Here is a 55,102-nt window from a genome sequence, read left to right as displayed (position 1 = left end):
CACCGCATGGCCCGACGGGTGATCGGGGAAGACCGTGAAGGCATAGCTGCCTCGATCGATCCCCGGCGTTCCGTCGGCGTCATGCGTGTATCTTGCGCGCAAGGCGTCGATGTTTTCGCAGACCGCGGCGGCGATGTCGTGGCCGCGCAGGGTGGCGATCCAGTGTTCGGCGGTGTCGTTGGCGAAGATCTCGGACAGGAAGGCCTCGCGCTCTTCCAGCGGCACCGCGCCGAAGCCGTCGAGTTCGGGAATGCCGGACAGGGTGACCACGTCGGCCTCGTAGGCCGAAAGCAGCAGCCATTCACCCGAGGCGGTGTAGTAGAACCTGGTCAGCGCGTCGTAGCCGTTGACATAGCGGCCCGAAGGCTCATCGAAGAGGCCGCGGCCGGTGTAATCGTAACAGAACGGCACCTGCAGCAGGCCCGAATTGGCCGACAGCGAGGTTCGGGGCCGGCCGGTCACGCCGATCTTCAGCTGCTGGTAGAGTGCTGCGCCGATGGCGATGGTGCCGGCAAAGCCGCACATCACGTCGATGGTGCCGACATGGGCATGTTCCTCGGGCTCGCTCATCGCGCCTCCAAAGCGCAGCATGATGCCGGTGGTGGCCTGCACCAGATCGTCATAGCCGACGTAATCGGTGCGCGGGCCGCGGCGCACGCCGGAAAAGCAGTCAAGCTTGCAAAAGATCGCCTCGGGGTTGATCCGGCCCAGGCTTTCGGCGTCCAGCCCCATGCGGCGGATCTGGTTGTCGGGCGCGTTCCAGACGATCACGTCGACCGAACGCACCAGATCGTCGAAGGCCTCGCGGCCCTCGGGGGTGGTCAATTCGATCAGGGCGGACCGCTTGCCGCGCATATGCGACATACCGAAGATCACCGTGTTCCAAGCGTCGTATTTCGGCGTCGCGGGGTCAAGCTTGATCACCTCGGCGCCGAAACGGGTCAGGAAGCTGACCGAGTGCGGCCCCGCGATCACGTTGCACAGATCGAGGATCCGCACCCCTTCCAACCAGCCCGACCGATCGCCCGGATCGGTGACGCGCGGCAGTTTCGTCCGGATGCGCTTGAAGACCCGCAGCGCGGTCGAGAAATCCACCCAGCGGCGCGGCGCGGGGTTCAGCGCGGCTTCGCCGCTTTCTTCCAGCCAGGCGACCGGGCCGGGCTGGATCATGGTGCCGAATTCGGGATCCTCGACGTCGATCATCAGTCCCGTGGTCTCGGCATGGTCGTCGTTGATCCATTCCTGCAGCCAGCGCTGCGGCGCGCCGGGGAACTTGTTGCGACCGAAGATGCGCTCCCATTCCTTCGCGGTGCGGGTCAGGAACACCTCCTTCATCCGCGCGGCGATCTTGTCGGCCCAGACCTTCGGCAGCGGATAGACCCCCAGCGACACGTCCGAGGACCATTCCGCGCTGGGCTTGTAGGTGTCTTCCTCCTCGCTCAGCCCCTCGGCGACCAGTTCGTCGTAGATGCCCAGCGTCTGCAGGCAGCGTCTGGCGTGGTTCTTGTGGCTGGGGCAGACGACGTAGAACATGCGCCCATCCTTGCACAGATAGCTGCGGTAGAACGGGTCCAGAAGCTCTTGCAATTCCTCATAGCTGAGGTTCATCGGCAGGCCCTCGGTGCGCCGCCGGGTGATCTCGCGCTCGCGCTGGGTTATGTAGCGGTCCGGCAGGGCCTCGATGCGGATCGAGTTGTAGCAAAGCCCCTCCATCACCGCCGAGGCCAGCGGCACCTCGATCTGGTCGCCCAGCCCGTTGCGTTCACGCGCCTGCAGCGCCAGCACGGCGGCCGAGGCCGCGATGGTCGCCCCGTAAGCCGAGGCCAGCGGCAGCGGCGAGAACGACGGGTTCACCCCCATCAGCACCCGGTTCAGCCCCATGTCGGTGAAGACACCGGAACTTGCGGAAATGATGCTTTCATAGGCGCGCAACTCCCGCCGTTCCTCATCCGCCGACGCGAAGCCGGGGATCGAGACGGTGATCAGTTCGGGGAATTGCTTACGCAGTTCGGCCGGGTCGAGGCCCAGCTTGGCCATCTTGCCGGGGCGAAAATTCTCGATCACGATGTCGGCTTCGGCGATCAGCTCCTTCGCGCGTTCCAGCCCTTCGGCGGATTTCAGATCCAGCGAGAGGATCAGCTTGTTGCGGTTCAGCGTGGCATTGGCGGGACTTTTCCACATCGGCCCGCCGGGCGGATCGACATGCACCACGGTCGCGCCCAGATCGCCCAGCATCATCGCCGCGGCGGGGCCTGCGATATATTGCCCGAAATCGAGCACCTTCACGTTGTGCAGCGGCAGCTTGTCACGCGTTGGACTGGACATGGGCGTCTCCCGGCTGGCGCTTGCACTGTCTGGAATGGCTGCGGCGGCCCGGCGCGACGGCGCGCAACGCAGGGACGGGACGCGAAGGAGGGACGGGACGCGAGAGACAGACGGCGCGCGAGATTGGGGCGGCGCGCGAAATTGGGGCGGGGCGCGAGATTGGGGCGGGGCGCGAGATGGGAACGGCGCGCGACGGGCCGCGCGCGCCGAAACGGCTTGTCGGTTGCTGCATTCCGCGCCTCCCTTTGCCTCTTGCCGCACGGGCCTTTCGCTTCGCAATAGCCGAGGTCGGGGCCTTGTGCCCAATAAAACCGGCGCGTCGCATTATTATTCCTGTTCATGATGCGCGGTGCGGGGCTGTCCGTCCACGGCCCGCCCCTCGCGCCCCTTGCCCCCGGTCGGCCGCGCAAGCAAAGTGCGGGCGCGAAGGAGGATCTCATGAACCACGACGATTTGCGCGACTGGTCCAAGCGGGCCGCCGATTGGGCCCATGCCTACCACGCCGGCCTGCGCGACCGGCCGGTCCGCGCCGCCTCCGCCCCCGGCGATATCGCGGCGCAGCTTCCCGCCGCCGCCCCGGAAACGCCCGAGCCGATGGAAACGATCTTCGCCGATTTCGAACGCATTGTGCCGCCGGGGCTGACCCATTGGCAGCATCCGCGCTTCTTCGCCTACTTCCCGGCCAATGCCGCGCCCGCATCGATGCTGGCCGAACAGTTGACCAACGCGATCGCCGCGCAGGGAATGCTGTGGCAGACCTCTCCCGCCGCGACCGAGATCGAGCAGGTGATGATGGTCTGGCTGCGCGGCGCCCTGGGCCTGGGCGATCATTTCACCGGCACGATCCACGACAGCGCCACCACCGCGACGCTGTCGGCGGTGCTGACGATGCGCGAGCGCGCGCTGGGCTGGGAGGGGCTGCAAAAGGGCCTGTCGGGCGGGCCGCGGCTGCGGATCTATGCCGGGACCGAGGCGCATTCCTCGGTCGACAAGGCGGTGCGGGTCGCCGGGATCGGCCAGGACAACCTGGTGCGCGTGGCCACCGACGGGCGCGGCGCGATGAAACCCGGCGCGCTGGCCGGGGCGATCGCCGCCGACCGCGCCGCGGGACACCTGCCCGCGGGCGTCGTTCTGGTGGCGGGGGGCACCTCGGTCGGCGCCTTCGACCGGATCGGCGATTGCCTGCAGGTCGCCCGCGCCGAGGGGCTGTATAGCCATGTCGATGCCGCCTGGGCCGGTTCGGCAATGATCTGCCCCGAATTCCGCCCGCTCTGGGACGGGATCGACGGCGCCGACAGTCTGGTCTTTAACCCGCACAAATGGCTGGGCGCGCAATTCGACTGCGCGGTGCAATTCCTGGCGGACCCGGCGCCGCAGGTGCGCAGCCTCAGCCTGCGTCCCGAATACCTGCAGACCCTCGAACATGACGAGGTGGTGAATTTCAACGAATGGACGGTGCCGCTGGGCCGACGCTTCCGGGCGCTGAAACTGTGGTTCCTGCTACGCGCCTACGGGCTGGAAGGCTTGCGCGCCCGGATCCGCAACCATGTCGCCTGGGCGCGCGAATTGTGCGAGGAGATCCGCCCCATGGCGGGGGTCGAGATTGTCACCGAACCCTCTCTGTCGCTGTTCAGCTTCGCCCTGCGCGCGGGTGACACGGCGACCGAGGCGCTTCTGACCCGCATCAACGCCGATGGTCGCATCTATCTGACCCAGACCAGCCATCGGGGGCGCTTCGTGATCCGCGTGCAGGTGGGCCAGTTCGATTGCACCCGCGAGGACGTGTTCTGCGTGGCCCGGGTGCTGCGCGAGATGCTTGGCTGACCCGCCGGTCAGGCAGGGGCCGCGTCGGGAAAGAAGCCCTCGGGGCTGCGCATCGCGGGCAAGGCGCGCATCCGCGCCTGCCAGGCGGCCATCGCCGGGCTTGGCGCGACACCGGCCCTGTCGGTCCACTGGGCATAGCCCCAGATCGCGCAATCGCCGATCCCGGGCGCGTCGCCATGAAAGAACGGCCCGTCCCCCAGCAACAGATCGAACCGCGTGCGATCCGCCGCATAGCGGCCCACGAGCCAGGCGACCACCTCGGGCGCGAAGGCCCGCCGCCCGGGACCGCGCGCCGCGACCAGCTGCGGCAGGCACATGCCGATCCGGTTCGCCTCCCACAGCAGCAGCTCGCGGCCGCGCCGCAGGCCCGCGGTGCTCTCACCACCCAGGCAATGCCAGCGCGTGGCGATCTCCAGCAAGATCGCGCCGGATTGCACATGCGACTGTCCGTCGATCATCAGGACCGGAACCTCGACCGCCGGGTTGGCCGCCAGGAAATCGGCGGGCCGGGTCTGGGGCGCGGCCCAGATATCGACCCGTTCGACGCGGTGCGCCAACCCCGCAAGCGCCAGCGTCGCGGCCACTTTGCACGCGTGGCCCGAGTCGGGATGTCCGTAAAGAAGAAGCTCTACCATCCTGCCCCCGCCCCCATGGCCTGCTGCCAGGTTCGACGCTTTGCGCAGGCGCAGCAAGCCACCATCGCCACTGCACGCAACGAAAAAGGCGGGCCCCCGCGGGACCCGCCTTCCTGGTTGCGCGCGGACGCGATCAGAAGTGGTAGGACACGTTGATCGTCGCGGTGGTCGGCTTCAGATCCGTACCGGTGCCGCCCACGTTGTTGAAGCGGTAGGACAGCACCTGGCCGCCGACGCTCCAGCTGTGGTCGATCTTGTAATCCATGCCGATGCCGCCGAAATAGCCGCTCTTGGTATAGGAATTGCCGCCGATGTTGGCCTTGGTCTGGCCGGCGCCGAGGGCGAGATAGGTGAAGGCGCGACCGAACTTCGGACCGGCCTTCAGCTCAAGCCGGGCCAGGTGGTTCACCTTGCCGCCGCCCGACAGCTTCATGTTGGTGCCGTCATAGCCCAGCTCGCCGCCGGCGACCCAGTTCCCGAAATCCTGAAGATAGCCGACCTGGGCGCCATAGAGCGCGCCGCTATGGCCGCTGACACCGCCGCCCGAAGCCGTGGTATGGCCGTAACCGAGGTTCACGCCGCCATAGAAGCCGGTCCAGTCCGGCATCGCCGGGGCGGGGGGCGTCACGACGACGGGGGCCGGTTGCTGGACCGGTTCGGCCATTCCGCCGGCAAAAGCGGGGGCGGCTGCAAGAAGGCTGACGGCGCTGAGTGCCACGAACTTTTTCATCTCTGTCTCCATACACTTTTTTCCGACCGCCACTGCCCGGACGGCTCGGGGCGCTGCAGATGTCTGCAACGTTGTCCGGAAACGTGGGTTGAACTGGTCCGGTTCCAAGGGGGGTATCACCACTGAGTGAAATTTCGCGCATTTCCGGTGATCAAAGCAGGCGGAAAATTGCCGATTTTCCAGAACCTTGTTGGTATTCCGCCGAGCGGGGCCGCGCCGGCCCCCTTGCCGATCCGCCTCGGGCACCGCCGATCCTCGCCGGGATAGCTCTCTTGCCGCCGCACCGCGCCATTCAGGACCGTCGCCGCACCTTGGAAAGCCGCCCGGCACGCAGGGCCAAGGGGCAGATCTTCGCCCTGACGCCCGCGGTTTTCGGGCTTGAAGCCCCCTTGCCCCTCGGTCACAGAGAAACAGAGGAAGGAGACCGCGATGCGTACAGATTTCGCCGCCACCCGCGCCATGTTCCATCTGCCCGAGGGGGTGATCTACCTTGACGGCAATTCGCTGGGTCCGCTGCCCAAGGCGGCGGCCGCCCGGCTGGCCCGCACGGTGACCGAGGAATGGGGCGAGATGCTGATCACCGGCTGGAACCGCGCCGGCTGGATGGCGCTGCCCTCGCGCGTGGGCGACCGCATCGCACGGCTGATCGGCGCGCCGCCGGGCAGCGTGGTGATGGGCGACACGCTGTCGATCAAGGTCCATCAGGCGCTGGCCTCGGCGCTGGCGCTGCGGCCCGACCGCCGGGTGATCCTGTCGGACACCGGCAACTTCCCCTCCGACCTCTACATCGCCGAGGGTCTGGCGCGGATGCTGGGTGGGGCTTACGAATTGCGCACCGTCCCCCCCGAGAAGGTCGCGGACGCGATCACCGAAGAGATCGCCGTCACCCTGCTGACCGAGGTCGACTACCGCACCGGGCGGCGCCATGACATGCCCGCCCTGACCCGCCGCGCGCATCAGGCAGGCGCGCTGGCGATCTGGGACCTGGCCCATTCCGCCGGCGCGCTGCCGGTGGACGTGACGAAGGGCGGCGCCGATTTCGCGGTGGGCTGCACCTACAAATACCTCAATTCCGGCCCCGGCGGCCCGGCCTTCATCTATGTCGCCCCTGCCCTGGCCGACACCGCGCGCCCCGCGCTCTCGGGCTGGCTCGGGCACGAGGCCCCCTTCGCCTTCGACCTCGACTACCGCCCCGCGCCAGGGGTCGAGCGGATGCGCGTCGGCACGCCGCCGATCCTGCAACTCGCCGCGCTCGAGGCCGCGCTCGACGTCTGGGACATGGCCGACATCGCCGATGTCCGCGCCCGCGCGATCGAACTGTCCGAAGCCTTCATCGCCGGGGTCGAGGCCCGCTGCCCCACCCTCGCCCTCGCCTCGCCGCGCGACCCGGAACGGCGCGGCAGCCAGGTCAGCTTCCGCCACCCGGAAGGCTACGCGATCATGCAGGCGCTGATCGCCCGCGGCGTGATCGGCGATTTCCGCGCCCCCGACATCCTGCGCTTCGGCTTCACCCCGCTCTATATAGGCCTCGCAGAGGTCGAGGGCGCGGTGAAGATCCTCGGCGATGTCATGGACGGCACTCTCTGGGACCGACCGGAATACAAGACCCGCGCCCGCGTGACCTGAGGAGGACCCGGAATGGAATTCCGCCGCTTTCGCGAAACCGACGCGCCCGCCTGCGGCGCGCTCTTCTTTCGCGCGGTGCACGAGGGCGCGGCCAGCCGCTACACCGAGGAACAGCGCGCCGCCTGGGCGCCGTGGCGGGTGCCCCCGCCCGAGGTCCTGCCCCGCCTCGCCGCGAAGCTGGCCGAGGAAATCACCTGGCTGGCCGAGGAGGACGGCGCGCTCCAAGGCTTCATGTCGCTGCGCAAAGACGGCTATCTCGACATGGCCTTCGTCGCCCCCGAGCGCATGGGCACAGGCCTTGCCGGGCAACTCTACGACAGGATCGAGGCCGCCGCCCGCGCCCTCGGCCTCGCGCACCTGACCAGCGAGGCCAGCCATTTCTCGCGCGCCTTCTTCGCGCGGCGCGGCTGGCAGGTCGACGCCCCGCAGCAGATCGAGCGCCGCGGCGTGCGGATCGAGAATTTCCGCATGAGCAAGACCCTCTAGGCCCTTCATCTTGGCAAAAATACTCTCGGGGGGCGCAGGGGGGCAGACAGCCCCCCGCCGCCGGCCTCTCAGCCCAGCCAGCGCTCGTAATCGCTGACCAGCAGATGCACCGGCGCCACGTCCTCCTCGACCTCCGAGAACCGTCCGATCGGATCGCGGAAGACGTTGTCGGTGCGATCGTCGTTGACCGTCGAGACCTCGCCGATCAGCACGTCGCCGCCCTCGCCCCAAAACGCGTGCCAGTCGCCCGGCATCAGCGTCACGCTCTCGCCCGGTGCCAGCATCAGCACCTCGCCCGGGGCGAAATCGCGCCAGATCCCGTCGCAGCGCACCCGGCCGCCGGCCCCGGCGTCGAACCCGCCCCCGGCGTCCGAGCCGTAAAGCTCCACCGCCAGCGTCGCGCCGCCGCGGTTGATGATGTCCTCGGCCTTCACGACGTGGCGGTGCATGGGCGAGATCTGGTCGCGGCGCGAGATCAGCAGCTTCTCGGCATAGCACATGCCCTGCCCCGCGCGCAGATCGTCCAGTTCGCCGTTGCGCAGGGTAAAAAGAAACAGCCCCAGCGCGTCGAACCTGCCCTGACCGTAATCGGTGATGTCCCAGCCCAGACCCGCGCGGATGATCCCCGCGGCGGCGGTGCTTCGGGCGCGAAATTCGTCGGGGGTCCACCAGGCGAAGGGCGGCAGCACGAAACCGAAGCGACGGATCATTTCCGCCGCCTCCGCCATGATCCCGTTGATCTGACTGCGTTTCATCCTTGGGTCATCCTCAGGCCAGTCGCCGCACGGCCGAACTGTCGGCTGCATGCCGCCCGGCGGCAAAGGCGCGCACCGCATCACCGAAGGCGGTGAACAGCTTGCGCGACACCGGGTCGTTCGCGGCATTGTATTCCGGGTGCCATTGCACGGCGAGCGAAAAGCCCGGCGCGCCCTCGATATAGGTCGCCTCGGGCGTGCCGTCGGGGGCGATGCCGTCGATGACCACCCGCGGGCCCGGCTTCTTTATTCCCTGGCCGTGCAGCGTGTTGGTCATCACCGCCTCGGCCCCCATCAGCCGCGCGAAGGGTCCGCCGGGGGTGAAACGCACCTCATGGCGCAGGGCGAATTTCTCCTCGATCGTGCCGTCGGGCGGCATGCGGTGGTTCATCCGCCCGGGCAGATCGCGGATCTCGGGGTAAAGCGATCCGCCCATCGCCACGTTCACCTCCTGAAAGCCGCGGCAGACGCCAAAAACCGGCTGGCCATGGCTGATGCAGGCGCGCACCAGCGGCAGGGTCACCCCGTCGCGGCCACGGTCGAAGGTACCATGGGCCGGGGTCTCTTCCTCGCCATATTCGGACGGGTGAACATTCGCGCGCCCACCGGTCAGCAAGAAGCCGTCGCAGGCCTCCATCAGTTCCTCGGTGGACATAAAGGCGGGATCGGCGGGCACCACCAGCGGCACGCAATCGGCCACATGGGCGATGGCCTCGATGTTCATCGTGCCGGCTGCGTGGACGTGATAGTTTTCGCGAACCACACTGGCGTTGCCGATGATCCCGACCACCGGACGTGTCATGCGATGCCCTCTTGTCTTATTGTATCGGCGCCGAATGTAGGCCGCGCGGCCCGGGGCGTCGAGTGCTCAGATGCACAAGCCGCGTGCGCACCCGCCGTTGCCCGCAAATTGGGCGACGGGCGCGACGATCCGTCGCCGCCCGCGCCCCACGCAACCCGCGCGTCCATCGTGCTCCCTCCGTCGCGCGGCATGGACAATTCCCGCGCCCGGCCCCAGTCTGCGGTCATGAAATCGCGCAGCCCCCGCATCGCCGTCCGCGCGCTACTGCATGACGCGCGGGACCGGCTCTTGATCGTGAACGCCTATCCCGGCGCCCGGCTGGACCTGTGGTGCGCCCCCGGCGGCGGGGTCGAGCCCGGCACCTCGCTGCCCGACAACCTGATCCGCGAGATGCAGGAGGAAACCGGCCTGACCGTGACCGTCGGCGCCCCGGCGCTGGTCAACGAATTCCACGACCCCGACACCGGCTTTCACCAGGTCGACATCTATTTCCGCTGCACCGCCCGGGGCCCGATGCCCGAGACGTGGCGCGACCCCGAGGGCGTGGTCAGCCACCGCCGCTTCGTCACCCGCGAGGAACTGGCCCGCCTGCGCCACAAACCCGACAGCCTGGGTCCGGCCGCCTGGGGCGAGGGGCTGCTTTACGACCCGCTGGAGGTGATCCTGAAATGAGCCGCGCCTTCGTCAAGGAGGACGGGCCCGACAACGCCCCCCTGCCCGACCTGCCGATCAGCCCGCATCCGAATTTCGTCACACCCTCGGGGCTGGCGGCGCTGCGCGCCCGGCTGGCCGAGGCGCAGGCGCGGCTGATGGCGCTGCGGGGCCGGCAGGAGCGGCTCGACAAGCTGCCCGAGGCCGCGGCCGAGCGCGACATCCGTTATCTTGAGGCCCGGTTGAAAAGCGCGATCCTGGTCGATCCCGCCGCCCAGCCGCGCAACGAGGTCGCCTTCGGCGCCACCGTCACCCTGGCCGAATCCGACGGCAGCGAACGGCATTTTCGCATCGTCGGCGAGGACGAGGCCGACGGCGCACGCGGCTGGATCACCCCGCAGGCCCCGCTGGCACGCACCCTGATCGGTGCGGGTGTGGGCGATGTGATCGCCTGGAAACGCCCCGGCGGCGTGACCGAGCTGGAAATCCTGGCGATCGCCTATGGGCCCGGACCGGAGGTCGCCTAGAACCGGCGCCGTGCGCGTCAGGCGGCGTCGTGGCGCAGGATCGCGGCCTCGGGCGCGGACAGCTCGCGCCGCGCGAAATCGCCATAGGCCTGCGGGGTCCACGCCAGATCGGGCCAGGCAGCGAACAGCGCGGCGCGGTCTTCGGCGCCAAGCGTCTCCAGCGCGCCGCCAGAAGGATGGAAGCTTTCGGTCTCCAGCCCGTTGGCCCAGATGATCTGGTGCCGCTCCAGCAGGATATGGACATAGGTGACCTCGGCCAGCCGTCCATCGACGCTGATCGCGCCGCCATCCACCAGATCCTGCGCCGCGACCAGAACTTCGGGCGCGTTGAACAGCGCCCCTGCCGCCGGGCCGCGCACCAGCATCCGGTGGCGCGGTGAAACCAGCAGGTCGGGATCGGGACGGCCGATACCGAAGGCGCCGGCACGAAACCGGATCGGACGCAACTCGGGCTGGGCATAGAGGCGCGCGCCCGACAACCGCCGCCGCCCGGTCCAGACCACGGGCTGCGGGCCGTTGTCCTTGGTCAGGATCCGGTCGCCCGGCATCAGCGCCTCGATCCGCCGGGGCCCGCGCGGGGTGGCGATCTCGGTGCCCGGGGTGAAGCAGATCAGCGCCGCAAGCCCCGCCCGCCCGGCCACCCGGGGGCGCATCGGCGGTCGGGCGCCGCGCACCACCCAAAGCTCTGCTCCGGCGGGGGGCAACGCCCCGTCGAAAGCCAGAAGATCGCCGCACGGCGTGTCAGTGTACGCTCCTTCCCACGCGGCGTCCGGCGCCGCATCCGTCGCCGGGATCAGCAGCGCCTCATAGCTGTGCCGCCCGTCGGTCAGCACGATGGCCCGATCCGAGGGCGGCAGATCTTCCGGCGCGAGACGCGGGGCGGGGCCGGCCAGATCCGTGCGGCGGTCCGCCGCCGGCGCCCGACCCAGCCGCGATGCCGAGCGCATCGCGCGGCGGCGAAGCGCGTCCCCGGCGGGATCCCCCTGCAGCACCAGAAGCGATTGCGGCCCGTCCACGCGCAGCGCGGAACCATGCCAGCGCCAGGTGGCGCCCGTCGTCAAAAGCCCGCGCGGCGCGCCCTGCACACCGTCCACTTCGGTCTGCGCCCATGAAATGACGAAGATGCCGCGACTTCCCCTCTGCATGCCTGTCTGCCGCCTCGATCGCGCTATTGTTTCCAATTTTGTAACATGATTGGCCGAAAATGGGAACAATATGTCGCGGCGCCGGGACGGGACCGGGCCAGCAGGACGGGACGGGGCAGACCCGTTGGCGCCGGGGCGGTTCGTTCCCTGGCCGTGACGTCAACCCAGCGCGGCCAAGAAACGCTTCAGCAGATCGACCGCTTCAGGCTCATCGAGGAAGGGGATGTGGCCGCGCCCGGGAACTTCCGCGAACAACATGTCGGGACGACGCCGGCGCATCTCGGCCGCGGTTTCGGCACTGAGAAGATCCGAATTCGCCCCCCGGATCAGCGCCAGCGGCAAGCCCTGTGTCGCCTCGAACAGCGGCCAGGCGTCCTTGGCCGCCGCGGGCAGCGCCGATTGGAACGCCTCGCGCAGTGCCGGATCGTAGGTGATGCGCAAGCCATCGGGCGAAACGCGGTAATGCAAGGCGGCCTCGTCGCGCCAGCGGCTTTCGGGCACGCCCTTAAATTCCGGCAGGCTGGAGGGCAGCGCCGCAGCCAGCTGGTCCAGCGTCTTCGCCGCGGGGTTGCGGCCGACGTAATCCTGGATCCGCTGCAGACCCGCCATCTCCAGCTTGGGGCCGACGTCGTTGAGACACAGGCCCAAAAGCCGATCCTTGGCGGTGGCGGCCAGATACATGCCGATCAGCCCCCCGCGCGAGGTGCCCAGAACGGCGGCCTTCTCGACGCCCAGATGATCAAGCAATTGCAGCGCATCCTGCGCCTCGCGCGGCACGGTATAGGTCTGCGCCCCGGTGAAATCCGACGCCCCGCGGCCGCGGTAATCCACGCGGATCACCCGGCAAGGCGGCAGATGCGGCATCATATAGGCGAAATCGCCCATCGTGCGGGTCAGGCCCGGCAGGCACAGAAGCGGCAGGCCGGCGCCCTGGTCGTCATAGGCGATATGGGCGCCGTCGTCGGTGGTGAAGCTTTGGGTCATAGCGATTTTGCCAGATCGGGAATGCCGGTCAGATCGGTCAGGATCGTCTGCGGACGCCAGGGCATCCGCTCGACCGGCTGACCGGCGCGGTTGACCCAGGCGGTGTGAAAGCCATAGCCTGTCGCCGCCGTGGCATCCCAGCCGTTCGAGGACACGAACAGCACCTGATCCGGGGTGCAGCCGAAGCGCGTGCCGACCATGTCATAGACCTGGCGCGCGGGCTTGAAGATGCCGCAGCTTTCGACCGACAGCACGTCGTCCAGGCGGTCTCCGATCCCGGCCGAGGCCACGGCGGCGGCCAGCATCTTCGGAGCGCCATTCGACAGGATCGCGGTGGCAAGACCCGCCTGTTTCAGTTCCGCCAGCATCTCCGGCACTTCCGGATAGGCCGAAAGCTCCTCGTACAGCGCCATCAGGCGGTCGCGCAGCGCCGGGTCCGACAGGCCCGCGGCCTCCATCGCCCAGTCGAGCCCGTCGCCGGTGACTTGCCAGAAATCCGTGTGCGCCCCGGTGATCGCGCGCAGCCAGGTGTATTCGACCTGCTTGCGCCGCCAATCCTCGGCCAGGCGCGGCCAGATCTCGCGCAGCGCCTCAAAGCCGGGCTCCTGTGCCGCCCCGCGGGCCGCGGAGGTCACATCGAATAGCGTGCCGTAGGCGTCGAAGATGCAGGTGGTGATGGTCATGGGCGTTCCTCCTGGCCGCGACCATGTCACAGCCGCGCGGCAGAGGGAATGCCGCAATGCGGTGGCTAGGCCCGCCTGCGCGCGGCCCAGCCGATACCGGCCAGCGCCGCGAGGATCAGCGCCAGCACCGGCCCGTCGCCCCAGCGGGCATAGGGCGGCTCGGCCAGCGCGCCCGGCACCGCGGCATCCAGATAACCCGCCGTGTTCAGCGGCAGCGACGCCACCACGCGGCCATAGGGGTCGATCACCGCCGAGACGCCGGTATTGGCGGCGCGCAGGAAGGGCAGGCCTTCCTCGATCGCGCGCAGCCGCGTCTGGGCAAGGTGCTGGTAGGGCCCGGCGAAGGTGCCGAACCAGGCATCGTTCGTCACCTGCAAGATCCAGTTGGCCCGGCCCGGGGCGGCGCGCAGGTCCTGGGGAAAGATCGCCTCGTAGCAAATCAGCGGCAGCACCTTGCCGATCTTCGGCCCAAGGTCGAGGATCCGCGCCCCAACCCCCGGCGTGAAGCCGTTGCCAAGCTGCGCGGCGAAGGCGGTGATGCCGACCTTCGCCAGTACGTCACCGAAGGGGATGTATTCGCCGAAGGGCACCAGATGCCACTTGTCATAGACGGTCTCGATCGTGCCCTGCGCGTCCATCACCGCCAGGGAATTGTAATACCGCCCGTCGGCGCCGCGCTGGACACCGAAGGCCAGCGGCACGCCATGCGCCGCGTCGCGCATGATCCGCAGCCCCGGGCCGGGATCGTTCAAAAGGAAGGGGGCCGAGGTTTCGGGCCAGACGATCAGATCCAGCGGCGGCGCGCCCGGCTTCACCGGCGCGGCGGTGTCATCCAGCATCCGGTCCCAGAAGATGCGCTGCCAATGGCTGTTCCACTTCAGATCCTGCGTGGCGTTGGGCTGCACCAGCCGCACCTCGATCGGATGGGCGCGCGGCGGGATCGGCTGCCCGACCCGCCAGGCGCCGAACACCATCGCCGCCCCCAGCAGAAAGGTCGAGGCGGCGGTGCCGCGGATCCGGCCCACGGCCAGCGGCAGCGCGGCAGCCAGCGTGGTCATCAAGCTAAGGCCCACGGGACCCAGGAAGATATCCGCCTGCGCCGCCCAGGTGCCCACCCAGACATGACCGACCAGCCCCCAGGGGAACCCCGTCAGCACATACGAGCGCATCAGATCCGCCCCCGCCAGCGCCACGGCGAACGCCAGCGCGCGGCTGCGCGGCCCGCGGCCCAGCGCATGACCCACGCCCGCCGCCAGCGCCCAGAACAGCGCCAGCCCGAAGGACATGAACAACAGCGCGAACGGCGCCATCCAGCCATCGCGCGCCGGATCCACCAGGAAGGGATCGACGATCCAGTACATCGCGGCCGCGAATTGCCCCGCCCCCGCGAACCAGCCCAGCCAGACCGCGTGCGACAGCCGCGACTGCCGCGCCAGCAGCCAGGTCAGCCCCCCCAGCGACAGCAGCGTGCCCCACCACCAGCCCAGCGGCGCCTGGCCGGTGGCCGCGCCCACGCCGATCAGCATCGCCAGCCCCAGCGCGCGCCAGTGCGGGCGCGCCGGCGCCTTCACAGCCTTGGGAAGCCGCATTCACCCGTCCTTTTCAGGGGGGGGCGCCGGCGAAGCAGAGGCGGCCGGGGCACTGCCGGGCAGCCGCACGCGCAGCCGCTTGATGCGGCGCGGATCGGCGTCGATCACCTCGAATTCGGCGCCGCTTTCGTGACGGATCACCTCGCCCCGCGCGGGAACCCGGCCGCACATCAGGAAAACCAGGCCGCCCAGCGTGTCGACCTCTTCCTCGTCCTCGCCCTCGACGCTCAGGTCGAGGCCCGTCTCGGCCTCGAATTCATCCAGCGGCGCGCGGGCCTGAACGATATAGGCGCCGGGCTTTTCCAACTGCCAATAGGTGTCGGAGGTATCGTCATGCTCATCCTCGATCTCGCCGATCACCGTCTCGATCAGGTCCTCGATCGTCACCAGCCCGTCGACGCCGCCATATTCATCGATCACCAGCGCCATGTGCACGCGTTCCTTCTGCATCTTCTGCAAAAGCACGCCCACCGGCATCGAGGGCGGCGCGTAAAGCACCGGGCGCAACAGCTTGCGCAGGCTGAACCGCCCGCCCGAATTGCCGAAGCCGTAGGTCAGCGCCAGGTCCTTCAGCAGCACCAGCCCCAGCGGCTTGTCCAGCGTGCCCTTGTAGACCGGCAGCCGCGAGAAGCCGTGTTCGCGGAACACCTCGACCAACGCCTCCTTGCCGATCTCGACCGGGACGGCGGTGATCTCGGCCTTCGGAATCGCGACATCGTCGACCCGCAGGCGGCGCAGGTTCGAAATGCCGAACGCGGCCTGCGGCGCGGGCGTGTCGGGCGCGGGCGCCGAACGTGTGGCCGGAGAGGTTTCCGCCTCGCCAGGGGAGAGGGCCGAGAAAAGGCGGCTGAAGAAGCCGGGGGGTTCGGGGGGATCGAGATCCTGCGCGCCATGCGCCGCGCTAGATCCTTCGCTGCGACTGTCCATCGGTCCTTTCCAAATCGCCCGGGGCCGGATCGTCCGATCGCGGGGCCGGGCCCGCTTCGGCATATGGGTCCGCGATACCCAGGCTTGCAAGTATGCGCACTTCCAGACCTTCCATCAGCGCGGCATCGGCCGCGTCAATGTGATCATAGCCCAGAAGATGCAAGGTGGCATGAACGATCAGGTGGGTCACATGATCGCGCAGGGATTTGTCCTGCTCGGTTGCCTCGCGGGTGCAGGTATCCCACGAAATCGCCATGTCACCCAGTTCCAACGCGCCGAAGGCATCCGGTTCGGGCGCCTGGGGGGCACCGCCGGGACGGTCCGCGCCGCGTTCGGCCGCGGGCCAGGACAGCACGTTGGTGGGGGTGGGCTTGTCGCGGAAATCGGCGTTCAGCACGGCGATGCGCGCGTCGTCGCAGGCCAGAAGCGTGGCCTCGGCCATGGCCGGGTCGAGACCCGCCCCCCCCAGCGCGGCGGCAACGGCACGTTCGGCCAGTTCCTCAAGATCCAGCGCCTCCCAGCGCGGATCTTCCATGACGATATCCAGGCTCATGCGCGGGCGGACAGCGCGAAGGGCAAACCTGCGCGCACCACGGCGCGGTTCGGTGGAAACTGCGGCATCGCGCCCCTACCCCTCGACCTTCTCATAGGCTTCGATGATCCGCGCGACCAGCGGGTGGCGCACCACGTCCTTGGCGGTGAAGTAGTTGAAACTGACACCCTTCACGTCGCCCAGGATCCGCTCGGCCTCGGCCAGGCCCGAGGCCATGCCGCGCGGCAGGTCCACCTGGGTGCGGTCGCCGGTGATCACCATGCGCGACCCTTCGCCAAGCCGGGTCAGGAACATCTTCATCTGCATCGAGGTGGCGTTCTGGGCCTCGTCCAGCACCACGAAGGCGCCCGACAGCGTGCGGCCGCGCATGAAGGCCAGGGGCGCGATCTCGATGGTCTTTTCCTCCATCATCTTGGCAAGCTGCTTGGAGGGCAGGAAATCGTTCAGCGCGTCATACAGCGGCTGCATGTAGGGATCGACCTTCTCCTTCATGTCGCCGGGCAGAAAGCCCAGCCGCTCTCCCGCCTCGACGGCGGGGCGCGACAGGATGATTCGGTCGACATGGCCGCCGATCAGCATCGACACCCCCACCGCCACGGCCAGATAGGTCTTGCCGGTGCCGGCGGGGCCGATGCCGAAGCCCAGTTCATTCCCATACAGCGCCTTGACATAGGCCTTCTGCGCCTCGGTCCGGGGTTCGACGATCTTCTTGCGGGTACGGATCTCGACGCGCCCGCCCTGGAACATCTCCAGCTGGCTTTCGGCGCCGCCGCGGCCCGGGGTCTCGAAGATCGGATCGCCCAGCCGGATCGCCGCGTCGATATCGCCGCTTTCCACGCCGCGCCCGGCCTCGAGCCGCGCATAAAGCCCACGCAGAACCTCCTCGGCCTGGTTTCGCGCCGCCCCCGGCCCGATCAGGGCCAACTGATTGCCACGCCTCAGAATCTGCACCTCAAGCTGGTGCTCGATCTGGGCCAGGTTGCGATCGAACTCACCGCACAGGCCGATCAGCAGGCGATTGTCGGGAAATTCCAGAAGCGTTTCGTGAACGTCTTCCGGGACGGGCGGGGGAGTCAGCGCGCTGATGCCCAAGCAGGTCTCCTCTCAACCGGGCCGGAGCATCCAGCCCACACAGGTATGGTGGGCCTCACAGGGCCACAACGCAAGAGGTAGTCCGCAATTTTGAAGCGGCTGTGACGAAACTGGCCAAGCTTTGCGCATCACGGGGCGCAGGCCATGTGCGTAGTCGACACACCGCCAAGCCCTGTTTCCGCCCGGTGCGCGCGCGCCGGGCGCAGGGCGGGCGCCTGCCCGTCCCGGCGGGCTGGCGCTTTGACGCCCTCGATCAGGGGGGCAGCGCAGGCAGTGGCTTGCAGCCATAAATGGCGCCGCTCCCCCGCCGGGTCGCACCACCCCGCGGCCAGGCGCCCGCCCTGCCTGAGTCTGCCCCCCCCCAGAACCGTTGCGCGCCGGGCCCCATTGCGCTAGGACGCCGGCTGCATCACCCAGAGGGCCCCGCATGGCCGACGACAGCACCAAGACGGCGCCGAAGAAGCTGTTCATCAAGACCTACGGCTGCCAGATGAACGTCTATGACAGCGAGCGCATGGCCGAGGCCCTGAGCGCCGAGGGCTATGTCACGACCGAGAACGCGGATGAGGCCGACATGGTGCTGCTCAACACCTGCCACATCCGCGAGAAGGCCGCCGAGAAGGTCTATTCCGACCTTGGCCGCCTGCGCCCGCTGAAAGAGGCCCGGCCCGGCCTGAAGATCGGCGTCGCGGGATGCGTGGCCCAGGCCGAGGGCGAGGAGATCCTCAACCGGATGCCGCTGGTCGATCTGGTGGTCGGCCCGCAAAGCTATCACCGCCTGCCCGACATGGCCCGGGCCGCCGCCGAGGGCCGCAAGACCGTCGACACCGATTTCCCGGCCGAGGACAAGTTCGACCACCTCCCCGCCCGCGAAAAGCCCGCGCGCGGGCCGTCGGCCTTCCTGACCGTGCAGGAAGGCTGCGACAAGTTCTGCGCCTTCTGCGTCGTGCCCTATACCCGCGGCGTAGAGGTCTCGCGCCCGGCCGAACGGATCCTGTCCGAGGCCCGCGGCCTGGTCGATCGCGGCGTTCGCGAACTCACGCTGCTGGGCCAGAACGTCAACGCCTATCACGGCCACCCCGGCGGCCTGGGCGGTCTGGTGCGCGATCTGGCGGCGATCGAGGGGCTGGCGCGGATCCGCTATACCACCTCGCATCCCAACGACATGGACGACGGGCTGATCGCCGCCCATGGAGACGAGCCCAAGCTGATGCCCTATCTGCATCTTCCCGTGCAGTCGGGCAGCGACAGGATCCTGAAGGCGATGAACCGCAAGCACACGGCCGAGGCCTATCTGCGGCTGGTTGAACGCATCCGCGCCGCCCGGCCCGATATCCTGCTGACATCGGATTTCATCGTCGGCTTTCCCGGCGAGACCGAGGCGGATTTCCAGGCGACGATGGATCTGGTGCGCTCCGTGGGTTTCGGCGCCGCATTCTCGTTCAAATATTCCGCCCGCCCCGGCACGCCTGCGGCCGAACGCGCGGCAGTGCCCGGCGCAGAGGCCGACGACCGCCTGCAGCGCCTGCAAGCACTGCTGACAGAACAGCAGCGCGCGACCCAGCAAGCCATGGTCGGCCGCGAGGTTTCGGTCCTGATCGAAAAGCCGGGCCGGATGGCCGGGCAGATGGTGGGCAAGTCCGACTATCTGCACGCCGTCCACGTCACCCACCCAAAGGCGAAGCCGGGCGTGATCGGACGGGTGAGAATCTCCGCTTCGGGACCGAACTCCCTTGCGGGGATCTGGCTGGATTCCTGAAACCGCCCCGCTTCCCCGACCGGAAAACCACCTGTCGCAAGTTCCGTGCCACGGGACAATGCGCACGCCGATGTGATAATGTCTCCGCCTGCGACACAATATATTGCGAAAGGCGTTCCACATTACCCCTAATTTTGCTAGACTCCGATACATAGAGTATGGGACCATTCCCAAAGGGGCAGATCCGGAAGGGGTTGGACCGGCGTTTATGGGTTTACGGCAGGGGGCACAGTAAAGATGTTTTCCAGACGATTTCGCGCAGGATTGGCCGCACTCGGCGCCGCTCTCCTCGTCTTTGGAATGACGGGCGGCACGGCGCAGGCGGGAGGCACCCCTGGGCTTTACCAGCCGAATGGGAGGGTTGCCCCCCCCGCCCCCGCGCGAACAAGCGCCGCGACCCCCGAAACCCGCACCGGCGAGATCTACATTCCGACGATCTGGATCGACCCGGACGGTTGCGAACATTGGGCCATGGATGACGGGGCCGAAGGCTTCATGGACATCCGCCTGACCCGCGATGGCAAACCGATCTGCCACCGCGTCAAGACCTGCGCCGTGATGGATAGCGATCAGTTGTTCCACACCGCCAGCGCCCGCATCAGCACCGAAGGCCGCCGCAAGCTGGCCCATTTCTTCACCCACGCCAAGGCATTTTCCTACGAAATCAACGGTCATACCGACAGCCGCGGTTCCGACGCCTACAACATGGGTCTGTCGAAGCGCCGGGCGATGGCGGTGGCGCGGGTGGCGCGCTCGGTCGGGGCACGGATCGCGACGGTACGCTGGTACGGCGAGCGCGACCCGCGGGTGCCGAACACCTCGGCGCACAACATGGCGCTGAACCGCCGCGTCGAAATCGAATGCATCCGCTAGGGGGACGGACCAGATGACCGCGATCAGAACACTCGCCATCCTGACGATCCCCGTCGTGCTAGCCGCCTGCGGCGAATTCACAGCGACCCCGCCGAACAAAGGCTTTGACCGCGGCCTGATCGGCGACAAGCACCTAAGCCAATTGAAGGCCGGCATTTGGGTCGACCCGACCGGCTGCGACCACTGGATCATCGATGACGGCATCGAAGGCTATCTTTCGGCGCGGCTCGACAAGTACGGCAAACCGGTATGCTCGGGCATCGCACCGCCGAACGTGGCCACCGGGCCGTTCAAGGCAGGAGAGGATATCACCGATCCGACCACGCCCAGCGAGAACGTCACCTACACCCGCTAGGGCCGGGCAGCGGAACCGGGCGACCTTCAACGAACCGGCGGGAAGCAAGCGCTTTCCGCCGGTTTTCCTTTGGCGAGACGGGTGCGGCGCCGATCCGTAGGCAAGGCGCGCAGCGGGCGGCAACTGCGTCAGGCCAGCCCCGCCGGCGCCGGCTTGACACGAAACACCGCAAGGTAAAGCGCTGGCACGAAGACCAGCGTCACGATCGTGCCGGCGATGATGCCGCCCATCATCGCATAAGCCATCGGCCCCCAGAAGATCTCACGCGCGATGGGGATCAGCGCCAGGCTGGCCGCCGCCGCGGTAAGCAGGATCGGCCGCGCCCGGCTGTCCGAGGCCTGGAAGACCGCGTCCCAGGCGGGCATGCCATCCGCGCGCAGCACCTCGATCTCATGTACCAGGATGATCGAGTTGCGGATCAGGATGCCGATCAGCGCCAGCACGCCCAGGATCGCGACAAAGCCCAGCGGCGCGCCCGACGGCAACAGCGCCGCGACCACGCCGATCAGCCCCAGGGGCGCGGCGCAAAAGACGATGAAGGCCAGGCGAAAGCTTTGCATCTGCATCATCACCAGCGCCAGGATGATCAGCAGCATCACCGGCACCACGGCGGCAATCGGCGCCTGGCTTTGGGCGCTGCTTTCCACGGTGCCGCCGATGGCGACGGCATAGCCCGGCGGCAGGCTGGCGCGGAACGCCGCGATCTGCGGCGCCAGCGCCTTGACCAGCGTGGCCGGCTGATCCGGCCCCGAGATCGCCGCCTTCACGGTGATCGTGGGCACCTGGTTGCGCTGGTAGATCACCGAGGGCTGGGTGTCGTAATGGAACACCGCCAGCGACGACAGCGGCACCGCCGCCCCGTTCGGCCCCGACAATTGCAGCCCGTTCAGCGCCTCGATCGAATGCCGCGCCGCCTTGTCGCCGCGCGCGGTGATGTCGACCAGATAGGTCTTGTCGCGCAACTGCGTGATCACCTGCCCCGAGAAGATCGCGTTCAGCGACCCGGCGATATCCTTCGGCGTGATCCCCAGCTGGCGCGCCTTGTCCTGCAGCACCTCGATCCGCACCACGCGCGCCGGGGCGTTCCAGTCCATCACCACGTCGCGCAGATGCGGGTTCGACCCGACCACCGCCGCCAGATCCCGCGCGTGGTCACGCAGCACGCCGATGTCGGGGCCCGACAGGCGGTATTGCACCGGGCGGCCCACCGGCGGGCCGATTTCCAGGTTCTTGGCAACCAGGTCGACGCCGGGCAGATGGCTATCTGCATAGGCGCGGATCTTCGCCTTCAGCCGATCGCGCGCGGCCACGCCCGGGGTCTGCACCACCATCTGGGCCATGTTTGGCGCCGGCGTTCCCACGTCATAGGACAGGATGAAACGCGGCGCGCTGGTGCCGATGTAGCTGGTCCAGAACAGCGCGTCGGGATCGCCCCGGACCTGCCCCTCCAGCCGGTCCACCGTGGCCGTCGTATCGGCGATCGAGGCATTGTCGGGCAGGTTCACATCGACGATCAGCTCCGGCCGGTCGGAGGTGGGAAAGAACTGCTGTTCGACATAGCGCATCCCGAAGACCGAAAGCCCGAACACCGCCAGCGTGGCCGCGATGGTCACCCAACGAAACCGCATCGCGGCGCGCAAGACGCCGTGGAAGGTGCGCCGCAGCCGCCCCGGGGCGGGATCGTGATGGGCCCAGTTCTTGGGCAGAAGCGTCACCCCTAGAAGCGGCGCAAACAGCACCGCCGCGATCCAGCTGACCAGCAGCGACACCGCGATCACCACGAACAGCGAGAAGGTGAATTCCCCCGCCGCCGAATTGTTCAGCCCGATCGGGATGAAGCCCGCCACCGTCACCAGTGTCCCCGACAGCATCGGAAAGGCGATCGAGGTCCAGGCGTAAGAGGCCGCGCGGCGCCGAGTCTCGCCCTTTTCCAGCCGTGAGATCATCGTTTCGATGGTGATCATCGCGTCGTCGACCAGCAGGCCCAGCGAGATGATCAGCGCCCCCAGCGAGATCCGCTGGAGCGAGATGCCGGAATATTTCATCACCACGAAGGTGATCGCCAGCACCAGCGGAATGGTCACCGTCACCACCAGCCCGGCACGCAGCCCGAGGCTGACGAAGCTGACGATCAGAACGATTGCCACAGCCTCGAACAGCGCCCGCAGAAATCCTCCCACCGCATGTTCGACCACCTTCGGCTGATCGGCCACCTGATGGATCGCGATGCCGATCGGCATCTCGGCCCGGGCCCGGGCCATGACGCGCTGCAGTTCCTGGCCGAAGTCGATGATGTTCGCGCCGGGCTTCATCCCCACCCGCAGCCCGATCGCATCCCGCCCGTCATAGCGGAAGATGTTGGCCGGCGGATCGGTATAGCCCCGCCGGATCGAGGCCACGTCGGTCAGGCGAAAGAAACGCCCGCCCACGCGCAGGTTCACGTCGGCCAGGCTTTGCGCATCGGTGAACTGGCCGCCCAGTTGCACCTGCACACGTTCGTTCCCCGCGTTGATCACGCCCGAGGGCAGGATCGCGTTCTGGGTCTGCAGCGTGGCCAGCACCGCCTGTTCGTTCAACCCCAGAGCCGCCAGCTTGCGCAGCGAGAAATCCAGATAGATCGCCTCGTCGCGGGTGCCGTAAAGTTCGACCTTGCCGGCGTCGGGCAGGGCCTGGATCTCGCGTTTGACGGTTTCGACATGGTCGCGCAATTCGCGCGGGGAAAAGCCGTCGGCGGTGAAGGCAAAGAGGTTGCCGTAGACGTCGCCGAAATCGTCGTTGAAGCGGAAGCCCTGGAATTCCTGCGGAAAATCGGGGCGGATATCGGACATCATGTCGCGCACGCGCTGCCAGATCCGGGGCAGTTCCCGCGCCTTGGTGGTGGCCAGCAGATTGACATAGACCACCGCCTGCCCCGGCCGGGTGATCGAGCGGGTGAAATCCAGTTCCGGCAGTTCCTGCAACTTCTTCTCGATCCGGTCGGTGACCTGATCCACCGTCTCCTCGACCGAGGCGCCGGGCAGCGAGGCCGAGACCACCATCGTCTTGATCGCGAAATTCGGATCTTCCTCGCGGCCGATGGTGACATAGGCATAGGCGCCCGCGACCAGGCAGACGATCATCAGGAACCACACGAAGGATCGGTGGCCCAGCGCCCAGTCCGACAGGTTGAACCGTTTCATCGCGCCACCCTCGGGCCGACAACCTGCCCGTCCTTGATCGAGTTCACGCCCTTCAGCACCACCTCGTCGCCCGCGCTCAGCCCGCCGGCCACGACCAGGCGATCGCCGGCGCCGGGGGCCAGGGTGACGGGCTGCGCGCGCACCCTGCCGGTCCGGGCGCCGGATTGGCGCGACACCACCCAGACCCGCGGCTTGCCGCCGATCAGGGCGGTGCGCGGAAGGGTCAGCCGGGCCTTGGTCCGCGCGCCGGGTTCGACCTGCACCAGCGCCCCCAGCCGAAAGGCGGCGGCGGCATCGGCGGCCAGCGTCAGATGCAGGCGCCGGGTGCGGGTGGTGGGGTCGGCCACCGGATCGATGCGGCGCAGGCTGGCCGTGGTGGCGATCTGCGGCGCGGCCTCCAGCCGGACCTGGAACACCGCGCCGGGCGCCAGTCCCGCCGCATCCTGTTCCGACAGGTCGATCACCGCCTCGCGGTCCTGCGTGGCCGCCAGTTGCACGACCTTCTGGCCCGCGCTCAACGCCGCGCCGGGCTGGGCATAGACATGGGTGATCACCCCGTCTTGCGGCGCCCTGAGCGTGGCAAAGCCCAGCACCTGGCGGCTTTGCGCCAGCGCCGCGCGGGCCTGGGCCAGCCGTGCCTCGGCGGCCGCCAGCACATTCTTCGCCGCCTCTTCCGAGGCCGCGCTGTTCACGCCCTTGGCGGTCAATGCCTTCGCCCGGTCCGCCGCGTCCCGGGCCGAATTCAGCTGCGCCTCGGCCACCGTCACGCCGGCCTGGGCTGCGCGCATCTGCGCCTCCAGCTGCTGGGGATCAAGCCGGGCCAGTACCGCGCCGCGCTTGACGACATCGCCCTCTTCCACCGGGCGTTCGGCCAGCGTGCCGGCCAGCGGAAAGCCAAGATCGGTCTGCGTCCGGGGCGCGATCGTGCCGACATAGGCGGGCCGCAGCCCGGCTTGCGGCGTCAGCACCTCGGACACGACCGGGCGCGGCGGCGACGGCGCGGCGGTCTGCGGCTTGCAGGCCGCCAGCAGCGTCAGCGCGATCACCGCAAGCCAAGCGGAACCGGTCACTCCGCGCATCATTTTTCCCCCACCCCACGCACGATCCGGCCAGGATACAGCAGGCTGGCGCCCAGCCCCACGACCTGCTGGCCATCCTTCAGCCCGCCCGACAGGACGATGCGGCCGGTTTCATACCGCAGGATCTGCACCTGGCGCAGCGAAACCGCGCGGGTGCCGGGATCGACGATCCAGACGGCGGGGCCGCTGGCCGTCGCGGTGATCGCCGACCAGGGCAGCATCACCCGGGGCGGGTCGCGCAACACCACCGTGCCCACGACAGGATCGCCGATATGCATCCCCTTGGGCAGCGAAGGCATCCCCACCGTCACCTTCACCGTCCCCTGCGCCGGATCGACCAGCGGCGAGATCAGTCGCGGCAGGCCCACGACGGTTTCGTCCGGCCGCCCCACCGGCGACAGCGTCACCTGGGTGGGGTGCACATCCAGCGTGGCGGGCACGGCCTCGGGCAATTGAAAGATCGCGTCGTATTGCTGCCCCAGCGCCAGCCGCAGAACCGGCTGCGCGGCCCCCACCACCTGGCCCAGTTCGGCCATCTTGCCGATCACGGTGGCCTCGGCGGGCGCGCGCAGCTCGGTATCGGCCAACGCCTTCCGGGCGCGGTCCAGGTCCGCCTGGGCCTGGGCCACACCGGCCTCGGCCGCGCGCAGCTGATCGGCGGCCGCGTCGCGGGCGCTGCGGGTTGTCGCCCCGCGTTCCAGTAGCCCATCCTGGCGGTCGGCATCCTCGCGCGCCTTGCGGGCATTGGCGCCGGCCGAGGAAAGCGCGGCCTTGGCCGACAGCAGTGCCTGTTCCTGCTGGACGGAATCGAGCCTTGCCAGCACCGCCCCCTTGGCGACGTGGTCGCCCTCGGAGACGGGCAAGGCCACGATCCGACCGGAATCCGCGAACGAGGCCGTCAACATGTGCCGCGCGGCGATTTCGCCGGTCAGGGTGAAGCGGCGCAGATCGGCGCTTTGGTGGACGGTGACGATCTGCACCGGCAGCGGTGGCCCCCCGGCCCGGGCCGCCTGCGCCGGCATCAGCCCCGCGACCAGCGCCGCGAGGACGGCAGCGCCAGCCCTGCGGCCCGGCCGGCCGCTGTTCACCGCATTCCCCATCCTCGATCCTTTGCTGCCTTCGCGCCTGCCCGCCCCGATCACCCCCAGGTTCCCGGCACCTTTCGCGCATCCGCATTTCGCACATCAGTATTGAGGGAGTTCGCAGGGTCGTGCAACCCGCGTGACCCGGGCGCGACCGTCCGACAGCACATGCCGTGGCGTCGCGCGTCGAGCCGCGACACGCATGGCGCGTCTCGACGCGCGCACCGTATCCCGCCCCGTCCACCATTGACCCCCAGGGGCAGGAAGGATAGCAGTGCGGGATTGACTGCCACAACGGCTTCCTGGCGTGGCGGCGTAACCCCGAATGGAGCACTTCATGTCCCGCAGCGACTACATCTTCACGTCCGAGTCCGTCTCGGAGGGCCACCCAGACAAGGTCTGCGACCGGATCTCGGATGCCATCCTCGATGCCTTCCTTGCCGCCGACCCCCAGTCCCGCGTCGCCTGCGAGACCTTCGCCACCACCGATCGCGTCATCATTGGCGGCGAAGTGCGCGGCCCTGGCGAGGTGATCGAACGTGTCGAAGACATCGCGCGCGACTGCGTGAAGGAAATCGGGTATGAACAGGATGGCTTCCACTGGGCCAACATGAAGGTCGACAGCTACCTGCACGCCCAGTCCGCGGACATCGCCCAGGGCGTGGACGCCTCGGGCAACAAGGATGAGGGCGCCGGCGACCAGGGCATCATGTTCGGCTATGCCACCGACGAGACCGAGGCGCTGATGCCCGCGCCGATCCTCTACGCCCATGCGATCCTGCAGCGTCTGGCGCAGGCGCGCAAGTCCGGCGCGGAACCCAAGCTGGGCCCCGACGCCAAGTCGCAGTTGTCGATCCGCTACGAGAACGGGGTGCCGGTGGCGGTGACCTCGCTGGTGCTCTCGACCCAGCATATCGACCCGTCGCTGACCTCGGACGACGTGCGCCGGATCGTCAATCCCTACATCATGGAGGTTCTGCCCGAGGGCTGGGTCACCGACGTGACCGAATGGCATGTGAACCCCACGGGCAAGTTCGTGATCGGCGGCCCCGACGGCGACGCCGGGCTGACCGGGCGCAAGATCATCGTCGACACCTACGGCGGCGCGGCGCCCCATGGCGGCGGCGCGTTTTCGGGCAAGGATCCGACCAAGGTCGACCGCTCGGCCGCCTATGCTGCGCGCTACCTGGCCAAGAACGTGGTCGCGGCGGGGCTGGCCAAGCGCTGCACGCTGCAACTTTCCTACGCGATCGGCGTGGCCAAGCCGCTGTCGATCTATGTCGACACCCACGGCACCGGCAACGTCGCCGAGGAGAAGATCGAGCGCGCCGTGGCGCAGGCGATGAACCTCAGCCCGCGCGGCATCCGCACCCATCTGGGGCTGAACAAGCCGATCTACCAGCGCACCTCGGCCTATGGCCATTTCGGCCGCGCGCCGGACGCCGACGGCGGCTTTTCCTGGGAGAAGACCGACCTCGTGGATGCGCTGAAGGAGGCGCTCTAGGCCATGTCGGGTACGGATGTCTCGGGCCTGACCCAGCTTGGCACCTCGGTCGAACAGCCCGCCTCCCCCGAGGAGGCGGTGCTGGAACGCGTACCCTCGGGCCATTCCGGCCAGGATTATGTCGTGCGCTTCACCGCGCCGGAATTCACCTCGCTCTGCCCGATGACCGGGCAGCCCGACTTTGCCCATATCGTGATCGACTACGTCCCGGGCGACTGGCTGGTGGAAAGCAAGTCGCTGAAGCTGTTCCTGACCTCGTTCCGCAATCACGGCTCGTTCCATGAGGATTGCACGATGAAGGTGGCGACGCGGCTGGTCGACCTGCTGGAGCCGCGCTGGCTGCGCATCGGCGCCTATTGGTACCCGCGCGGCGGCATCCCGATCGACGTGTTCTGGCAGACCGGCGCCCCGCCCGAAGGCGTCTGGATCCCCGACCAGGGCGTGGCCCCCTACCGCGGCCGGGGCTAGCGGCGCGCTTCGCCGTCTCAGGCGGGCGGCCGCTTCAGCGCCTGGCCAACTTCGTCCTGCATCCGCCGAAGCGCGCGGGAGAAGACCGTGTCCTTGTGCGATGCCGGCGCATCCTCGCGTAGTGCCCTGCTCAGCACCAGCGCGCCCTGAATGCTTAGCACCAGATCCTCGGCCAGCGCCGCCGCCCGGGCGTTGGCAAGGCCGGCCCGCAAAAGAGCGCCGCGCAGCGATGCAATCCAGCGCTCGAAATAGCCGCACACCGCCGCCGCGAAGCGATCGCGTGTCGCGTCCAGCGCAAAGGCCCCGACAAGGCAGATCCGTCGGCCCGAGGCAAAATACCCGTCGACCGCTCGCCACATTAGCGCCAGCCCCTCCTCGGGGGGCAGGCTGTCGAGCGGGCTGAAGACCTCGCGCAGGAACCAGGCGTCGACATCGGCCAGAACCGCCGCTGCCATCTCATCCTTGCCACCTGGAAAGAAGTGGTAAAGGCTGCCCTTTCCCAACCCGGTCTCCGCGCGGATCCGGCTTAGCGAGGCCCCTTCGAACCCGTGCACGCGAAAGACCTCGGCCAGTTGCGGCACAACGTCAGCACGCTCCCTTACCTGGCGCACCATTCCGCTACAGCCCCAATTCGGACAGGCCGGGGTGATCGTCGGGCCGCCGCCCGAGCGGCCAGAAGAACTTGCGCGCTTCGGCGCTGATTGGCATGTCGTTGATCGAGGCAAATCGGCGCTCCATCAGGCCGGCGTCGTCGAACATCCAATTCTCATTCCCATAGGATCGGAACCAGTTGCCGGAATCGTCATGCCATTCATAGGCGAAGCGCACCGCGATGCGGTTGCCGTCATGCGCCCAAAGCTCCTTGATCAACCGGTACTCGATCTCATGGCTCCACTTACGGCGCAGGAAGGCGATGATCTCGTCACGCCCGCGGGGAAATTCGGCACGGTTCCGCCACAGGCTGTCGGGCGTGTAGACTAGCGCCACGCGCTCCGGGTCGCGGCTGTTCCAGCCGTCCTCGGCCATGCGGACCTTGGCGCGGGCGGTTTCTTCGGTGAAGGGGGGAACGAGGGGATGTGTCATTGAGGCCTCCTGGCGGCGCTTTGTTTACCGATCGGTATACCATTTTACCAATCGGTTCCATCAAGAAAGATACCCGGTGCCCGACGCGCGTTCCTCTGCCAGTGGCGGCCCTTGACGCGCGCCCGCCCCGCAGTCCATACGCCCGCCATGACCGACAGCAGCGATACCCCCGAACGCCCCTGGCGCAACTTCTATGGCCGACGCTCCGGCAAGACCCTGCGCAACAGCCAGCGCGGCTATCTCGACGCCGATCTCAAGGCGCTCTCACCCGGGCCGGTGGACTTCGACGAAAACCCCGAACGCAGGCCGCTGGACCTGAAGGCCCTGTTCGACGACCGGCCTGTCTGGCTGGAAATCGGCTTCGGCGGCGGTGAGCACATGGTCCACATGGCGGCGCGCTATCCCGGGGTGGGGATCATCGGCTGCGAGCCCTTCATCAACGGCGTCGCGATGCTCTTGGGCAAGATCCGCCGCGCCGGGGTGACGAATGTCGCGGTCCACCCTGGCGACGTGCGCGACCTGTTCGACGTGCTGCCCGCGGGGTCGATCACCAAGGCCTTCCTGAACTATCCCGACCCCTGGCCCAAGGCCCGCCACCACCGCCGCCGCTTCGTCACGCCCGAACATCTGCAGCCATTGCATCGGGTGCTGGCCCCGGGGGCCGAATTCCGCGTCGCCACCGATATCCCCGACTACGTCCGCCAGACCCTGGAAGAGGTGCCCCCCGCCGGGTTCGATCTGCTCGATCAGGGCGGCACGCCTTGGGAAGACTGGCTGTCCACCCGCTACGAGCAGAAGGCGCTGCGCGAAGGCCGGGAGCCGCATTACCTGACGTTTCGCCGGCGGTGAGGCCGCGGGCGTATTTGGGGAACAATGAAAGGCACGATGGACGCCCCCCTTGCCCTGCGCTATCACCCCGGGCGAGCGATGAAGGAGCCTCCTCATGTCCGGCCATGACCACCCGATCCCGATGACCGCGCGCCGCTCCGGCCCCCTGACGGGCGTGGCGGAGGTGCCGGGCGACAAGTCGATCAGCCACCGTGCGCTGATCCTGGGCGCACTGGCGGTGGGCGAGACGAAGATCACGGGCCTGTTGGAAGGCGAGGACGTGCTTGACACCGCGAAGGCGATGCGCGCCTTCGGGGCCGAGGTCACCCGGCACGGGCCCGGCGCCTGGTCGGTGCAGGGCGTCGGCGTGGGCGGCTTCGCCGAACCCGAGGCGGTGATCGATTGCGGCAATTCCGGCACGGGGGTGCGGCTGATCATGGGCGCGATGGCCACGACCCCGATCACCGCCACCTTCACCGGCGACGCGAGCCTGCGCAAACGCCCGATGGGCCGGATCACCGACCCGATGGCGCTGTTCGGCGCGCGGGCCTACGGGCGGGCCGGCGGCCGCCTGCCGATGACCATCGTCGGCGCCGCCGAGCCGGTGCCGGTGCGCTATGCCACGCCGATGCCATCGGCGCAGGTGAAATCCGCGGTGCTGCTGGCGGGGCTGAACGCGCCGGGCCAGACCATGGTGATCGAGCGCGAGGCCACGCGCGACCATTCCGAGCGTATGCTGCGCGGCTTTGGTGCCCGGGTCGATGTCGAGGACAGCGCCGAGGGCCGCGTCATCACCCTGAGCGGCGAGCCGGAATTGCGGCCGCAAACAGTTGCGGTGCCGCGCGACCCCTCCTCGGCCGCCTTCCCCGTCTGTGCCGCGCTGATCGTCGAGGGCAGCGAGATCACCGTCCCCGGCGTCAGCCGCAATCCCACCCGCGACGGCCTTTACACCACGCTGATCGAGATGGGCGCCGACATTGTTTTCGAGTCCCCACGCGAAGAGGGCGGCGAGCCCGTCGCGGACCTGCGCGTGCGCTTCACCGGCGGCCTGCAGGGCGTCGAGGTGCCGCCCGATCGCGCCGCCAGCATGATCGACGAATTCCCGGTGCTTTCGGTCGTCGCGGCCTGTGCCACCGGTACCACGGTGATGCGCGGGGTGAAGGAACTGCGGGTCAAGGAAAGCGACCGGATCGACGCGATGGCGCGCGGGCTTGAGGCCTGCGGTGTACGGATCGAGGAGGACGAGGACACGCTGATCGTGCACGGGCGGGGCGCGGACGGCGTGCCGGGTGGGGCGACCTGCGCCAGCCACCTCGACCACCGCATCGCGATGAGCTTCCTGGTGCTGGGGCTCGCGGCGCAAAAGCCGGTCAGCGTCGACGACGGCAGCCCGATCGCCACGTCCTTCCCGGTGTTCGAGGCGCTGATGTCGGGGCTCGGCGCCGCGATCTCGCGGGGGGATGGATAGGCCCTTCGCGTATTTAACGAACAATGAAAGAGCGCCTTTTCATTGTTCCCCATATACGCCCGCCGGAGGCGTCCCGCGGGCAAGCCTGGGAGAGGTGTCATGATCTTCACAGTGGCGATTGACGGGCCCGCGGCGGCGGGCAAGGGCACGATCGGGCGGACCCTGGCCGCGCGTTTCGGCTTTGCCCATCTCGACACCGGCCTGCTTTACCGCGCGGTGGGCGCCAAGGGCGGCGATCCGCTGGCGGCGGCGCGTTCGCTGGTACCCGCCGATCTGGAACGCGGCGATCTGCGCAGCCAGGAGGCCGGCCAGGCAGCCAGCCGCGTCGCCGCGATCCCCGAGGTACGCGCCGCGCTGGCCGCCTTTCAGAAGGACTTTGCCCGGCGCGAGGGCGGCGCGGTGCTCGACGGGCGCGACATCGGCACAGTGATCTGCCCCGAGGCCGAAGTGAAGCTTTACATCACCGCCTCGGCCGAGGTGCGGGCGCACCGGCGCTGGCTGGAAGTCGGTGGCGACGAGGCCAAGGTATTGGCCGAGGTGCGCGAACGCGATGCCCGCGACATGGGCCGCGCCGACGCTCCCCTGCGCCCGGCCGGGGATGCGCTGCAACTGGACACCTCAGAGATGAGCATTGACGAGGCCGTCGCCAAGGCCGTGTCCGCCGTGGAGGCGCGGCTCGGCTGAGGCAATGTGGCGCGCCTACCACAGCCGTTGCATTTCAACTCGTATAGCCTTGGCCCGCGCCGCAAAGCCTGTACCGTGCAGACTTGTTCGACGCGCAAAGAAGGAGGCGTGACATGATTTGCATCGTATACGCCTATCCGGCGCGCCGAACCCGTGGGGCCGCGCGACAACTGTCGCGGCACTGATCGCGTCCTTCTTGGGGCCGACCTGGTCCCTCCCCTTCCGAACCTGACATGATCCGAGGTCCTGCAAGGGAATAGTCCCGCGCCGGCCCGGTCTTTCCCGAACCAGAGGAGCCAGTGGCCGTGAAGGCGCCGGTCTGCAGTTCATGATTGCGACGATCACCCCCTTCCCGCACAATCCCGAGACCGCCCCGCGCGACATGCCGGTGCCGCTTGACCTCGTCATCGCGCAACACGGCGCCTGGCGGGTGCTGCGCGCCGCGCTGGCGGCGCTGCTGCGCCGGGATCGACACCCTCCTCCGCTGCTGGACGACCGGATGCGGCGCGACATCGGGCTGGAGCCCCTGCCCAGGCGCAACCTCGACTGGCCGTTGATCCGGCGCTGATCCGGCGCCGGTCGCCTCCCCGTTCCCGCGCTTTCGGGGCCGAAACCCCTTGCGGGATGGGGCGCGGACGCGTATAGACGCCTCGTCAAGAAGGCGGCAAAGCCACGGGACCAGGGGCAGGGTCGGAACGAAAACGTCCGGCCCTTTGTCTTTTGTCCGGCCCGCCCCCGATCGGCACCCAATGATCAGACCGGCGGAGCCAACCGCCCGGCCAGACAGAACGCAAAAGGAAACTGAACCGCATGAGCGCCAAAGCGTCCATGGAGGAATTCGAAGCCCTCCTTCAAGAAAGCTTCGAGATCGACACGCCCGACGAAGGCAGTGTCGTCAAGGGCCGGGTCATCGCCATCGAGGCGGGCCAGGCCATCATCGACGTCGGCTACAAGATGGAAGGCCGCGTCGATCTCAAGGAATTCGCCAATCCCGGCGAGGCCCCCGAAATAGAAATCGGCGACGAAGTCGAGGTCTACCTGGACCGCGTCGAGAACGCCCGCGGCGAGGCCGTCATCAGCCGCGACAAGGCCCGCCGCGAAGAGGCCTGGGACCGCCTCGAGAAGGCCTATGCCGACGAGGCCCGCGTCGAGGGCGCGATCTTCGGCCGCGTCAAGGGTGGCTTCACCGTCGATCTGGGCGGTGCCGTGGCCTTCCTGCCCGGCAGCCAGGTCGATGTGCGCCCCGTGCGTGACGCGGGCCCGCTGATGGGCATGAAACAGCCCTTCCAGATCCTCAAGATGGACCGCCGCCGCGGCAACATCGTGGTCTCGCGCCGCGCCATCCTGGAAGAAAGCCGCGCCGAACAGCGCGCCGAGGTCATCGCCAACCTCACCGAAGGCCAGAACGTCGACGGTGTGGTCAAGAACATCACCGAATACGGCGCCTTCGTGGATCTGGGCGGCGTGGACGGCCTGCTGCACGTCACCGACATGGCCTGGCGCCGCGTCAACCACCCGTCGGAAATCCTGTCGATCGGCGAGACCGTCAAGGTTCAGGTCATCAAGATCAACAAGGAAACCCACCGCATCAGCCTGGGCATGAAGCAGCTGCAGGCCGATCCCTGGGATGCCGTCGAGGCCAACTATCCGCTGGGTTCGGTCCACAAGGGCCGCGTCACCAACATCACCGACTACGGCGCCTTCGTGGAGCTGGAGCCGGGGGTCGAGGGCCTGGTGCACGTCTCGGAAATGTCCTGGACCAAGAAGAACGTCCATCCCGGCAAGATCGTCTCGACCAGCCAGGAAGTCGACGTCATGGTTCTGGAAATCGACAGCGCCAAGCGCCGCGTCAGCCTGGGTCTCAAGCAGACCATGCGCAACCCGTGGGAGCAGTTCGCAGAAACCCATCCGGCCGGCACCCAGATCGAGGGCGAGGTCAAGAACATCACCGAATTCGGTCTGTTCGTGGGGCTCGAGAACGATATCGACGGCATGGTGCACCTTTCGGACCTGAGCTGGGACCAGCGCGGCGAAGAGGCGATCCAGAACTACCGCAAGGGCGACATCGTCCAGGCGGTCGTGACCGAGGTCGACACCGAGAAAGAGCGCATCTCGCTCTCGATCAAGGCGCTGGGCGAAGACACGTTCTCGGATGCCGTCGACGGCGTCAAGCGCGGCTCGGTCATCACCGTCACCGTGACGGCGATCGAGGACGGCGGGATCGAGGTGGAATACAACGGCATGAAGTCGTTCATCCGCCGTTCGGACCTGTCGCGCGACCGCGCCGAGCAGCGCCCCGAACGCTTCCAGGTTGGTGACCATGTCGATGTGCGCGTCACCAATGTGGACGCCAAGACCCGCCGCCTGGGCCTGTCGATCAAGGCGCGCGAGATCGCCGAAGAGAAGGAGGCCGTGGAACAGTACGGCTCGTCCGACTCGGGCGCCTCGTTGGGCGACATCCTGGGCGCCGCGCTGAAGGGCGACAAGGAGTAACCCTTCTTCGGACTTAGTCTCGAACGGCCCCGCCTTCGTGCGGGGCCGTTTGTCTTTGCGGACCCGCGGGACGGCCGAATCACGCCCCCATGCCGCAACGCAGCAAGGGCGCACGAGCCCGCGGATGGCATGTCGCGGCGGCGATGCTGGCGTGCGAAGGCGCCGCAAAACCGGGCACAGTCGCGTGATCGGGGCAGGTTGCGGTCCAGAAAGCCGCGCCATTCCAATGGCTTTCTGTTTGTGCCCGCGAAAATTGAGCCTATAGTCTGTGCCATATAAAGTAGTGGGAAACGCTGCCGTAGAGGCCCACAGGGGGACTGCTCGATGATCCGTTCGGAACTGGTTCAGAAGATCGCCGACGAGAACCAACATCTGTATCAACGCGATGTGGAGAAGATCGTGAACACGATCTTCGAGGAAATCATCTCGGCCCTGTCGCGTGGGGACCGCGTGGAATTGCGCGGTTTCGGCGCCTTCTCGGTCAAGCAGCGCGGCGCGCGGACCGGACGGAACCCACGCACCGGCGAGGCGGTTGATGTCTCGGAAAAGGCGGTGCCGTTCTTCAAGACCGGCAAGCTGCTGCGCGACCGGCTGAACGGAAAGTAACCGGAAGGAAACCATGCGCTATCTCCGCTATCTCGTGCTGGTCCTGATCGGGCTTGTGCTGCTGTTGGTCGCCTCCGCGAACCGGGGGACGGTGACGCTGACCCTGCTGCCGTCGGAATTCGTACCCTATGTGGGGCGCAACTGGGCCGTCGGGCTGCCGCTCTATCTGGTGATCTTCGTGGCAATGGCGACGGGGGTGCTGCTGGGCTTCCTGTGGGAATGGCTGCGCGAGCACAAGCACCGCAAGGTCGCCGCCCGTTCGTCGCGCGAGGCGCGCCAGCTCAACCGCGAGATCGCCAAGCTGAAGCCGACGCCGCAGGACGAGGTTCTTGCGCTGATCGAAAAAGACAAGCCCGCCGCCTGACGGCGCGGTCGGCCGTCGTCCGGGGCTTCTGCCCGCAAGATGCCCGGCACAGGAATAAGCGAATCTTCGGCTGGCGGAGTACACGCTCGACAGCAGGGGCTCTGCCGCCTCCACCCCGGGGAGATTTGCGCCAAAGTGAAAACAAATGAGCGATCATTTGCTCTTCATCTTGGCGAAAATACTCCCTCTGCGTTGCCACCCGAGGGGAGATGGCGACGGGGGCCGAAGTGCACTTTAACCTTCGGGAGCTGACCGCCCTGCCCCTCAGGCCGAGGCTTTCGCCGGGCGCGGCTGGGCCGCGATCTGGGCGGCGGCGGCGGCGATCGCGGGGTCGTCGCCCGGCGCGCTGGTGTCGAGGATCGCATTGGCCTCGGGGCCGTGGATCACCACCTCGGGGTCATGCACCGGGATGACATAGCCGCGGTAACCCGACTTCAGCGGACCGACCATCGCCGCGGATTCCTCGGGGGTGCGGACATGGACATCGGTACCCAGGGGCACCCGTTTGTACAAGTTGATGACATCCTGGTCGAATAGCCGGATGCAACCGGCCGAGGTCGCCCGCCCGATGGTCGAGGGGTTGTTGGTGCCGTGGATGCGGTAGTAGGTATCCTTGCCGTTGCGGTAAAGATATAGCGCCCGCGCCCCCAGCGGGTTCTGCGGCCCGCCCAGCACCCCTTGGGCATAGTCGGTATAGACCTCGGGTTCGGTGCGGATCATGTTCAGCGTCGGCGCCCAGCTCGGCCATTCCACCTTGCGCTCGATCACGCCGTTTCCGGAAAAGGTCGTGCCCTGCTTGCCCACAGCGCAGCCGTAGCGGATCGCCAGGCCCTGGCCGATCGGCAGATAGAGACGGCGCGCATAGGGATCGACGACGATCGAGCCCACCGGCTCGGACCCTTCGTAATAGATCAGCGCGCGCGGGTTCGACCCGGTCAGATACCCCGGTTCCACCGCCACGATCGTGTAGCCGTGATCCTGCATCTGCTGATAGCGTGCCAGCGTCGCGGCCGAGGGCGTCGGGTCCTGCAGCGCGACCGGATCCGCCGCCGCCTTGCTGACCGCCCCGGGGCGGGCGGCGCAGGCCCCAAGCGAACCGGTGACCGCCAGCGCGCCAAGCGCGCGCAGCGTATGACGGCGGGTGACGAGTGCAGTCCTTGATTTCAAGTTCATCCGGGGTCCTTTCTTCGTCTTTCTTCTGCGGGAGGCGCCGCCATCGGCTTCGGTCCCCAGCCCCTGGCCCCGGTCGTCGCGATCCCCTGCTTGGTGGAAGGGACCGGCCCATGCCGGCCCGTATGGCGCCCGCGGCCCGGGCGCGCCTAGGTCATCAGCGCTTGCACTTTTGCTTTCGATTCTTAAGACAGTCTTAAGCTTGACCGGCACATTCGGCGCCGGAGGTAACGCCCGTGCGAGACGGAGACGCAATGCGGATTCTTGTGGTCGAGGACGACGAGGTGTTGGCCGACGGCCTGCGCGTGGGGCTTCGACTGGCGGGGTTCACGCCCGATCATGTCAGTGGCGTCGAAGACGCGCGCGCGGCGCTGGAAACCGCGCCCTATGCGGCGATGGTGCTGGATCTGATGCTGCCCGACGGATCGGGGCTGACGCTGCTGCAGGATCTGCGCCGCAAGGGCGCACAGGTGCCGGTGCTGGTGCTGACCGCCCGCGACCAGACGCGCGAGCGGGTCGCCGGGCTGGACGCGGGCGCCGACGATTACATGGGCAAGCCCTTCGACCTGGATGAACTGGCCGCCCGGCTGCGGGTGCTGATCCGGCGCGGTCAGGGGCGCTCGGCGCAGTGGATCGAATATGGCGCGTTGCGGCTCGATCCCTCGGGGCGGCGGGCGCAGCTGGCCGAGGTGCCGCTGAGCCTGTCGCGGCGTGAATTCGCGCTGCTGCACGCCTTGGTCGAATGGCCCGGCCGCATCCTGTCGAAGCGCGACCTCGAAGACCGGCTTTACGGCTGGGACGACGAGATCGAAAGCAATGCCGTCGAGGTGCATGTTCATCATCTCCGTGCCAAGCTTGGCCGGTCCTTCATCGAAACCGTGCGCGGCATCGGCTACCGCGTGCCCGCGCCGGGGTCGCCCGCATCTCCATCCGCCTCCGCCTTTTCCTGATCCTGGTCACCGCGACCCTGCTGGTCTGGGTTTCGGCCATCGTGGTGATCGATCGCTCGACCCGCGCCCAGGTCGAACGGGTCCTGGATGCGCGGCTGGTCGAGGCCGCGCGGATGGTCTCTTCGCTGTTATCCGACCATCGCATCAAGCTGGACCCCCAGGGCCGGCCGGTCGCCGTTCCGATGCCGCCTTCGTCAGACTACAAGCGGGAATTGTCCTGCCAGATCTGGACATTGCAGGGCCTTCTCGTAGGCCAGTCCGGGGCCGCACCGGTCGAGGCGATGTCCAGCCCGGGACAGACCGGCTTTTCCGAGCGGATGATCGACGGCGAGAAATGGCGCGTCTACACGGCGGTGAACCAGCGGCTGGGACTACGCGTCAGCGTGGGCGATTCCATCGCCGTGCGCGAGGGGCTGGTGCAGGCGGTGATTCGCAGCGTGCTGATGCCCGCGGCCGTGGTGCTGCCGGTGCTGGCGCTGCTGATCTGGTTCGCCACCGCCCGGGGTCTTGCGCCGCTCGATCATCTCGCGGCGGGGCTCAGGGCACGCGGCGCGAGCGATCTGTCGCCCCTGCCCGACGGCCCTACCTCGCGAGAGATCCTGCCCGTGCGCCGCGCGCTCGATGCGCTGCTGGCCAGGGTGCGCGCCCATCGCGAGCATGAGCGCGACTTCATCGCCTTCGCCGCGCATGAGCTGAAAACCCCGCTTGCCGGGCTGAAGATGCAGGCGCAGATTGCCCTGCGAGCCGAGGACGAGGACACCCGCCGCCATGCGCTGGAGGTGATGGAACGCTCCGTCACCCGCACCGATCGCGCGGTGCGGCAATTGCTGGAACTGGCCCGCGTCGGCCAGACCGAGGCCGGCGGCACCCCCGCGCGCACCGGCAATGTCGCGCGGTCGGTGGTCACCGAACTGGCCTTCTTCGCCGAGGCGCGCCAGGTCACCCTGCGGCTGATTCCCGGCCCCGATGGCGAGGTCTCCGACGGGCTGGTGCTGGCGGTGGTGTTGCGCAATCTGGTCGAGAACGCACTTCAGGCAACGCCGCCGGGCGGCACGGTCGAGCTGCACACGACGCCGGATACCATCGATATCCGCGACGGGGGAACCGGCATTCCCGACAGCCTGCGCGCGCGGCTGTTCCAGAAGTTCGCCAAGGGCGCCAACCGCGACGACGGCACGGGGCTGGGCCTGGCGATCGTACGCCAGGCCCTCGATCAGATCGGCGCGGAGGTGGAATTCGTCATGGCCGAGGATGGCCACCACGCAAGGGTGCATCTGCACCCCCGCTCGGGCCAGGGCCTGCTGACGGGTGAGGCCTGAACACCGCCCCTGCCATCGCCGTCACTTACGTTCGGGCTCGGGCTCGACATCGCAGCGGCTGACCGCAAGATAGCCCACGCACAGCACGATCAGCGCCGCCAGCGTCAGGCTGACCGGCCCTGTCCCCCAGGCCAGGCCGCCGCGCGCGTGGTTCACGCCCATCCAGTCCGAGAACGAGGCCCCCAGCGGCCGGGTCACGATATAGGCGAACCAGAAGGCGGGCACTTCGGGCAGGCCAAGCCGCCAATAGGCCAGCGCGGGCAGCATGAAGATGCCGGTGAACATCACCCCCGAATCAAGATAGCCAAGGCCCAGGCTGGTCGCCGTCATGTCGCCCGCCGCGGTGCCCAGCGCGAAGGTGGCCAGCACCGTCGCCCAGTAGAACAGCTCTCGCCGGCGCGAATGGATCGAATGAATCGCCAACGTGCCCTCGACCCGGTGCCAAAGCCACAGGATCAATGCCAGCGAGATCGCGAAGGACGTGGTCGACACGACATAGGGAATGCCAAGCCCCACATGCAGCACATCGGCGGCCATGGTGCCGAAGATGCTGACCATCACCACCGCCAGCCAGTAGATCCAGGCGTTGTAGCGCGGCGCGGCCAGTTGCAGCGCCAGCGCGGCAATCAGCCCGAGAAAGCCGATGATGACGGCAATCGGCGGATAGATGTGATGGGCCAGGAAATCCGAGGTCGTCTCGCCCATCCCGGTGGTGAGGATCTTCACGACCCAGAAGATCAGCGCCACCTGGGGCACCTTCGAGGCCGGGCTGCGGTGCGGCGGGGCCGCGGATAGGGCGGCAAGCGCGGTATCGGTCATGGCGGGCTTTCGTCTGCTTCCTGTCCCCATGCGCGCCATGCCCCGCGGGTCGCGCGGGGCAGCGGGCGGCCCCCGGGGTGGGGTGCTGGGCGCGGGACCCTGCCTAACGGCTTTTCCGCGCTCGGGCGATGAAGAGGGCGTGAGCTGACGAAGTCGTCAAGGCGGCGTGTGTGCGGGTTTCTTGGGCGGCAGCCCGGCGCGGCGGCGCGGCCGTGCCGGGCCGCCGCGCGGTCCGCCTCAGCCCCGCGGCGAGGACTGCGCGGCTTCCTCACCGTCGTGGCTTAGGCTCATGTAGACCACCGTCGCCGCGATCGCGGTCAGGAACAGCGCGCTGGTGCCCACCGTGCCCAGGCCCAGCCCGCCGTCGGCCAACGGCTGCGACAGGTAATCGCCGAACGAGGCCCCCATCGGCCGGGTCAGGATATAGGCCAGCCAGAAGGCCAGGACCCCGTTCATCCACCCGGCATAGAAAGCCCCCGCGATCACCGCGATCACCGCACCATAGACGGCGCCCGCGGTCAGGTAGCCCAGCCCCAGCCCTTCCGAAAGCTGATCCCCCGCCGAGGTGCCCAACGCGAAGGTGAACAGGATCGCGAGCCAGTAGAAGGCCTCGCGCCGGAAGGTGAAGATGGCGTGGATCGACAGCGTCCGCTCTACCGCGTACCAGGCGATGAAGGTGGCCGCCAACGCGGCGGCGAAGACCGGGGTGGTGAAGGACAGCGGAAAGCCCAGGTTATCAACCAGATTGTCCGAAATCAGCGTGCCGACGATGCTGATCAACACCACGGCGGTCCAGTAGACCATCGGCACATAGGCTTTCTGGCGGAACTGCCAGATCAGCGACAGCACCAGGACGGCGCTCATCAGCAGCGAGGTCAGCGGCAGGCCCAGGCCCAGGGTCTGGCTCAGGAAATCCGCGGCGGTTTCGCCCACGGTCACGGCCAGAAGCTTGATCACCCAGAAATCCCAGGTGACCTGCGGCACGCGGTTGGGGATCCGGTCGGGGCGGGTCGTGGCGGTCATGTTGTCTTGCTCCATCTCTGCGCTCGGCTTCTGGCCGTGCCCGCGAAGATGCCCACGGGGATTGTCACGCCCCTTTCCGGCGCCATACCGATCGGTAAGCGACCGCACCCACCCCGGCCACGGCCCCGGCGCGTGCCACGGCTTTAGCGCAGGATCAGGACCGTCGCGACGCCGTCCGATTGCCAATGGCCGCGCAGGCTGCCGTCGGCTTTCGGCAGCGGCGCCGGTTCGGCGCTTTCGACCTGCCCCGCCGCGCGCAACGCCGCGACCAGCGCGTCGCGATCCCGGTCGGTGTGCGGATCCATCTGCTCGGATGCCTCCCAAATCTGGGCGTCGTCGAAACTTGCGGTGGCGACGAAGATCTGCCGCCCCTGGGCATCGCGCCACCGCGTGGGCCAGACCCGCAGCAGGTGGCGCAACCCGGCCCTGGCCTGCGGCCCCGCGGGCGGGACCTGCGCGACATAGGTCATGGCGCTGGGGATCGAGTTCCAGAAGGCGGGCATCGCGGGCGCGCGCGGATCGGGTTTGCCCGTCGCCTCGGCCATGGCGGCGCTCAGGATCGAGGACAGAGTCGCGGGTTCGGTGGGCGCATAGCGGGCCGCGGCCAGCGCCCGCTGCAGCGCGTCGCGGTCGCGGGCCACGAGGATCAGGTTGACCGGCGCGAGGGGCGAGCCGTCGATACTGTCGATCCGTCCAGGCGCGCCGGTGGCCGCGAAGAACCCCGGCAGATCACTGACGGTCGCGATCTTTTCCGGCGCCAGCGGCGGGGTCAGCGCCTTGTGGTAGCTGGCCGACACCCACAGGCTTCCCAGCAGTGCCAGCGCCCACATCCCCGGTGCAAGCCAGCGGCGCGGGGATTTCGCGGCGCGCTCCGCCCGGCCCGGCGGCGCGGCGCCGGCGGCCTCGGCCCGGGTCTGCAGCCATTCGGCGACCGAAATGCCGATCAGCAGCCACATCGCCCCCACCAGATAGCCGTTCAGCACGTCGCTGAGGTAATGCTCGATCAGATAAAGCCGGCTCAGCCCGATCAGAAAGGCCGCCAGCAGCGCCAGCAGGGCAGCCGTGATCGGCCCCAGCAGGCGCAGGCGCCAGGCGATATAGGCCAGCATCCCGTAAAGCGCGACCGAGATCGCTGCATGGCCGCTGGGAAAGCTGTTGGTACCTTCGACGAAATAGGCGAATTCGGGCCGCGTGCGGTGGAAGGCAAGCTTCAGCACCGCCACCGACACCACATTGCCCGCCACCGCCGCGGCCAGCCCCGCCGCCAGCGGCCCACGCCGCGCCAGCAGCAATGTCGCCAGCGCGGCGACCAGGACCAGGCTGACGCTTTGCCAGATGCCGAAGGCGGTGACGATCGCCGCCAGCCGGATCAGCAGCGGATTGCGGAAGACATGCATCAGGGCGGCGATGTTCTTGTCCGCCTGAACGATCGGCGCCGCCATCAGGAAATCCAGCACCGACCCCAGATAGATCAGCAAGACATAGCCGAAGGCCAGCGCGATCAACGTCGCCGGCAGGCCAAGAAACTGCCCTCGGTCCAGCCGACGCGCCAGGAAAGCGGCCAGCCGTGGGTGGCGCCCCCGCCAGGCCTGAACCGGCGCCAGCTGCGCCAGCGCCTCCAGATAGGCCGCGGCCACGGACAGAAGCGACGGCAGGTGGCGCTCGATCCGCACGACCATGTAGGCCAGCACGGCCAGGATCGCGGCGGCGGCGGCCGCGAACAGCGCAAGGCGCGTGGCGGCAGGGCCGATCCGGGCAAAGATGTCGCCGAAGAAATAGCCCAGGCTGAGGTGGATCGCCGCATAGGGCAGCGCCCCGATCACGTTCCAGATACGAAACCGGCGCGGCGCCATGCCGGCCACCGCCGCCGCCAGCGGCACAAAGCCCGCCACCGGCCCCAACAGCCGCCCCAGCACCAGCGCCAGTCCGCCCCGGCGCTCGAACAGGTCCTGGGCGCGGCGGAAGGCGCGCGATCGGCCCGGATCGAAATGCGTGAAGATCCTGCGGCTGCCCCAGCGCCCGGTCCAATAGCCCAGTTCTCCGCCCAGGATGGACCCGATCGCGACGAACCAGAACAGATCGAACACATTCAGGAACCCGCGCTGCGCCAGGATCCCCGCGGCATCGACCGCCAGCGTGCCGGGAACGACAACGCCGGTCAGGAAGAAGGCCTCCAGCATCGAACCCAGGCCGATGATCCAGTAGGACCACGCCCCCAGTGATTGCAGCGAGGGAAGCAGTTGATCAAGCGAATGGGGCATCGAGGGTCCGTGAACAAGGCAGGGGCGGCCATCGCCTGCGACTACAGATGATCCGTCGCACACCGCGGTTCAACCCCACACGCCCGGCGGGGCGCAGAGGACAGACGGATCTGGCGCGCACCCATCGCGCGCCGGCCCGGCCGCCCTTTCTTACGCATCCGTAAGACGCACCCGATGCGCCGGTAAGCCGCCTCGGCGATATCGGGGGCCGCGCGGGGCTTGACCCGCACCCTTCCCTGCGGGCAAGCAGATTGAGCAGGCCCAGGGCATATCGGGCCAGGAGCGAATGATGAAGATCTTGCTGGCCGAGGACGATCCCCAGACCGCCGCCTATATCCGCGACGGGCTGAACGCCGAGGGCCACAGCGTCGATCTGGTCGGTGATGGTCAGGACGCGCTGGTGCGCGCCACGATGCAACCCTATGACCTGCTGATCACCGATCGCATGATGCCCGGGCTCGACGGTCTGTCGCTGGTCAAGGCGCTTCGGGCCGCGCGCTTCCGGGCGCCGGTCTTGATGCTGACCGCGCTCGATGGCGTCAGCGACCGGGTCGATGGGCTTCAGGCGGGGGCGGACGACTACCTTGTAAAGCCTTTCGCCTTTGCCGAGCTGTCGGCCCGGGTGGCGGCGCTGGCTCGGCGGCCGCATGTCTCGGAAGCCCCCGATACGGCGCTGACGGTGGGCGATCTGCGCATGGATCTGCTGGCGCGCCGCGTCACCCGCGCCGACCAAGAGATCGAGCTGCAGCCGCGCGAATTCCGGCTGCTCGAACATCTGATGCGCCGCGCGGGCCGGGTCCAGACCCGCACCATGTTGCTCGAAGCGGTGTGGGATTTCCACTTCGACCCCCAGACCAGCGTGGTCGAGACCCATATCAGCCGCCTGCGCGCCAAGATCGACAAGCCCTTCGACAAGCCATTGCTGCATACGCTGCGCGGCAGCGGTTATGTCCTGAAGTCATGACCCTGCCACCCCGCCCCGCGCCGTTCGAGGCGATCCGCCGGTCCTCGGCACTACGCCTTGCGATGCGGCTGACGGTGGTTTTCACTTGCGCGATCCTGCTGGCGGGGGCGGTTTCCTTCGCGGTGCTGACCGAGGAGTTGCGCGGCCGCCTGGCGGATCAGGCGCGGCAGCTGGCCGAAGGGCTGGCGCAATCGCTGCGCCAGGACGGCCCAGACGCGCTCAGCCGGCGGATCGGCGGCTATACGGCGGCGGTCGACGACCACTACAGCCTTTATCTCTTCGTCGGGCCCGATGGCCAAGAGCGCGCCGGCAACATGTCGCCCCCCACCCCGTTCACCGGGCCGAAGATCCTGCGCGGCGGGCACGACATGAAGCTTCTGTCCGCCGAGCCCGACGAACGCGACCACAGCTTCGCCGCCTATGGCATCAAGGTCGGAAAATCCTGGATCGTGGCGGGGCGCGATACCGTCTGGATCGACGACAGCCGCGAGGTCCTGGTGCAGTCGATCGGCTGGGGGCTGGGCACGGCGCTGCTGCTGTCGATCGGGGTGGCCGCACTGCTGGCGCGGCGCAGCGAGGAACGCATCGGCCGCATCAACGCCGTGCTCGACGCCGCGGCCGAGGGTGACCTGAGCCGCCGGACGCTGGACGCCGGCGACGACGATATCGGCCGCATTGCCAGTTCGCTGAACGTCACGCTCGACAAGCTGGAATTGTCGATCGAGGGGCTGCGCCAGGTGTCGAACGATGTCGCCCATGATCTGCGCACCCCCCTGACGCGGCTGCGCAACCGGCTAGAGCCGCTGCTGCGCCGCGACGATCTGCCGTCGGGCGCCGCGCAAGAGATCGCCCGCGCGGTCAGCGAGACCGAAACCCTGGTGCGCGCCTTCAACGCCGTCCTGCGCATCGCCCAGCTCGAAGGCGGCAGCGCCCGGCCCGAAATACAGAAGCTGGACCTGGCGGCGCTGGCGGCGGACGTGTTCGAGATGCTCGAACCGGTGGCCGAGGAAGCCGGCCACCAGTTGGGGCTCGAAACCGATGGTCCCGCGCCGATCCTGGGCGATCGCGACATGCTGGCCCAGGCACTGACGAACCTGATCGAGAACGCCTTTCGCTATTGCTCGGCGCCCGCGCGCATCGTGGTGCGGATCGCGGACGCCGCGACCGGCGAGATCCTGCTGTCGGTCTGCGATGACGGCCCCGGCATCGCCGCCGCCGACCGCGCCCGCGCCTTGCAGCGCTTCGTGCGGCTGGACCGCGCGCGCGAGGGCGAGGGGAGCGGGCTGGGGCTAAGCCTGGTGGCGGCAGTGATGCGGCTGCACGGCGCGCGGCTTGATCTTACCGACAACCCCGGCGCCGGAAACGGGCGCCCGGGGCTGTGCGTCCGGGCCCGGTTTCCCGCGCCCGGTTCCGCGCGCCCGGGGGCCTGATCGGCGCTACATCTTGCTCGGCAGCCAGGTCACGATGCCCGGGAACATGACGATCAGCGCCAGCGCCAGCAGCATCAGCAGAAAGAACGGAAAGGCCGCGCGTGCCACCGTCAGGATGTTGCGCCCGGTCAGCGATTGCAGCACAAACAGGTTGAAGCCGACCGGCGGCGTGATCTGGCTCATCTCGACCACGATCACAACGAAGATGCCGAACCACATCGTGTCGATCCCGGCCTTTTCCACCATCGGCATGATCACCGAAGTCGTCAGCACCACCACCGAGATCCCATCCAGGAAACAGCCCATGATCACGAAGAACACCGTCAGCGCCGCCAATAGCGCATAGGGCGACAGGTTCATCCCGCCGATCCATTCCGCCAGCATCGCCGGGATCCCGGTAAAGCCCATCGCCACGGTCAGAAAAGCCGCCCCCGCCAGGATGAAAGCAATCATGCAGGAGGTCATGGTGGCGCTCATCAGCCCTTCGGTGAAGGTCTGGCGGGTCAAAGAGCCCGACCCCCACGACAACAGCAGCGCCAGCGCCACGCCGACCGCCGCCGCATCCGTCGGTGAGGCGATGCCCGCATAGATCGACCCGATCACCCCCGCGATCAGCCCCACGATCGGGATCAACCGGCGCGAGCGGCGCAGTTTCTCGCCCAGCGGCAGGCGTTCGTCGGCCTGGGGCAGCTTGTCGCCGTTCATCAGGCCCCAGATCGCGACATAGCCCACGAACAGCGCGATCAGCAGGATGCCGGGCAGCACGCCGGCGATGAACAGCCGGGCGATGCTTTGCTCGGTCGCCGCTCCATAGACGATCAGGATGATCGAGGGCGGGATCAGAAGGCCCAGCGTGGCCGATCCCGCCAGCGTGCCGATCATCATCCGCTCGGGGTAGCCGCGGCGCTTGAGTTCCGGGATCGACAGCTTGCCGATCGTGGCGGCGGTGGCGGCGGAAGAACCCGACACCGCCGCGAAGATGCCCGATCCGAAGATGTTGACATGCAATAGGCGGCCGGGAAGGCGCTCCATCCAGGGGGCGAGGCCGGTGAACATGTCCTCGGACAGGCGCGACCGGAACAGGATCTCTCCCATCCAGATGAACAGCGGCAGCGCCGCCAGGGCCCAGGAATTGCTATTGCCCCAGATCGTGGTGGCCAGCACCGTGCCCAGCGGCGCCGAGGTGCCCAGCATCATCGCCGCCACCCCAAGGCCCATCAACGAGAACGCGACCCACAGCCCCAGGCCAAGCATCAGGAACAGCAGGGCCAGCAAGATGCCGGACAGAAGGAAGATCGACATCATGCACCCCTATTCGCTTAGCAGGCTTTCGTCCTTGCCCTCGAAACTTGGCGCGCGGCCAAGCAGGACCTGGACGAGATCGTCGACAAGGGCGACGGTCAGGATCGTCAGCCCCAGCGCCAGCGGTGTTTGCGGGATCCAGATCGGCACCGCCAGCATCCCCGACGACATGTCGCCATAGCTGAAGGAATCGTGCACATACAGCACCATGTGCCAGGCCGCGAAGCCGGTCATCGCGGCCGCCGTGGCCAGCGCCAGCGCCTCTATGCCGCGGCGCAGCGGAGGCGGCAGGAACTGGATCGCCAGCGTCACCCGGATATGCCCGCCCCCGCGCAGCGTGTAGGCAAGCGCCAGAAAGGTCGAGGCCGCCAGGAAGTAGCCGGTCAGTTCCGCATAGGAAGGGATCGTCAGCCCCAGCGCGCCAGTGCCAGTGGCGATCAGGATCTTGTCGGTCAGGTTCAACCCGACCTGGACAACCACCACAACGACGATGGCAACGATGAAAAAGGCGGCCAGACCGCCGCTTAGCCGATAAAGCGCATCCAGGCCTTTGCGCATCGTTCTCTCCCCAGGACGAAGGGCGAAGGGGCGGCCCCGTTGTGGGACCGCCCAAGCCGGATCACTGATTGTAGGCTTTCAGAAGCTCGGCGCCCGAGGCCCCGGCCTTCTTCTTCCAGTTCGCCAGCATCTCGGCGCCGATCTTCTTCAGGCCGGCTTCCAGCTCGGGGCTGGGCTTTTCGACATGCATGCCGTGCTCTTTCAACGCCTTGGTCTGGGTCACGGTCTCTTGCTCGCTCATCTTCCAGCCACGGGCCTGCGCTTCGGCCGCGGCCTTCAGAACGGCGGCCTGCTCGGCCTTGGGCAGGTGGTCGAAGGCGCGCTTGTTGGCGACGACGATGTTCTTGGGCAGCCAGGCACGGATGTCGGTGTAGTAGCTGACGTAATCCCAGGCCTTGGTGTTCACGCCGGTCGAGGGCGAGGTGATCATCGCCTCGACCCGGCCGGTGGTGAAGGCCTGCGGGATATCGGGCACCTCGACCTGGGTCGGCGACGCGCCGGCCAGCCGCGCGAAGGTGTCGAGCGTCGCGTTATAGGAGCGGAACTTGAGCCCCGCGAGATCCTTCACGGATTTGATCGGCTTCTTGGTATAAAGCCCCTGCGGCGGCCACGGCACCGAATACAGCACCATCATCCCCTGCTTTTCCAGCAGTTTCTCGACCACCGGCTTCTGCGCCTTCCACAGTTTCGCCGCATCGGCGTAGGAGGTCGCCAGGAAGGGCATCGAATCCGCGCCGAAGACGGGGTTGTCGTTGTTCAGGATCGACAGCAGGAATTCGCCGACCTGCACCTGCCCCGAACGCACCGCGCGCGGGATCTCGGGATGCTTGAACAGCGACCCCGCCGAATGGATCTTGATTTCCAGCTTGCCGCCGGTCGCCTTGGCCACATCCGCCGCAAAGGCGCGGTCGTTCACCGTATGGAAGTTGGCGTCCGGATAGGGCGTCGGCATCTCCCAGCTCTGCGCCTGGGCCTGAACGGCAAGCGCCATCGTCACGGCGCAGGCGCCGCCGAGGTTCTTCAAGAAACCCATGATCATTCTCCCTGTGATGAAGCTTTATTGAGGCACGGTTGCATTACGCTGATGAACTGTCAACGTTTTGATGCGTTCTCGGTCTCCCCGCCCTGCCCGTTTGCGCGGGCCGCCCGGGCTATAGCGACGCGGCCGAACGCGAGGCCTGATCGTAAAGTCCCGACATGCGCCGAAGAACCCGCGCGACCTGGCTGATTTCGTCATAGTCGCGCTCGGACGCGCCGGCGGTATCAAGCAGGCAGGACCGGCGCACATCGCGATAGGCCTGGCAGACCTCCTGACCCTGCGGGGTGGTGCTGTAGAACATCTCCTTGCCCAGCTTGCGCCCGTCGATCAGCCCCGCCTTGATCAGCTTCTTGAGCGCATAATTGACGGTATGCGTATCCTCGATATTCAGCATGAAGGCGATGTCGGCCAGCCGCTTTTCCTTGCCGCGGTGGTTGACGTTGTGCAGCACCAGCACGTCGAGCGGGTTGAAATCATTGTGCCCGACCGCCTTCATGCAATGCATCATCCAGCGCGAGAAGGCGTTGTAGGTCATCGTCATGGCGTATTCGAGTTCGCTCAGCTGCCAGCCGCTGTCCCCGTCGGCAAGATGCGCAGAGGAGACGATCGGTGTCGCCTGCGGCTGTTTCGACATGTTCGCCATGTATCCCTCCCGTAAGAAATGATGTGTGTCCAATATCATCGACGAAACTTGCGGAATTCCACGATGTTTCGTCAACGATAGCAGGATCATATCGAGCTGGACAACCTTTCCCCCGTCCGTCGCACGTGCTTTTTGTCCGGGCCTACATTCGGATCATGCCAACATAACATCGATGATTTGCAATCGTTTTTCCGCGATCGGGTGAATCGACGGGGCCGGCGGGACCGGATGATCCCGCCGCCGCGGGCAAAGTCCGCGCAGGTTCGCGACGGGTCCGACGCACCCGTGATGATGGGCGATTAATCATTTGTCAGCCCCCAGTGTCGGCGGCATGATGGCGATCACATTCCCAGCCCCGGACGCCAAGGACCGAGCGTGCAGAACATCAAGACGACGGAAGAGGTGGCACGGGGCATTCGCCGGCGCGTCTTCGAGCACACGATGCGTAACAACGGCGGCTATCTCAGCCAGGCGTGCTCGGCCGCCGAGCAATTGGCCTTTCTGTACAACGAGGCGCTGACCCTGGGCGCGCCGACCCGGCCGATGATCCCCGAACCGTTTCAGGGCGTGCCCGCGGCGGACAATCCCGGCTATGTCACCGGCGCGGGCTACAACGGCCCCGCCGCGCCGCATCTCGACCGGCTGTTCATCGCCCCCGCGCATTACGCGCTGGTCGCCTATGCCACGCTCATCGAGACCGGCAGGATGGCCCCCGAAGGGCTGGAGATGTTCAACAAGGACGGCTCCTCGGTCGAGATGATCGGCGCCGAACACAGCCCGGGGATGGAGGTCCACAACGGCACGCTCGGCATCGGGCTATCCACCGCCGCGGGCCTCGCCTGGGGCCGCAAGCGCCGCGGCGACAGTGGCGAGGTCTGCGTCTTCATGTCGGATGGCGAGGTCCAGGAAGGCCAGACATGGGAGGCCGTCCAGGCCGCCGCCTTTCACGGCATCGACAATCTGTGGGCGATCATGGACGTGAACGCCCAGCAATGCGACGGCGCGATGGACAGCGTGATGGAAGTGGGCGACATCGCCGCCAAGCTGCGCGATTTCGGCGCCGTCGTCTGCGAGATCGACGGCCATGACCTCGACGCCATGCGCCAGGCCCGGGCGGAACCGCACCCCGGGCGGCCGCTGATCATCCTCGCCCATACCTCGCCCACCCAGGGCATGAGCTTCCTGCGCCGCCGCTTCCCGCGCCTTCACTACGTCCGCTTCAAATCCGACGACGAGCGCGCCGAGATGAACCGCGAGATCGCCGCCGAACTGGGGATCGACCCAATCGCCTGCAGCCATTGAGGAAGACGACGACAATGGTCGAAATGGTCAACCGCCCCTACGCCCGCGCCTTCGAGGCTTACGCGCCGCAACACCCCGAGGTGCTGTGCCTGTCCGCCGATCTGACCTCCAGCTGCGAAATCGACGGCTTCCGTGACCGCCACCCCGATCAGTTCCTGTCGATGGGGATGGCCGAACAGAACATGTTGTCCTTCGCCGGCGGGCTGGGGCTGGCGGGCTTCCGGCCCTTCGTACACACGTTCGGCGTGTTCCTCTACCGCCGTCCCTATGACCAGTTGGTCGCCTCGGTCGCCTATCCGCGCCGCAGGGTGCGGCTGATGGGGTTCCTACCGGGGATCACCACGCCTGGGGGCATGACCCATCAGGCGATCGAGGATATCTCGGTCATGCGCACGATCCCCAACATGACGGTGCTGGAAACCGGCGATGCGACCGAGGTCGAGAATATCGTCGCGGCCGCCGACAGCATCGACGGCCCGGTCTATTGCCGGGTGCTGCGGGGCGCGGTGCCGCGGCTGTTCGATACGCCGCTGCAGGTTGGGCAGATGCGCGTGCTCTCGGCGGGCAGCGACGTGCTGGTGGTCACCGCAGGCATCACCACGGAAGAGGCGATCCGGGCGCGCGGCGCGCTCGGGGCGGCGGGGGTGTCGGTGCGGCATCTGCATCTGAACACCCTCAAGCCGTTCGACGCGGCGCAGATCCTCGATCACGCGGCCTCGGTCCGGCACGGGGTGGTGACGCTGGAAAACCACCTGGTCGCGGGGGGCATCGGCTCGATGGTGGCCGAGGCGATGGCCGAGGCGGGCCTGGCGCGGCGGCTGATCCGCCTGGGGCTGCAAGATACCTATGCGCATGGCGGCTCGCGCCCCTATCTGATGCGCCATTACGGGTTGGACGCGCAGGCGCTGGTGCACGCGATCGAGCGGCTGACCGGCCAGCAGACCGGCATCGACGAGGCCGCGCTGGACGAGGTCCGCATCGACGCCGTCCATTCCCTGGCCAAGGCCGAGGCCCTGTGATGCGCTTCACCGTCACCTACCGGATCTTTGCCGACAGCCAGGCCGAGGCCCAGGCCCGCGCCCAAGAGATCGCCCTGGAACAGACGGTCGAGATCCCCCGCGATCTGGTCCCCGCAGGCTATGTCACCGAAGAGATCCTGGGCCGGGTCGAAGAGATCGGCCCCGAGGCCGAGGGCCGTTTCCGCGCCTCGATCAGCTATTCGCCCGACAGCGCGGGGGCGGAACTGGCGCAATTCCTCAACGTGGTCTTCGGCAATTCCTCGATCCAGCGCGGGCTGCGGGTGATCGGCATCGACCCGGGCGAAGAGATGATCCGCCGCCACCCCGGGCCGCGCTTCGGGATCGAGGGCATCCGGGCATTGTGCGGGCGCCCGCGCGGCGGTTTGATCGCGCCGGTTCTCAAACCCCAGGGGCTGGACGCCGACGCCCTGGCGGAACTTGGCTATCTTTGCGCCCGGGCGGGGGCCGACGTGATCAAGGAAGATCACGGGATCATGGATCAGCCGATGGCGCCGTTCCGCGAACGGGTCGAGAAGACCGCCATGGCCATCGCCCGCGCCAACGCCGAGACCGGCGGCAAGGCGCTGTATTTCGCCTCGCTCGCCGGCGCCCCGGATGAGGCCGAGGCGAATATCCGCTTCGCCAAGCAGGCGGGGGTGGATGGCCTTCTGGTCATGCCCGGGCTCGTGGGTTTCGGCCTCGTCGCCCGGATCGCGCGCGATCCCTGGCTGAACCTGCCGGTGATGACACATCCCGCCTTCCTGGGGCCCCATGTGCTGTCGCCCGATACCGGATTCGATCATGGGGTGATGTTCGGCACGCTGCAACGCGTCGCGGGGGCGGATATCTCGGTGTTTCCCAATGTCGGCGGCCGTTTCGGCTTCAGCGCCGGGGAATGTGGCCAGATCGCAGCGGCCTGCCGCGATCCGCGCGGCCCGGGCCTGACCATGCTGCCCAGCCCCGGCGGCGGCATGAGCGTCGCGCGCGCCGCCGACATGGCCGCGATGTACGGCGCCGATACGGTCTATCTGCTGGGGGGCGCTCTGCTGCGGCTGGGCACCCGGATCGGCGAAGGCATCGCTGCGATGCGCGCAGAACTGGACCGGGCCGACCAGGCGCGAAGCTGAGCGGCGCCAACCGCCCCGGCGGCACCGGGCCGCGACCCGGACGCCGTATTGCGGAAGGGCTGCCCGGGCCACCGCGGTGCCGAAGGGAACACCCGGATATTCGCCCCCGACATCGGGTCCCGGGACCGCAGCCCGAAAGGTTCGCGCGGGAATGCCGGCCGGTGCGTCGTCTTCGGGCCGCGGCTATGCATTGCCCGCCGCTTGCGGCTTGCCTATCGTGCGCCGATGCGCCCCGATCGTCCGCTTCTCGGTATATCTCTGATGCTCGCCTTCTGCGCCACCGCGACGCTTGCGGACGCGCTGGCGAAGGTGCTGGGCGGGCAGGTTGCGCTGTTTCACCTGATCACCCTGCGCTTTGCCTTCCAGGCCGTGATCTTGCTGCCGATCCTGTGGGCGGGGGGTGGCAGCCTGCGGATGCGACCGCGCGTCGTGGTGCTGAACGCCCTGCGCACGGTGCTGCAGGTCGGCGGGATCGGGGCGATGTACACCGCGCTGCGCTTCCTGCCGCTCGCCAATGCCATCGCCATCGCCTATGTCGAACCCTTCCTGATGCTGCTGCTGAGCCATTTCTTCCTGCGCGAAGAGGTCGGCCCCCGCCGCCTGCTGGCCTGCGTCGCGGGCTTTGCCGGCACGCTTCTGGTGATCAAGCCCAGCTTCGCCGAGGCCGGTCCGGCGGCTCTGCTGCCGCTGGCCGTCGCGGTGATCTTCGCGCTCTACATGATGCTGACCCGCCAGATCAGCCGCGAGGCCGATGCGCTTCGCCTGCAGGCGGCATCCGGGGTGATGGCCTCGCTCGTGCTGATTCCGCTGGCGCTGGTGGCGCCCTTCGGACTGCCCGCGCCGGGTGTGATGCTGGCGGCGCCGCAGCCCTGGGCGCTGCTGGTGGCGCTGGGCGTCACCGGCACCTTCGCCCATCTGTTCATGACCTGGTCGCTGCGCCACGCGCCCGCCGCCACCGTCGCCCCCGTCCAATACATGGAAATCCCCTTTGCCACGCTTACCGGCTATCTGGTCTTCGCCGATTTTCCCGACCGGCTGGCGCTGGTGGGGATCGCGCTGACCGTGGCCTCGGGCCTTTACATCGTGTGGCGCGAGCGCATGGCGCTGGCCCAGCCGGCCTGACTGCGACACCCGCAGGTCGCAAACCCGCGCGACCCGGCGCGCGCCCGGCCCTACCGCCAGCGCATGCAACAGGACCGCATCCCCCTTGGTACCGCCTTCATGCTGGGCTTTTGCGCCGCGGCGCCGCTGATCGACGTCTGCTCGAAACTGGCCGCGCAAACCCTGCCGGTGGGCGAAATCACCCTGGCCCGCTTTGCCGTGCAGGCCGCCCTGATGGCGCCGATCGTGCTGGCGATGGGGCAGAGCCTGCACCTGCGGGGCCGGGCGCTGAAGCTGACGCTGATACGCGCGGCGGTGTCGATCTTCGCGACCTACTGCTTCGTCGCGGCGGTGCGCGAAATGCCGATCGCCGACGCGTTGGCCATCGTCTTCGTCGAGCCGTTCATCATCCTGGGCCTGGGCTGGCTGCTGTTTGGCGAACAGGTCGGCCCGCGCCGGATCGCGGCTTCGGGGGTGGGCTTTTGCGGCGCGCTCTTGGTGATCCAGCCCAGCTTTGCCGAATTCGGGGCGGTCGCGCTGTTTCCCCTGGGCACCGCCGTGGGCTTCGCGCTTTACATCCTCGTCACCCGCCGCCTTGCACCGCTTCAGCACCCGGTCGAGATGCAGTTCCACACTGCCATGGCCGCTGTGCTGATTTGGGCGCCGGTGCTATGGGTCACCTCGGATCTGGGGCTGCCGGATCTTACGCTGCTGCGCCCCGAGGGCATCGCCTGGGGCTGGCTTTTCGGCGTCGGGGCGGCGGCCACCTTCTCGCATGTGCTGATGAGCTTCGGGCTGCGCCTTGCCCCCGCCGCGACGCTGGCGCCGCTGCATTATCTGGAAATCGTCAGCTCCGCCACGCTTGGCTATCTGGTCTTCGGCAACTTCCCCAATGCGCTGACCTGGGTGGGGATCGCGGTGATCGTGGCGTCGGGCCTTTACGTCATCCACCGAGAGCGGCTGGCGGCACGGCACCCGGCGCCAGTGCCCGAACCGCCGCTTCCAGCGCCCCCGCCGGCAGCATCACCAGCATCCGCGGCGCCGTGAACCGCAGCCGCACCCGGCCCGTCGGCGCCCGGTTCGAGGTGCCCACCCGCCCGTCGGGGGCGAATTTCAGCCCCCCGATCGGCCATTCCAGCCCCTCGCTCTCGCCCTCGACCGGGCCCAGCGGGAACAGCGAAACGCGGGTTCCGGGGCGCAGCGCCAGATCCAGTTCCGGCGGGCAAAGAAAACAGACCTCGCGCCCGCCCATCAGCACGCAGCGCCGGTCGGGATGGCGCGCAAGCACGTTCAGCGCCGCCAGGCCGTGATCCATCCGCGCGCCCCAGAACCCCAGCCCGATGACGAAAGGCGCCGCGATATGGCGCAGGGTCTTGTCGAAGTCCGTACTGTCTTGCTCGGCGATACGGTGGACGCTACCCTCGGGAAGTGCCGCGCGCGTCGCCGAATCGAGGCTGTCGAGATCACCGATCACGGCCTCGGGCATGACGCCCAGCGCAAGCGCCCTGCGCGCACCGCCATCGGCGGCGATCACTCTTGACGCCAGTGCCCGCGCCGCGCTGAAATTCGCCCGTCCGACAGGGCCCGCGCCAAGCAGAATCAGTCCATCTTGGGATTCGACAAATGTACGGCGCATCGGTTTATTGGTCCAATTAAGGCAGTCACCGGGTGTTCAGGCCATAATCAATCCTTCAAAACACCCCGATCTGTCCACGGAATTGAACATGACGACGGTATTGTGGTGCTAATTGGAAACGGCAGAAAGCGAGTGTCCCATGGTCGGTGCGAGCAAGATCCTCACTGTCTCTTACGGTACCTTCTCTTGCACGCTGGAGGGGTTCGAGGAACCGTTCTCGACGATGAAGGCCATCGCCGAGTATTTCCGCGATCTTGCTGCGGATGATCGCTATTTCGGC

General features: G+C 67.9%; 53 protein-coding genes and 1 riboswitch (2 of these 54 cut by a window edge). Of the genes, 27 read left to right on the top strand and 26 right to left on the bottom strand.

The window, feature by feature from the left end; translation table 11 throughout:
* On the bottom strand, window positions 1–2,325 hold the 5' portion of the coding sequence (locus BLV97_RS04285) for a CoA transferase (RefSeq protein WP_035842347.1). 189 nt of this gene lie to the left of the window's left edge; 2,325 of the gene's 2,514 nt are visible here — the first part of the coding sequence; its start codon is at window positions 2,323–2,325; its stop codon lies beyond the left edge, outside the window.
* Between the two features lie 438 nt (window positions 2,326–2,763).
* Between BLV97_RS04285 and BLV97_RS04280 the strand changes: the two genes are divergently transcribed.
* Window positions 2,764–4,149: a pyridoxal phosphate-dependent decarboxylase family protein gene (locus BLV97_RS04280; RefSeq protein WP_035842344.1), complete on the top strand. Its 1,386-nt coding sequence runs from the start codon at window positions 2,764–2,766 to the stop codon at window positions 4,147–4,149.
* 8 nt (window positions 4,150–4,157) lie between these two features.
* On the opposite strand, the gene BLV97_RS04275 is transcribed toward BLV97_RS04280, so the two are convergent.
* Window positions 4,158–4,784 (bottom strand): glutathione S-transferase family protein, encoded by a 627-nt coding sequence (locus BLV97_RS04275; protein WP_035842342.1) that lies wholly within the window; start codon window positions 4,782–4,784, stop codon window positions 4,158–4,160.
* Window positions 4,785–4,917: 133 nt separating this feature from the next.
* On the bottom strand, window positions 4,918–5,514 hold the full coding sequence (locus BLV97_RS21140; protein WP_035842417.1) for an outer membrane protein: 597 nt from the start codon (window positions 5,512–5,514) through the stop codon (window positions 4,918–4,920).
* A gap of 429 nt (window positions 5,515–5,943) precedes the next feature.
* Between BLV97_RS21140 and kynU the strand changes: the two genes are divergently transcribed.
* Window positions 5,944–7,140, top strand: coding sequence for a kynureninase (kynU, locus tag BLV97_RS04265; protein WP_035842339.1), 1,197 nt, complete (start codon window positions 5,944–5,946; stop codon window positions 7,138–7,140).
* Between the two features lie 12 nt (window positions 7,141–7,152).
* A complete protein-coding gene (locus BLV97_RS04260; protein WP_035842336.1) occupies window positions 7,153–7,626 on the top strand; it encodes a GNAT family N-acetyltransferase in 474 nt (157 codons plus the stop codon).
* Window positions 7,627–7,694: 68 nt separating this feature from the next.
* On the opposite strand, the gene BLV97_RS04255 is transcribed toward BLV97_RS04260, so the two are convergent.
* Window positions 7,695–8,381: a D-lyxose/D-mannose family sugar isomerase gene (locus BLV97_RS04255; protein ID WP_035842333.1), complete on the bottom strand. Its 687-nt coding sequence runs from the start codon at window positions 8,379–8,381 to the stop codon at window positions 7,695–7,697.
* Between the two features lie 13 nt (window positions 8,382–8,394).
* The gene (locus BLV97_RS04250; RefSeq protein WP_035842330.1) at window positions 8,395–9,183 is read right to left on the bottom strand and encodes a gamma-glutamyl-gamma-aminobutyrate hydrolase family protein; all 789 of its coding nucleotides are present in this window, start codon (window positions 9,181–9,183) and stop codon (window positions 8,395–8,397) included.
* A gap of 189 nt (window positions 9,184–9,372) precedes the next feature.
* Here BLV97_RS04250 and BLV97_RS04245 point away from each other — a divergent pair, with 189 nt between their 5' ends.
* Window positions 9,373–9,855 carry an NUDIX domain-containing protein gene (locus BLV97_RS04245; protein WP_035842414.1) on the top strand — a complete coding sequence of 161 codons (483 nt, stop codon included), beginning with the start codon at window positions 9,373–9,375 and terminating at the stop codon, window positions 9,853–9,855.
* Entirely contained in the window at window positions 9,852–10,361 is a 510-nt protein-coding gene (locus BLV97_RS04240) for a GreA/GreB family elongation factor (protein ID WP_035842327.1), read from the top strand. The genes BLV97_RS04245 and BLV97_RS04240 overlap by 4 nt, the downstream gene beginning before the upstream one ends.
* A 17-nt stretch (window positions 10,362–10,378) precedes the next feature.
* Here the strand turns inward: BLV97_RS04240 and BLV97_RS04235 are convergent, their stop codons facing one another.
* From BLV97_RS04235 to BLV97_RS04205, 7 genes are all read right to left on the bottom strand, one after another.
* Entirely contained in the window at window positions 10,379–11,506 is a 1,128-nt protein-coding gene (locus BLV97_RS04235; RefSeq protein WP_035842324.1) for a Hint domain-containing protein, read from the bottom strand.
* Window positions 11,507–11,665: 159 nt separating this feature from the next.
* The gene (locus tag BLV97_RS04230; protein ID WP_035842322.1) at window positions 11,666–12,490 is read right to left on the bottom strand and encodes an alpha/beta fold hydrolase; all 825 of its coding nucleotides are present in this window, start codon (window positions 12,488–12,490) and stop codon (window positions 11,666–11,668) included.
* Window positions 12,487–13,173 (bottom strand): haloacid dehalogenase type II, encoded by a 687-nt coding sequence (locus tag BLV97_RS04225; RefSeq protein ID WP_035842319.1) that lies wholly within the window; start codon window positions 13,171–13,173, stop codon window positions 12,487–12,489. Before BLV97_RS04225 ends, BLV97_RS04230 begins: the two co-directional genes overlap by 4 nt.
* A gap of 65 nt (window positions 13,174–13,238) precedes the next feature.
* The gene (gene lnt / locus BLV97_RS04220) at window positions 13,239–14,762 is read right to left on the bottom strand and encodes an apolipoprotein N-acyltransferase (protein ID WP_051646055.1); all 1,524 of its coding nucleotides are present in this window, start codon (window positions 14,760–14,762) and stop codon (window positions 13,239–13,241) included.
* Entirely contained in the window at window positions 14,763–15,689 is a 927-nt protein-coding gene (locus tag BLV97_RS04215) for a hemolysin family protein (protein ID WP_035842316.1), read from the bottom strand.
* The gene (ybeY, locus tag BLV97_RS04210; protein WP_051646054.1) at window positions 15,664–16,242 is read right to left on the bottom strand and encodes an rRNA maturation RNase YbeY; all 579 of its coding nucleotides are present in this window, start codon (window positions 16,240–16,242) and stop codon (window positions 15,664–15,666) included. The genes BLV97_RS04215 and ybeY overlap by 26 nt, the downstream gene beginning before the upstream one ends.
* A gap of 75 nt (window positions 16,243–16,317) precedes the next feature.
* Window positions 16,318–17,334, bottom strand: a complete 1,017-nt coding sequence (locus BLV97_RS04205; protein WP_035842306.1) for a PhoH family protein — start codon at window positions 17,332–17,334, stop codon at window positions 16,318–16,320.
* Window positions 17,335–17,761: 427 nt separating this feature from the next.
* On the opposite strand from BLV97_RS04205, the gene miaB reads away from it, so the two are divergent.
* The 3 genes from miaB (at window position 17,762) to BLV97_RS04190 (ending at window position 20,321) form a co-directional block, all read left to right on the top strand.
* Complete coding sequence (gene miaB, locus BLV97_RS04200) at window positions 17,762–19,093, top strand: tRNA (N6-isopentenyl adenosine(37)-C2)-methylthiotransferase MiaB (RefSeq protein ID WP_035842303.1); 1,332 nt, start codon at window positions 17,762–17,764, stop codon at window positions 19,091–19,093.
* Window positions 19,094–19,393: 300 nt separating this feature from the next.
* Window positions 19,394–19,966, top strand: coding sequence for an OmpA family protein (locus tag BLV97_RS04195; RefSeq protein WP_244520962.1), 573 nt, complete (start codon window positions 19,394–19,396; stop codon window positions 19,964–19,966).
* 13 nt (window positions 19,967–19,979) lie between these two features.
* A complete protein-coding gene (locus BLV97_RS04190) occupies window positions 19,980–20,321 on the top strand; it encodes a hypothetical protein (protein ID WP_035842294.1) in 342 nt (113 codons plus the stop codon).
* A 128-nt stretch (window positions 20,322–20,449) separates the two neighbouring features.
* Here BLV97_RS04190 and BLV97_RS04185 read toward each other — a convergent pair whose 3' ends face one another.
* Genes BLV97_RS04185 through BLV97_RS04175 form a run of 3 tightly spaced genes read right to left on the bottom strand, consistent with a single transcriptional unit; the run spans window position 20,450 to window position 25,679 of the window.
* Window positions 20,450–23,500 (bottom strand): efflux RND transporter permease subunit, encoded by a 3,051-nt coding sequence (locus BLV97_RS04185; RefSeq protein ID WP_035842291.1) that lies wholly within the window; start codon window positions 23,498–23,500, stop codon window positions 20,450–20,452.
* Entirely contained in the window at window positions 23,497–24,570 is a 1,074-nt protein-coding gene (locus tag BLV97_RS04180; protein ID WP_160169180.1) for an efflux RND transporter periplasmic adaptor subunit, read from the bottom strand. The genes BLV97_RS04185 and BLV97_RS04180 overlap by 4 nt, the downstream gene beginning before the upstream one ends.
* Window positions 24,571–24,578: 8 nt before the next feature.
* Complete coding sequence (locus BLV97_RS04175; protein ID WP_051646053.1) at window positions 24,579–25,679, bottom strand: efflux RND transporter periplasmic adaptor subunit; 1,101 nt, start codon at window positions 25,677–25,679, stop codon at window positions 24,579–24,581.
* A gap of 265 nt (window positions 25,680–25,944) precedes the next feature.
* Window positions 25,945–25,994: riboswitch (SAM-SAH riboswitch) on the top strand.
* Between the two features lie 4 nt (window positions 25,995–25,998).
* Here BLV97_RS04175 and metK point away from each other — a divergent pair.
* Window positions 25,999–27,165, top strand: a complete 1,167-nt coding sequence (metK, locus tag BLV97_RS04170) for a methionine adenosyltransferase (protein WP_035842286.1) — start codon at window positions 25,999–26,001, stop codon at window positions 27,163–27,165.
* A 3-nt stretch (window positions 27,166–27,168) separates the two neighbouring features.
* A complete protein-coding gene (gene queF, locus BLV97_RS04165) occupies window positions 27,169–27,633 on the top strand; it encodes a preQ(1) synthase (protein WP_035842283.1) in 465 nt (154 codons plus the stop codon).
* Between the two features lie 17 nt (window positions 27,634–27,650).
* Here queF and BLV97_RS04160 read toward each other — a convergent pair whose 3' ends face one another.
* Both BLV97_RS04160 and BLV97_RS04155 read right to left on the bottom strand, forming a co-directional pair.
* Window positions 27,651–28,247 carry a TetR/AcrR family transcriptional regulator gene (locus BLV97_RS04160; RefSeq protein WP_210184763.1) on the bottom strand — a complete coding sequence of 199 codons (597 nt, stop codon included), beginning with the start codon at window positions 28,245–28,247 and terminating at the stop codon, window positions 27,651–27,653.
* A 4-nt stretch (window positions 28,248–28,251) separates the two neighbouring features.
* A complete protein-coding gene (locus BLV97_RS04155) occupies window positions 28,252–28,716 on the bottom strand; it encodes a nuclear transport factor 2 family protein (RefSeq protein WP_035842282.1) in 465 nt (154 codons plus the stop codon).
* Window positions 28,717–28,863: 147 nt separating this feature from the next.
* On the opposite strand from BLV97_RS04155, the gene trmB reads away from it, so the two are divergent.
* From trmB to BLV97_RS04120, 7 genes are all read left to right on the top strand, one after another.
* Window positions 28,864–29,565, top strand: a complete 702-nt coding sequence (gene trmB / locus BLV97_RS04150) for a tRNA (guanine(46)-N(7))-methyltransferase TrmB (RefSeq protein WP_035842280.1) — start codon at window positions 28,864–28,866, stop codon at window positions 29,563–29,565.
* Between the two features lie 94 nt (window positions 29,566–29,659).
* On the top strand, window positions 29,660–31,012 hold the full coding sequence (gene aroA, locus BLV97_RS04145) for a 3-phosphoshikimate 1-carboxyvinyltransferase (RefSeq protein WP_035842278.1): 1,353 nt from the start codon (window positions 29,660–29,662) through the stop codon (window positions 31,010–31,012).
* 99 nt (window positions 31,013–31,111) lie between these two features.
* The gene (locus tag BLV97_RS04140) at window positions 31,112–31,696 is read left to right on the top strand and encodes a (d)CMP kinase (protein ID WP_035842277.1); all 585 of its coding nucleotides are present in this window, start codon (window positions 31,112–31,114) and stop codon (window positions 31,694–31,696) included.
* Between the two features lie 328 nt (window positions 31,697–32,024).
* A complete protein-coding gene (locus BLV97_RS04135; protein ID WP_035842274.1) occupies window positions 32,025–32,264 on the top strand; it encodes a hypothetical protein in 240 nt (79 codons plus the stop codon).
* Window positions 32,265–32,506: 242 nt separating this feature from the next.
* Window positions 32,507–34,189, top strand: a complete 1,683-nt coding sequence (gene rpsA, locus BLV97_RS04130; protein ID WP_035842272.1) for a 30S ribosomal protein S1 — start codon at window positions 32,507–32,509, stop codon at window positions 34,187–34,189.
* A 324-nt stretch (window positions 34,190–34,513) separates the two neighbouring features.
* Complete coding sequence (gene ihfB / locus BLV97_RS04125) at window positions 34,514–34,795, top strand: integration host factor subunit beta (RefSeq protein ID WP_035842269.1); 282 nt, start codon at window positions 34,514–34,516, stop codon at window positions 34,793–34,795.
* 13 nt (window positions 34,796–34,808) lie between these two features.
* Complete coding sequence (locus BLV97_RS04120; RefSeq protein WP_035842266.1) at window positions 34,809–35,159, top strand: LapA family protein; 351 nt, start codon at window positions 34,809–34,811, stop codon at window positions 35,157–35,159.
* A gap of 264 nt (window positions 35,160–35,423) precedes the next feature.
* On the opposite strand, the gene BLV97_RS04115 is transcribed toward BLV97_RS04120, so the two are convergent.
* Complete coding sequence (locus BLV97_RS04115) at window positions 35,424–36,332, bottom strand: L,D-transpeptidase (protein WP_051646052.1); 909 nt, start codon at window positions 36,330–36,332, stop codon at window positions 35,424–35,426.
* Between the two features lie 251 nt (window positions 36,333–36,583).
* On the opposite strand from BLV97_RS04115, the gene BLV97_RS04110 reads away from it, so the two are divergent.
* Complete coding sequence (locus BLV97_RS04110; protein WP_035842265.1) at window positions 36,584–37,279, top strand: response regulator; 696 nt, start codon at window positions 36,584–36,586, stop codon at window positions 37,277–37,279.
* Window positions 37,252–38,598 carry an ATP-binding protein gene (locus BLV97_RS04105; protein WP_081825059.1) on the top strand — a complete coding sequence of 449 codons (1,347 nt, stop codon included), beginning with the start codon at window positions 37,252–37,254 and terminating at the stop codon, window positions 38,596–38,598. The genes BLV97_RS04110 and BLV97_RS04105 overlap by 28 nt, the downstream gene beginning before the upstream one ends.
* 21 nt (window positions 38,599–38,619) lie before the next feature.
* Here BLV97_RS04105 and BLV97_RS04100 read toward each other — a convergent pair whose 3' ends face one another.
* From BLV97_RS04100 to BLV97_RS04090, 3 genes are all read right to left on the bottom strand, one after another.
* The gene (locus BLV97_RS04100) at window positions 38,620–39,417 is read right to left on the bottom strand and encodes a COG4705 family protein (protein ID WP_051646050.1); all 798 of its coding nucleotides are present in this window, start codon (window positions 39,415–39,417) and stop codon (window positions 38,620–38,622) included.
* A gap of 237 nt (window positions 39,418–39,654) precedes the next feature.
* Window positions 39,655–40,440, bottom strand: a complete 786-nt coding sequence (locus BLV97_RS04095; protein WP_035842390.1) for a COG4705 family protein — start codon at window positions 40,438–40,440, stop codon at window positions 39,655–39,657.
* Window positions 40,441–40,583: 143 nt separating this feature from the next.
* Window positions 40,584–42,701: a bifunctional DedA family/phosphatase PAP2 family protein gene (locus tag BLV97_RS04090; RefSeq protein WP_035842262.1), complete on the bottom strand. Its 2,118-nt coding sequence runs from the start codon at window positions 42,699–42,701 to the stop codon at window positions 40,584–40,586.
* 289 nt (window positions 42,702–42,990) lie between these two features.
* Between BLV97_RS04090 and BLV97_RS04085 the strand changes: the two genes are divergently transcribed.
* The gene (locus tag BLV97_RS04085; protein WP_035842259.1) at window positions 42,991–43,665 is read left to right on the top strand and encodes a response regulator; all 675 of its coding nucleotides are present in this window, start codon (window positions 42,991–42,993) and stop codon (window positions 43,663–43,665) included.
* Window positions 43,662–45,095, top strand: coding sequence for a sensor histidine kinase (locus BLV97_RS04080; RefSeq protein ID WP_081825055.1), 1,434 nt, complete (start codon window positions 43,662–43,664; stop codon window positions 45,093–45,095). The genes BLV97_RS04085 and BLV97_RS04080 overlap by 4 nt, the downstream gene beginning before the upstream one ends.
* Before the next feature lie 6 nt (window positions 45,096–45,101).
* Here BLV97_RS04080 and BLV97_RS04075 read toward each other — a convergent pair whose 3' ends face one another.
* The 4 genes from BLV97_RS04075 to BLV97_RS04060 all read right to left on the bottom strand — a co-directional run bounded on the left by BLV97_RS04075 (window position 45,102) and on the right by BLV97_RS04060 (window position 48,628).
* Window positions 45,102–46,397, bottom strand: coding sequence for a TRAP transporter large permease (locus tag BLV97_RS04075; RefSeq protein ID WP_035842376.1), 1,296 nt, complete (start codon window positions 46,395–46,397; stop codon window positions 45,102–45,104).
* Between the two features lie 9 nt (window positions 46,398–46,406).
* Window positions 46,407–46,955: a TRAP transporter small permease gene (locus tag BLV97_RS04070; protein WP_035842257.1), complete on the bottom strand. Its 549-nt coding sequence runs from the start codon at window positions 46,953–46,955 to the stop codon at window positions 46,407–46,409.
* A 61-nt stretch (window positions 46,956–47,016) separates the two neighbouring features.
* Window positions 47,017–47,988, bottom strand: coding sequence for a TRAP transporter substrate-binding protein (locus tag BLV97_RS04065; protein ID WP_035842373.1), 972 nt, complete (start codon window positions 47,986–47,988; stop codon window positions 47,017–47,019).
* Window positions 47,989–48,106: 118 nt separating this feature from the next.
* On the bottom strand, window positions 48,107–48,628 hold the full coding sequence (locus tag BLV97_RS04060; RefSeq protein ID WP_092163965.1) for a winged helix DNA-binding protein: 522 nt from the start codon (window positions 48,626–48,628) through the stop codon (window positions 48,107–48,109).
* Between the two features lie 384 nt (window positions 48,629–49,012).
* Between BLV97_RS04060 and BLV97_RS04055 the strand changes: the two genes are divergently transcribed.
* The 5 genes from BLV97_RS04055 (at window position 49,013) to BLV97_RS04035 (ending at window position 54,233) form a co-directional block, all read left to right on the top strand.
* A complete protein-coding gene (locus BLV97_RS04055) occupies window positions 49,013–49,939 on the top strand; it encodes a transketolase (protein ID WP_035842252.1) in 927 nt (308 codons plus the stop codon).
* A 14-nt stretch (window positions 49,940–49,953) separates the two neighbouring features.
* A complete protein-coding gene (locus BLV97_RS04050) occupies window positions 49,954–50,958 on the top strand; it encodes a transketolase family protein (RefSeq protein WP_035842246.1) in 1,005 nt (334 codons plus the stop codon).
* A complete protein-coding gene (locus BLV97_RS04045; RefSeq protein ID WP_035842243.1) occupies window positions 50,958–52,085 on the top strand; it encodes a RuBisCO large subunit C-terminal-like domain-containing protein in 1,128 nt (375 codons plus the stop codon). Before BLV97_RS04050 ends, BLV97_RS04045 begins: the two co-directional genes overlap by 1 nt.
* Before the next feature lie 261 nt (window positions 52,086–52,346).
* Window positions 52,347–53,207: a DMT family transporter gene (locus tag BLV97_RS04040; RefSeq protein ID WP_244520961.1), complete on the top strand. Its 861-nt coding sequence runs from the start codon at window positions 52,347–52,349 to the stop codon at window positions 53,205–53,207.
* Window positions 53,208–53,270: 63 nt separating this feature from the next.
* Window positions 53,271–54,233 carry a DMT family transporter gene (locus BLV97_RS04035; protein ID WP_051646049.1) on the top strand — a complete coding sequence of 321 codons (963 nt, stop codon included), beginning with the start codon at window positions 53,271–53,273 and terminating at the stop codon, window positions 54,231–54,233.
* Here the strand turns inward: BLV97_RS04035 and BLV97_RS04030 are convergent.
* A complete protein-coding gene (locus BLV97_RS04030; protein WP_035842241.1) occupies window positions 54,130–54,822 on the bottom strand; it encodes a thiamine diphosphokinase in 693 nt (230 codons plus the stop codon). The two genes, BLV97_RS04035 and BLV97_RS04030, sit on opposite strands and share 104 nt — an antisense overlap.
* Before the next feature lie 139 nt (window positions 54,823–54,961).
* Here BLV97_RS04030 and BLV97_RS04025 point away from each other — a divergent pair, with 139 nt between their 5' ends.
* Window positions 54,962–55,102, top strand: partial view of a hypothetical protein gene (locus BLV97_RS04025; protein ID WP_035842238.1) — the 5' end (the start) only. 2,391 nt of this gene lie beyond the right edge of the window; only the first 141 of its 2,532 coding nucleotides appear in the window; the start codon lies at window positions 54,962–54,964; the stop codon falls past the right edge of the window.

This window comes from Allgaiera indica, from assembly GCF_900106675.1.
Classification (GTDB): domain Bacteria; phylum Pseudomonadota; class Alphaproteobacteria; order Rhodobacterales; family Rhodobacteraceae; genus Acidimangrovimonas; species Acidimangrovimonas indica.
This window is presented reverse-complemented; position numbering and strand designations above follow the sequence as displayed.

What these genes read in the sequence shown, in the direction of transcription:
- BLV97_RS04135 (WP_035842274.1), top strand. Translation starts at nt 32,025, where the DNA reads ATGATTGCGACGATCACCCCCTTCCCGCACAATCCCGAGACCGCCCCG.
- BLV97_RS04075 (WP_035842376.1), bottom strand. Translation starts at nt 46,397, where the DNA reads ATGTCGATCTTCCTTCTGTCCGGCATCTTGCTGGCCCTGCTGTTCCTG.
- BLV97_RS04095 (WP_035842390.1), bottom strand. Translation starts at nt 40,440, where the DNA reads ATGACCGCCACGACCCGCCCCGACCGGATCCCCAACCGCGTGCCGCAG.
- lnt (WP_051646055.1), bottom strand. Translation starts at nt 14,762, where the DNA reads ATGCGGCTTCCCAAGGCTGTGAAGGCGCCGGCGCGCCCGCACTGGCGC.
- queF (WP_035842283.1), top strand. Translation starts at nt 27,169, where the DNA reads ATGTCGGGTACGGATGTCTCGGGCCTGACCCAGCTTGGCACCTCGGTC.
- BLV97_RS04235 (WP_035842324.1), bottom strand. Translation starts at nt 11,506, where the DNA reads ATGCAGAGGGGAAGTCGCGGCATCTTCGTCATTTCATGGGCGCAGACC.
- BLV97_RS04085 (WP_035842259.1), top strand. Translation starts at nt 42,991, where the DNA reads ATGAAGATCTTGCTGGCCGAGGACGATCCCCAGACCGCCGCCTATATC.
- kynU (WP_035842339.1), top strand. Translation starts at nt 5,944, where the DNA reads ATGCGTACAGATTTCGCCGCCACCCGCGCCATGTTCCATCTGCCCGAG.
- BLV97_RS04225 (WP_035842319.1), bottom strand. Translation starts at nt 13,173, where the DNA reads ATGACCATCACCACCTGCATCTTCGACGCCTACGGCACGCTATTCGAT.
- BLV97_RS04110 (WP_035842265.1), top strand. Translation starts at nt 36,584, where the DNA reads ATGCGGATTCTTGTGGTCGAGGACGACGAGGTGTTGGCCGACGGCCTG.
- BLV97_RS04260 (WP_035842336.1), top strand. Translation starts at nt 7,153, where the DNA reads ATGGAATTCCGCCGCTTTCGCGAAACCGACGCGCCCGCCTGCGGCGCG.
- miaB (WP_035842303.1), top strand. Translation starts at nt 17,762, where the DNA reads ATGGCCGACGACAGCACCAAGACGGCGCCGAAGAAGCTGTTCATCAAG.
- BLV97_RS04115 (WP_051646052.1), bottom strand. Translation starts at nt 36,332, where the DNA reads ATGAACTTGAAATCAAGGACTGCACTCGTCACCCGCCGTCATACGCTG.
- BLV97_RS04050 (WP_035842246.1), top strand. Translation starts at nt 49,954, where the DNA reads ATGGTCGAAATGGTCAACCGCCCCTACGCCCGCGCCTTCGAGGCTTAC.
- BLV97_RS04060 (WP_092163965.1), bottom strand. Translation starts at nt 48,628, where the DNA reads ATGTCGAAACAGCCGCAGGCGACACCGATCGTCTCCTCTGCGCATCTT.
- BLV97_RS04030 (WP_035842241.1), bottom strand. Translation starts at nt 54,822, where the DNA reads ATGCGCCGTACATTTGTCGAATCCCAAGATGGACTGATTCTGCTTGGC.
- BLV97_RS04195 (WP_244520962.1), top strand. Translation starts at nt 19,394, where the DNA reads ATGACGGGCGGCACGGCGCAGGCGGGAGGCACCCCTGGGCTTTACCAG.
- BLV97_RS04190 (WP_035842294.1), top strand. Translation starts at nt 19,980, where the DNA reads ATGACCGCGATCAGAACACTCGCCATCCTGACGATCCCCGTCGTGCTA.
- BLV97_RS04175 (WP_051646053.1), bottom strand. Translation starts at nt 25,679, where the DNA reads ATGGGGAATGCGGTGAACAGCGGCCGGCCGGGCCGCAGGGCTGGCGCT.
- BLV97_RS04070 (WP_035842257.1), bottom strand. Translation starts at nt 46,955, where the DNA reads ATGCGCAAAGGCCTGGATGCGCTTTATCGGCTAAGCGGCGGTCTGGCC.
- BLV97_RS04065 (WP_035842373.1), bottom strand. Translation starts at nt 47,988, where the DNA reads ATGGGTTTCTTGAAGAACCTCGGCGGCGCCTGCGCCGTGACGATGGCG.
- rpsA (WP_035842272.1), top strand. Translation starts at nt 32,507, where the DNA reads ATGAGCGCCAAAGCGTCCATGGAGGAATTCGAAGCCCTCCTTCAAGAA.
- BLV97_RS04140 (WP_035842277.1), top strand. Translation starts at nt 31,112, where the DNA reads ATGATCTTCACAGTGGCGATTGACGGGCCCGCGGCGGCGGGCAAGGGC.
- BLV97_RS04080 (WP_081825055.1), top strand. Translation starts at nt 43,662, where the DNA reads ATGACCCTGCCACCCCGCCCCGCGCCGTTCGAGGCGATCCGCCGGTCC.
- aroA (WP_035842278.1), top strand. Translation starts at nt 29,660, where the DNA reads ATGTCCGGCCATGACCACCCGATCCCGATGACCGCGCGCCGCTCCGGC.
- BLV97_RS04275 (WP_035842342.1), bottom strand. Translation starts at nt 4,784, where the DNA reads ATGGTAGAGCTTCTTCTTTACGGACATCCCGACTCGGGCCACGCGTGC.
- BLV97_RS04100 (WP_051646050.1), bottom strand. Translation starts at nt 39,417, where the DNA reads ATGACCGATACCGCGCTTGCCGCCCTATCCGCGGCCCCGCCGCACCGC.
- BLV97_RS04215 (WP_035842316.1), bottom strand. Translation starts at nt 15,689, where the DNA reads ATGGACAGTCGCAGCGAAGGATCTAGCGCGGCGCATGGCGCGCAGGAT.
- BLV97_RS04245 (WP_035842414.1), top strand. Translation starts at nt 9,373, where the DNA reads ATGGACAATTCCCGCGCCCGGCCCCAGTCTGCGGTCATGAAATCGCGC.
- metK (WP_035842286.1), top strand. Translation starts at nt 25,999, where the DNA reads ATGTCCCGCAGCGACTACATCTTCACGTCCGAGTCCGTCTCGGAGGGC.
- BLV97_RS04035 (WP_051646049.1), top strand. Translation starts at nt 53,271, where the DNA reads ATGCAACAGGACCGCATCCCCCTTGGTACCGCCTTCATGCTGGGCTTT.
- BLV97_RS04185 (WP_035842291.1), bottom strand. Translation starts at nt 23,500, where the DNA reads ATGAAACGGTTCAACCTGTCGGACTGGGCGCTGGGCCACCGATCCTTC.
- BLV97_RS21140 (WP_035842417.1), bottom strand. Translation starts at nt 5,514, where the DNA reads ATGAAAAAGTTCGTGGCACTCAGCGCCGTCAGCCTTCTTGCAGCCGCC.
- BLV97_RS04230 (WP_035842322.1), bottom strand. Translation starts at nt 12,490, where the DNA reads ATGACCCAAAGCTTCACCACCGACGACGGCGCCCATATCGCCTATGAC.
- BLV97_RS04255 (WP_035842333.1), bottom strand. Translation starts at nt 8,381, where the DNA reads ATGAAACGCAGTCAGATCAACGGGATCATGGCGGAGGCGGCGGAAATG.
- trmB (WP_035842280.1), top strand. Translation starts at nt 28,864, where the DNA reads ATGACCGACAGCAGCGATACCCCCGAACGCCCCTGGCGCAACTTCTAT.
- BLV97_RS04040 (WP_244520961.1), top strand. Translation starts at nt 52,347, where the DNA reads ATGCTCGCCTTCTGCGCCACCGCGACGCTTGCGGACGCGCTGGCGAAG.
- BLV97_RS04090 (WP_035842262.1), bottom strand. Translation starts at nt 42,701, where the DNA reads ATGCCCCATTCGCTTGATCAACTGCTTCCCTCGCTGCAATCACTGGGG.
- BLV97_RS04280 (WP_035842344.1), top strand. Translation starts at nt 2,764, where the DNA reads ATGAACCACGACGATTTGCGCGACTGGTCCAAGCGGGCCGCCGATTGG.
- BLV97_RS04155 (WP_035842282.1), bottom strand. Translation starts at nt 28,716, where the DNA reads ATGACACATCCCCTCGTTCCCCCCTTCACCGAAGAAACCGCCCGCGCC.
- BLV97_RS04120 (WP_035842266.1), top strand. Translation starts at nt 34,809, where the DNA reads ATGCGCTATCTCCGCTATCTCGTGCTGGTCCTGATCGGGCTTGTGCTG.
- BLV97_RS04045 (WP_035842243.1), top strand. Translation starts at nt 50,958, where the DNA reads ATGCGCTTCACCGTCACCTACCGGATCTTTGCCGACAGCCAGGCCGAG.
- ybeY (WP_051646054.1), bottom strand. Translation starts at nt 16,242, where the DNA reads ATGAGCCTGGATATCGTCATGGAAGATCCGCGCTGGGAGGCGCTGGAT.
- ihfB (WP_035842269.1), top strand. Translation starts at nt 34,514, where the DNA reads ATGATCCGTTCGGAACTGGTTCAGAAGATCGCCGACGAGAACCAACAT.
- BLV97_RS04250 (WP_035842330.1), bottom strand. Translation starts at nt 9,183, where the DNA reads ATGACACGTCCGGTGGTCGGGATCATCGGCAACGCCAGTGTGGTTCGC.
- BLV97_RS04160 (WP_210184763.1), bottom strand. Translation starts at nt 28,247, where the DNA reads ATGGTGCGCCAGGTAAGGGAGCGTGCTGACGTTGTGCCGCAACTGGCC.
- BLV97_RS04240 (WP_035842327.1), top strand. Translation starts at nt 9,852, where the DNA reads ATGAGCCGCGCCTTCGTCAAGGAGGACGGGCCCGACAACGCCCCCCTG.